Annotated in this window: 56 protein-coding genes, 1 tRNA gene and 1 pseudogene (1 of these 58 running past the window's edge); 16 read left to right on the top strand and 42 right to left on the bottom strand. The window is 71.5% G+C overall.

Features of this window, described 5'->3' with window-relative positions:
* The 3 genes from OWR29_RS08330 to OWR29_RS08320 form a co-directional block, all read left to right on the top strand.
* Positions 1-17, top strand: the final stretch of a protein-coding gene (locus tag OWR29_RS08330; protein WP_267561971.1) for a DUF1269 domain-containing protein. The gene continues 469 nt to the left of window position 1, outside the view; only the last 17 of its 486 coding nucleotides appear in the window; the start codon falls outside the window, past its left edge; it ends in the stop codon at positions 15-17.
* A 93-nt stretch (positions 18-110) separates the two neighbouring features.
* Positions 111-1,610, top strand: a complete 1,500-nt coding sequence (locus OWR29_RS08325) for a S8 family serine peptidase (RefSeq protein WP_267561970.1) — start codon at positions 111-113, stop codon at positions 1,608-1,610.
* Positions 1,611-1,692: 82 nt separating this feature from the next.
* A complete protein-coding gene (locus OWR29_RS08320) occupies positions 1,693-4,170 on the top strand; it encodes a putative bifunctional diguanylate cyclase/phosphodiesterase (RefSeq protein ID WP_267561969.1) in 2,478 nt (825 codons plus the stop codon).
* Positions 4,171-4,209: 39 nt separating this feature from the next.
* On the opposite strand, the gene OWR29_RS08315 is transcribed toward OWR29_RS08320, so the two are convergent.
* From OWR29_RS08315 to cmk, 7 genes are all read right to left on the bottom strand, one after another.
* Positions 4,210-4,614 (bottom strand): PPOX class F420-dependent oxidoreductase, encoded by a 405-nt coding sequence (locus tag OWR29_RS08315; RefSeq protein ID WP_267561968.1) that lies wholly within the window; start codon positions 4,612-4,614, stop codon positions 4,210-4,212.
* A gap of 103 nt (positions 4,615-4,717) precedes the next feature.
* Positions 4,718-5,530, bottom strand: a complete 813-nt coding sequence (locus OWR29_RS08310; RefSeq protein ID WP_267561967.1) for a hypothetical protein — start codon at positions 5,528-5,530, stop codon at positions 4,718-4,720.
* Positions 5,527-5,808 carry a sigma factor-like helix-turn-helix DNA-binding protein gene (locus tag OWR29_RS08305; RefSeq protein ID WP_267561966.1) on the bottom strand — a complete coding sequence of 94 codons (282 nt, stop codon included), beginning with the start codon at positions 5,806-5,808 and terminating at the stop codon, positions 5,527-5,529. The genes OWR29_RS08310 and OWR29_RS08305 overlap by 4 nt, the downstream gene beginning before the upstream one ends.
* Before the next feature lie 198 nt (positions 5,809-6,006).
* Positions 6,007-6,906 (bottom strand): hypothetical protein, encoded by a 900-nt coding sequence (locus OWR29_RS08300; RefSeq protein WP_267561965.1) that lies wholly within the window; start codon positions 6,904-6,906, stop codon positions 6,007-6,009.
* A 219-nt stretch (positions 6,907-7,125) separates the two neighbouring features.
* Positions 7,126-7,202: transfer RNA gene (locus OWR29_RS08295), tRNA-Pro, on the bottom strand.
* 50 nt (positions 7,203-7,252) lie between these two features.
* The gene (gene der, locus OWR29_RS08290; protein ID WP_438872564.1) at positions 7,253-8,650 is read right to left on the bottom strand and encodes a ribosome biogenesis GTPase Der; all 1,398 of its coding nucleotides are present in this window, start codon (positions 8,648-8,650) and stop codon (positions 7,253-7,255) included.
* Positions 8,647-9,327: a (d)CMP kinase gene (gene cmk / locus OWR29_RS08285; RefSeq protein ID WP_267561964.1), complete on the bottom strand. Its 681-nt coding sequence runs from the start codon at positions 9,325-9,327 to the stop codon at positions 8,647-8,649. The genes der and cmk overlap by 4 nt, the downstream gene beginning before the upstream one ends.
* 107 nt (positions 9,328-9,434) lie before the next feature.
* Between cmk and OWR29_RS08280 the strand changes: the two genes are divergently transcribed.
* Positions 9,435-10,094 carry an enoyl-CoA hydratase/isomerase family protein gene (locus OWR29_RS08280; protein WP_267561963.1) on the top strand — a complete coding sequence of 220 codons (660 nt, stop codon included), beginning with the start codon at positions 9,435-9,437 and terminating at the stop codon, positions 10,092-10,094.
* 141 nt (positions 10,095-10,235) lie between these two features.
* Here OWR29_RS08280 and OWR29_RS08275 read toward each other — a convergent pair whose 3' ends face one another.
* Complete coding sequence (locus OWR29_RS08275; RefSeq protein WP_267561962.1) at positions 10,236-10,823, bottom strand: TetR/AcrR family transcriptional regulator; 588 nt, start codon at positions 10,821-10,823, stop codon at positions 10,236-10,238.
* An 87-nt stretch (positions 10,824-10,910) separates the two neighbouring features.
* Here OWR29_RS08275 and OWR29_RS08270 point away from each other — a divergent pair, with 87 nt between their 5' ends.
* Positions 10,911-11,855: an NADP-dependent oxidoreductase gene (locus OWR29_RS08270; RefSeq protein WP_267561961.1), complete on the top strand. Its 945-nt coding sequence runs from the start codon at positions 10,911-10,913 to the stop codon at positions 11,853-11,855.
* A 392-nt stretch (positions 11,856-12,247) separates the two neighbouring features.
* On the opposite strand, the gene OWR29_RS08265 is transcribed toward OWR29_RS08270, so the two are convergent.
* Positions 12,248-12,517 carry a hypothetical protein gene (locus OWR29_RS08265; protein ID WP_267561960.1) on the bottom strand — a complete coding sequence of 90 codons (270 nt, stop codon included), beginning with the start codon at positions 12,515-12,517 and terminating at the stop codon, positions 12,248-12,250.
* Between the two features lie 80 nt (positions 12,518-12,597).
* Here OWR29_RS08265 and OWR29_RS08260 point away from each other — a divergent pair, with 80 nt between their 5' ends.
* Positions 12,598-12,828 (top strand): hypothetical protein, encoded by a 231-nt coding sequence (locus tag OWR29_RS08260; protein WP_267561959.1) that lies wholly within the window; start codon positions 12,598-12,600, stop codon positions 12,826-12,828.
* A 63-nt stretch (positions 12,829-12,891) separates the two neighbouring features.
* Here the strand turns inward: OWR29_RS08260 and OWR29_RS08255 are convergent, their stop codons facing one another.
* The 3 genes and pseudogenes from OWR29_RS08255 to OWR29_RS08245 form a co-directional block, all read right to left on the bottom strand.
* Complete coding sequence (locus OWR29_RS08255; RefSeq protein ID WP_267561958.1) at positions 12,892-13,629, bottom strand: pseudouridine synthase; 738 nt, start codon at positions 13,627-13,629, stop codon at positions 12,892-12,894.
* Positions 13,616-14,614: an SMC-Scp complex subunit ScpB gene (gene scpB, locus OWR29_RS08250; protein WP_438872570.1), complete on the bottom strand. Its 999-nt coding sequence runs from the start codon at positions 14,612-14,614 to the stop codon at positions 13,616-13,618. The genes OWR29_RS08255 and scpB overlap by 14 nt, the downstream gene beginning before the upstream one ends.
* Before the next feature lie 1,643 nt (positions 14,615-16,257).
* Positions 16,258-17,124 (bottom strand): annotated as a pseudogene (locus OWR29_RS08245) (segregation and condensation protein A); the annotation flags it as partial.
* A 292-nt stretch (positions 17,125-17,416) separates the two neighbouring features.
* On the opposite strand from OWR29_RS08245, the gene OWR29_RS08240 reads away from it, so the two are divergent.
* Positions 17,417-17,833 (top strand): nitroreductase/quinone reductase family protein, encoded by a 417-nt coding sequence (locus OWR29_RS08240; RefSeq protein ID WP_267561957.1) that lies wholly within the window; start codon positions 17,417-17,419, stop codon positions 17,831-17,833.
* Positions 17,834-17,921: 88 nt separating this feature from the next.
* On the opposite strand, the gene OWR29_RS08235 is transcribed toward OWR29_RS08240, so the two are convergent.
* From OWR29_RS08235 to OWR29_RS08210, 6 genes are all read right to left on the bottom strand, one after another.
* A complete protein-coding gene (locus tag OWR29_RS08235) occupies positions 17,922-18,206 on the bottom strand; it encodes a hypothetical protein (RefSeq protein ID WP_267561956.1) in 285 nt (94 codons plus the stop codon).
* A 107-nt stretch (positions 18,207-18,313) separates the two neighbouring features.
* A complete protein-coding gene (locus OWR29_RS08230) occupies positions 18,314-18,982 on the bottom strand; it encodes a zinc metalloprotease (RefSeq protein ID WP_267561955.1) in 669 nt (222 codons plus the stop codon).
* A 4-nt stretch (positions 18,983-18,986) separates the two neighbouring features.
* Positions 18,987-19,916, bottom strand: coding sequence for a ParA family protein (locus OWR29_RS08225; protein ID WP_267561954.1), 930 nt, complete (start codon positions 19,914-19,916; stop codon positions 18,987-18,989).
* Positions 19,917-20,072: 156 nt separating this feature from the next.
* Positions 20,073-20,984 carry a site-specific tyrosine recombinase XerD gene (locus OWR29_RS08220; RefSeq protein WP_267562583.1) on the bottom strand — a complete coding sequence of 304 codons (912 nt, stop codon included), beginning with the start codon at positions 20,982-20,984 and terminating at the stop codon, positions 20,073-20,075.
* Positions 20,981-22,096 (bottom strand): alanine dehydrogenase, encoded by a 1,116-nt coding sequence (gene ald / locus OWR29_RS08215; protein WP_267561953.1) that lies wholly within the window; start codon positions 22,094-22,096, stop codon positions 20,981-20,983. Before ald ends, OWR29_RS08220 begins: the two co-directional genes overlap by 4 nt.
* 107 nt (positions 22,097-22,203) lie before the next feature.
* Entirely contained in the window at positions 22,204-22,872 is a 669-nt protein-coding gene (locus tag OWR29_RS08210) for an alpha/beta fold hydrolase (RefSeq protein WP_267561952.1), read from the bottom strand.
* A gap of 53 nt (positions 22,873-22,925) precedes the next feature.
* Between OWR29_RS08210 and OWR29_RS08205 the strand changes: the two genes are divergently transcribed.
* Complete coding sequence (locus tag OWR29_RS08205) at positions 22,926-23,882, top strand: helix-turn-helix transcriptional regulator (RefSeq protein ID WP_267561951.1); 957 nt, start codon at positions 22,926-22,928, stop codon at positions 23,880-23,882.
* On the opposite strand, the gene OWR29_RS08200 is transcribed toward OWR29_RS08205, so the two are convergent.
* Entirely contained in the window at positions 23,879-24,061 is a 183-nt protein-coding gene (locus OWR29_RS08200) for a hypothetical protein (protein WP_267561949.1), read from the bottom strand. The genes OWR29_RS08205 and OWR29_RS08200 overlap by 4 nt on opposite strands.
* 60 nt (positions 24,062-24,121) lie before the next feature.
* On the opposite strand from OWR29_RS08200, the gene OWR29_RS08195 reads away from it, so the two are divergent.
* Positions 24,122-24,535 carry a PPOX class F420-dependent oxidoreductase gene (locus tag OWR29_RS08195; protein ID WP_267561948.1) on the top strand — a complete coding sequence of 138 codons (414 nt, stop codon included), beginning with the start codon at positions 24,122-24,124 and terminating at the stop codon, positions 24,533-24,535.
* 1 nt (position 24,536) lies between these two features.
* On the opposite strand, the gene OWR29_RS08190 is transcribed toward OWR29_RS08195, so the two are convergent.
* The gene (locus OWR29_RS08190; protein ID WP_267561947.1) at positions 24,537-25,193 is read right to left on the bottom strand and encodes a pentapeptide repeat-containing protein; all 657 of its coding nucleotides are present in this window, start codon (positions 25,191-25,193) and stop codon (positions 24,537-24,539) included.
* Here OWR29_RS08190 and OWR29_RS08185 point away from each other — a divergent pair.
* A complete protein-coding gene (locus tag OWR29_RS08185; protein ID WP_267561946.1) occupies positions 25,192-25,503 on the top strand; it encodes a hypothetical protein in 312 nt (103 codons plus the stop codon). The two genes, OWR29_RS08190 and OWR29_RS08185, sit on opposite strands and share 2 nt — an antisense overlap.
* Here OWR29_RS08185 and OWR29_RS08180 read toward each other — a convergent pair whose 3' ends face one another.
* The 3 genes from OWR29_RS08180 to OWR29_RS08170 are packed head-to-tail and all read right to left on the bottom strand — an operon-like array spanning position 25,504 to position 27,746.
* Positions 25,504-25,914 (bottom strand): Imm63 family immunity protein, encoded by a 411-nt coding sequence (locus tag OWR29_RS08180; RefSeq protein WP_267561945.1) that lies wholly within the window; start codon positions 25,912-25,914, stop codon positions 25,504-25,506.
* Positions 25,915-25,918: 4 nt separating this feature from the next.
* Positions 25,919-26,947, bottom strand: coding sequence for an alpha/beta hydrolase family protein (locus tag OWR29_RS08175; protein ID WP_267561944.1), 1,029 nt, complete (start codon positions 26,945-26,947; stop codon positions 25,919-25,921).
* A 49-nt stretch (positions 26,948-26,996) separates the two neighbouring features.
* Positions 26,997-27,746 (bottom strand): DeoR/GlpR family DNA-binding transcription regulator, encoded by a 750-nt coding sequence (locus tag OWR29_RS08170; RefSeq protein WP_267561943.1) that lies wholly within the window; start codon positions 27,744-27,746, stop codon positions 26,997-26,999.
* Between the two features lie 59 nt (positions 27,747-27,805).
* On the opposite strand from OWR29_RS08170, the gene OWR29_RS08165 reads away from it, so the two are divergent.
* Positions 27,806-28,483: an NUDIX domain-containing protein gene (locus OWR29_RS08165; protein ID WP_267561942.1), complete on the top strand. Its 678-nt coding sequence runs from the start codon at positions 27,806-27,808 to the stop codon at positions 28,481-28,483.
* A 72-nt stretch (positions 28,484-28,555) separates the two neighbouring features.
* Positions 28,556-30,052, top strand: coding sequence for a M28 family peptidase (locus OWR29_RS08160; protein WP_438872563.1), 1,497 nt, complete (start codon positions 28,556-28,558; stop codon positions 30,050-30,052).
* A gap of 38 nt (positions 30,053-30,090) precedes the next feature.
* On the opposite strand, the gene OWR29_RS08155 is transcribed toward OWR29_RS08160, so the two are convergent.
* Positions 30,091-30,843, bottom strand: coding sequence for a hypothetical protein (locus tag OWR29_RS08155; protein ID WP_267561941.1), 753 nt, complete (start codon positions 30,841-30,843; stop codon positions 30,091-30,093).
* Between the two features lie 54 nt (positions 30,844-30,897).
* On the opposite strand from OWR29_RS08155, the gene OWR29_RS08150 reads away from it, so the two are divergent.
* Positions 30,898-31,842 carry an SAM-dependent methyltransferase gene (locus OWR29_RS08150; protein ID WP_267561940.1) on the top strand — a complete coding sequence of 315 codons (945 nt, stop codon included), beginning with the start codon at positions 30,898-30,900 and terminating at the stop codon, positions 31,840-31,842.
* 140 nt (positions 31,843-31,982) lie between these two features.
* On the opposite strand, the gene OWR29_RS08145 is transcribed toward OWR29_RS08150, so the two are convergent.
* Positions 31,983-32,780, bottom strand: coding sequence for a cutinase family protein (locus tag OWR29_RS08145; RefSeq protein ID WP_267561939.1), 798 nt, complete (start codon positions 32,778-32,780; stop codon positions 31,983-31,985).
* 157 nt (positions 32,781-32,937) lie between these two features.
* A complete protein-coding gene (locus OWR29_RS08140; protein ID WP_267561938.1) occupies positions 32,938-33,954 on the bottom strand; it encodes a glycoside hydrolase family 113 protein in 1,017 nt (338 codons plus the stop codon).
* A gap of 60 nt (positions 33,955-34,014) precedes the next feature.
* Between OWR29_RS08140 and OWR29_RS08135 the strand changes: the two genes are divergently transcribed.
* Entirely contained in the window at positions 34,015-34,596 is a 582-nt protein-coding gene (locus OWR29_RS08135) for a TetR/AcrR family transcriptional regulator (RefSeq protein ID WP_267561937.1), read from the top strand.
* 165 nt (positions 34,597-34,761) lie between these two features.
* Here OWR29_RS08135 and OWR29_RS08130 read toward each other — a convergent pair whose 3' ends face one another.
* The 14 genes from OWR29_RS08130 to OWR29_RS08065 all read right to left on the bottom strand — a co-directional run bounded on the left by OWR29_RS08130 (position 34,762) and on the right by OWR29_RS08065 (position 51,512).
* A complete protein-coding gene (locus OWR29_RS08130; RefSeq protein WP_267561936.1) occupies positions 34,762-35,730 on the bottom strand; it encodes a hypothetical protein in 969 nt (322 codons plus the stop codon).
* Positions 35,731-36,237: 507 nt separating this feature from the next.
* Positions 36,238-36,819, bottom strand: a complete 582-nt coding sequence (locus OWR29_RS08125) for an NUDIX domain-containing protein (RefSeq protein ID WP_267561935.1) — start codon at positions 36,817-36,819, stop codon at positions 36,238-36,240.
* Positions 36,816-38,495, bottom strand: a complete 1,680-nt coding sequence (gene pyrG, locus OWR29_RS08120; protein WP_267561934.1) for a CTP synthase — start codon at positions 38,493-38,495, stop codon at positions 36,816-36,818. Before pyrG ends, OWR29_RS08125 begins: the two co-directional genes overlap by 4 nt.
* A gap of 132 nt (positions 38,496-38,627) precedes the next feature.
* Entirely contained in the window at positions 38,628-40,850 is a 2,223-nt protein-coding gene (locus tag OWR29_RS08115) for a hypothetical protein (RefSeq protein ID WP_267561933.1), read from the bottom strand.
* Positions 40,847-41,953 carry a glycosyltransferase family 4 protein gene (locus OWR29_RS08110; protein ID WP_267561932.1) on the bottom strand — a complete coding sequence of 369 codons (1,107 nt, stop codon included), beginning with the start codon at positions 41,951-41,953 and terminating at the stop codon, positions 40,847-40,849. Before OWR29_RS08110 ends, OWR29_RS08115 begins: the two co-directional genes overlap by 4 nt.
* Before the next feature lie 12 nt (positions 41,954-41,965).
* Positions 41,966-43,696, bottom strand: coding sequence for a murein biosynthesis integral membrane protein MurJ (gene murJ, locus OWR29_RS08105; protein WP_267561931.1), 1,731 nt, complete (start codon positions 43,694-43,696; stop codon positions 41,966-41,968).
* The gene (locus OWR29_RS08100) at positions 43,693-44,526 is read right to left on the bottom strand and encodes a hypothetical protein (protein ID WP_267561930.1); all 834 of its coding nucleotides are present in this window, start codon (positions 44,524-44,526) and stop codon (positions 43,693-43,695) included. Before OWR29_RS08100 ends, murJ begins: the two co-directional genes overlap by 4 nt.
* A gap of 24 nt (positions 44,527-44,550) precedes the next feature.
* Positions 44,551-45,492: a copper transporter gene (locus OWR29_RS08095; RefSeq protein ID WP_267561929.1), complete on the bottom strand. Its 942-nt coding sequence runs from the start codon at positions 45,490-45,492 to the stop codon at positions 44,551-44,553.
* Between the two features lie 18 nt (positions 45,493-45,510).
* Positions 45,511-46,689 carry a putative cytokinetic ring protein SteA gene (gene steA / locus OWR29_RS08090; protein ID WP_267561928.1) on the bottom strand — a complete coding sequence of 393 codons (1,179 nt, stop codon included), beginning with the start codon at positions 46,687-46,689 and terminating at the stop codon, positions 45,511-45,513.
* Between the two features lie 121 nt (positions 46,690-46,810).
* Positions 46,811-48,541 (bottom strand): DNA repair protein RecN, encoded by a 1,731-nt coding sequence (gene recN, locus OWR29_RS08085; protein WP_267561927.1) that lies wholly within the window; start codon positions 48,539-48,541, stop codon positions 46,811-46,813.
* A gap of 53 nt (positions 48,542-48,594) precedes the next feature.
* The gene (locus tag OWR29_RS08080) at positions 48,595-49,488 is read right to left on the bottom strand and encodes an NAD kinase (RefSeq protein WP_267561926.1); all 894 of its coding nucleotides are present in this window, start codon (positions 49,486-49,488) and stop codon (positions 48,595-48,597) included.
* Positions 49,485-50,333 carry a TlyA family RNA methyltransferase gene (locus OWR29_RS08075; RefSeq protein WP_267561925.1) on the bottom strand — a complete coding sequence of 283 codons (849 nt, stop codon included), beginning with the start codon at positions 50,331-50,333 and terminating at the stop codon, positions 49,485-49,487. The genes OWR29_RS08080 and OWR29_RS08075 overlap by 4 nt, the downstream gene beginning before the upstream one ends.
* Positions 50,330-50,671: a hypothetical protein gene (locus OWR29_RS08070; RefSeq protein WP_267561924.1), complete on the bottom strand. Its 342-nt coding sequence runs from the start codon at positions 50,669-50,671 to the stop codon at positions 50,330-50,332. The genes OWR29_RS08075 and OWR29_RS08070 overlap by 4 nt, the downstream gene beginning before the upstream one ends.
* Positions 50,672-50,675: 4 nt before the next feature.
* The gene (locus OWR29_RS08065) at positions 50,676-51,512 is read right to left on the bottom strand and encodes a phasin family protein (protein WP_267561923.1); all 837 of its coding nucleotides are present in this window, start codon (positions 51,510-51,512) and stop codon (positions 50,676-50,678) included.
* A gap of 108 nt (positions 51,513-51,620) precedes the next feature.
* Here OWR29_RS08065 and OWR29_RS08060 point away from each other — a divergent pair, with 108 nt between their 5' ends.
* Positions 51,621-51,956 (top strand): alkyl sulfatase C-terminal domain-containing protein, encoded by a 336-nt coding sequence (locus OWR29_RS08060; protein WP_267561922.1) that lies wholly within the window; start codon positions 51,621-51,623, stop codon positions 51,954-51,956.
* On the opposite strand, the gene OWR29_RS08055 is transcribed toward OWR29_RS08060, so the two are convergent.
* Both OWR29_RS08055 and OWR29_RS08050 read right to left on the bottom strand, forming a co-directional pair.
* A complete protein-coding gene (locus OWR29_RS08055) occupies positions 51,953-52,957 on the bottom strand; it encodes an HAD-IIA family hydrolase (RefSeq protein WP_267561921.1) in 1,005 nt (334 codons plus the stop codon). The two genes, OWR29_RS08060 and OWR29_RS08055, sit on opposite strands and share 4 nt — an antisense overlap.
* Positions 52,954-54,081 (bottom strand): tetratricopeptide repeat protein, encoded by a 1,128-nt coding sequence (locus OWR29_RS08050; RefSeq protein WP_267561920.1) that lies wholly within the window; start codon positions 54,079-54,081, stop codon positions 52,954-52,956. The genes OWR29_RS08055 and OWR29_RS08050 overlap by 4 nt, the downstream gene beginning before the upstream one ends.
* A 39-nt stretch (positions 54,082-54,120) precedes the next feature.
* Here OWR29_RS08050 and OWR29_RS08045 point away from each other — a divergent pair.
* Positions 54,121-55,793, top strand: a 1,673-nt coding sequence (locus OWR29_RS08045; RefSeq protein WP_267561919.1) for a hypothetical protein, incomplete at its 3' end; no start/stop codon positions are given.

Below are 55,793 nucleotides of genomic sequence, written 5' to 3'. Positions count from 1 at the left end.
AACTTTCCGGATCCTGACGGTCCCGCTTCAAGAAAAGTTCTTCAGGTCTGCAGCACCCGGCCGATGAAGTCGCTCAGCATCGAGAGACGGCGGGGTGGCCAATGGGCCGGATGAGGAAAAGCAGCACCTGGACGATGGTGCTGGCGATCGGGATCGGTTCGATCGGCGGCGGGGCAGTCCCCGCCGCCGCGTCCGGGCCGTCGAGCCGGTGGGCGAGCTGGCTGGGGTCGGCCGGCACCGTGCCGGCGACGACCCTCAAGCAGGTTCGTACGATGATCGGGGCCGACACCGGCGCGGCGGCCACGCTGACCGGCAAAGGCGTCGGCGTAGCCCTGATTGACACCGGGGTGGCCCCGGTCAGCGGGCTGCCCGCGGCGCAGATCGTCAACGGCCCCGACCTGTCGCTCGAGTCGCAGGCGCCCGACCTGCGCTACCTGGACACGTTCGGGCACGGCACTCACATGGCCGGCATCATCGTCGGCAACGACACCGCCACCGGCACCAAGGGGCTCGCGCCGGGCGTCAAGCTCACCTCGGTCAAGGTGGGCACGGCCAACGGCACCGTTGACGTCACCCAGGTCATCGCCGCCGTGGACTGGGTCGTCAAGCACCGCAACGACGACCCGGCCAACCCGATCAAGGTCATCAACCTGTCGTACGGCTCCGGCGGCACCCCGAACACCTGGAACGATCCTCTGGGATTCGCGGTGGAGAAGGCCTGGCAGGCGGGCATCGTCGTGGTCGCCGCGGCCGGCAACGACGGCAACAACGCGGGTTCGCTGGCCAACCCGGCGTCGGACGACTACATCCTCACGGTGGGTGCGGCCGACACCAGCGGCACCGTCAGCCCGGCCGACGACAAGCTCACCACGTTCACCAACCTGGGCAACGGCGGCAAGCAGATCAACGTGCTCGCGCCCGGCGTCTCCATCCTGTCGCTGCGCGACCCGGGCTCGTACATCGACACCGCCTATCCGGCGGCCCGTTCGGGCGACACCCTGTTCCGCGGCAGCGGCACCTCGCAGGCCGCCGCCGTCACCTCGGCCGCGGTGGCCCTGCTGCTGCAGGCGCGGCCGTCGGCGACTCCCGACCAGATCAAGAACTGGCTGGTGAAGGGGTCGGTGCGGGTGCCCAACGGCGTCGCCGCCAACCTGGGGCTGCAGGAGATCAGCGTGAACGGCGCGCTCGCCCGCACCACTGTCGCGACCCCGGCCCAGGTCTGGGTGCCCTCCAACGGCACCGGCACGCTCAACAACTCCCGCGGCGACAGCCGCGTGATGATGGACAACTCGCCGCTGTCCGGTCAGCGCAGCGTCTGGGGCAACCTGCCCACCACCACCTGGGCGGCGCGCAGCGCGACCGGCAGCGCCTGGGCGGGCGGCGTGTGGATGGGCAACCGGGTCGCCGGTGACGACTGGACGGGCACCTCGTGGGCCTCGCGCACCTGGGCCGCGGCGGCCTGGTCGGACAGCACGCCGTGGAGCGCCAAGGCGGCGTGGAGCGACCCGTCGTGGGCCGGCCGCCGCTGGACCGGCCGGTCGTGGACGGCCGGGTCGTGGTCGGGCCGCTCCTGGTCGAGCGACGACTGGTCGTCGGCCTCCTGGAGCTGACGCACGGCCGGGACGGGATGCTCATCCCGTCCCGGCCGCTGCCGATGGGAAGGAGACCGGCTAGCGACAAGGAGACCCGCCGATGAAGGCTGTGCGGCGGCTGTCCCCGGCCGGCCGCACCGGCGTGCTCACGGCCGGCCTCACGCTCTTCACGCTCGTCGTCGTGGCCGTCCTGCTGCGTCACCAACCCTGGGCGGGCGGGGAAAGCCTGGTCCAGCTGGCCGCCGTCGCGGTGCTGTTCGCCGTCACCGAGCGGTTCACCGTGACGTTCCCGGTGCGGCGCGGGTCGCACACGATCAGCCTCAGCGAGATCCCGCTGGTGCTCGGCCTGGTCACGATGGCCCCGGCCACGCTGGTGCTGGTGCGTCTGATCGGCGGCGTCGCCGGCCTGACCGTGCTGGGCGGTCAGCGCGGCACCAAACTGGCCTTCAACACCGCCCTGTACGGCACTCAGGCCGCCGCCGCGGCTCTGCTCTTCCACCTGCTGGCCGGCTCGGCCGATCCGCTCGGCCCGCGCGGCTGGCTGAGTTGCTTCGTCGCGACGCTGGCCGCCGACCTCATCTCCGTCGTCCTGATCAGCGCCGTGATCGCCCTGCACGACGACACCGAGGAATGGCGCCGGCTGCTGACCGCCGACCTGCGCAACATCCTCCAGCTCCCCCTGGTGGTCGTCACCACCACGCTCGGCCTGATCACCGCGATCGTGATCCGCGACCAGCTCGCCGCCGCGGCGCTGCTCGGCATCCTGGCCTTCGCCGTCTACCTGGTCTTCCGGCGGTACGCCCAGCAGAGCCAGGGGCATGCCCAGGTCGAGGCTCTCTACCGCTTCACCCGCGCGGTCAGCGGTTCCCACGACGCCACCGCGGTCACGCACGAGGTGCTGAGCCAGGTCCGCGATCTGGCCCGGGCCGAGACGGCGGAACTGATCGTGCCCGGCGACCACGGCCGTACGCGCATGTCGCTCACCGGCGAGCGGACGTTCGAGGTGCGCACCGAGGCCGCGGAGGACGCGTGGTGGGAGCCCGCCGCCCGCGGCGAGCCGATCATGCGGCCGGGCGGCCCGGACGACGCGATGGCCGCGCCCGTGCCCCTGGGCGACACCGTCGCCGTGCTGGCCGTCACGCGGAGCCTGCCCGACATCGAGACGTTCGACGGCGACCACCTGCGGCTGCTGGAAGCCATGGCCGGGCACGCCAGCGTCGCGCTGACCAACGCCCGGCTCGTGCAGCAGCTCAGCCACAGCGCCCGGCACGACGCCCTGACCGGCCTGCCCAACCGCCACAAATTGCTCGCCGACCTGGGCGAGGCGGTGCGGGAGCACCGTGACGTCTCCCAGCAGGTGGGCGTCATCCTGCTCGACCTCGACCGGTTCAAGGACATCAACGACGCCCTCGGGCACACGATCGGCGACGACGTGCTGCGCGAGATCGGTCACCGCCTGCAGGCCCGGTTCGGCGACCGGGCCCGGGTGGCCCGCCTCGGCGGGGACGAGTTCGGCCTGATCACTCCGGCCGCCTCGGAAGCCGGCGTCCTCGCCCTGGCCGCCGAACTGCACGAGGCGCTCGAGGCCCCCACCACAGTGGCCGGTCTCGCCCTGCACACCCAGGCCAGCATCGGGGTCTGCCTGGCGCCGCGGCACGGCACCGACCCAGACCGGCTGCTGCAGCGGGCCGATGTCGCGATGTACGTCGCCAAGCAGACCCGCACGGGCGTGCACGTCTACCGCCCCGAGGACGACCAGGACACGCCCCGGCGCCTGGCGCTGCTGACCGACCTGCGCATCGCCGTCGAGCAGAACCTCGTACGGGTGGCCTACCAACCCAAGGTCGACCCGGCAACCGGCCAGGTGGTCGGCGCCGAAGCGCTCGCCCGATGGACGCGGGCCGATGGTTCCGTACGCCCCGACGAGTTCATCCCGCTGGCCGAGCGCACCGGCCTCATCGCCCCGCTGACCGAACACGTGCTCGACTCGGCGCTGACCGCCTGCGCGTCCTGGCGGCGGGCCGGCCACCCCCTGTCGGTGGCGGTGAACCTGTCACCCCAGATGCTCACCGACCAGACGCTGATCGTCGACGTGGTCGAGCGCGCCCTGAGCCGCCACGACGTCCCCGCCACCGCCCTCACCCTGGAAATCACCGAGAGCGGGCTGATAGCCGACCCGACCCACGGCGTACAGGTCCTGCACTCTCTGCGCGCCCTGGGTGTGCGGCTGTCGGTCGACGACTTCGGCACCGGCCAGTCGTCGCTGAGCCGGCTGACCGAGCTGCCGGTGCAGGAGCTCAAAATCGACAAGAGCTTCGTCGAGGACATCACCCACCACCCCGCCCGACAGGCGGTGATCGCAGCCGCCCAGCAACTGGGCCACGCCCTGGGCCTGCACGTGGTCGTCGAGGGCGTGGAAACCCGCGCCGAGTTCGACCACATACGCGACCTGGGCTGCGACGCGATCCAGGGCTACTACGTGGCCCGCCCCCTGCCCCAGGAAGACTTCCTCGCCTGGCTGGAGTCGTGGACGGCTGCCCGGGCGGCCAGCCTCACACTCACCGGCCACCACCACTGAGCCGGTCCCGGCCGCAACGTGCCGCCTGGAGCCGTGCGCCTAACGCTTGCCGACAGCCTGGGGGCGGACCACGAAGATGACCCGCTGCGGGGCGTCGGTCGGGGCGCTCGTGCCGAAGGGTGCGTCGTAACGCTCAGCCAACTCGACGAAGAAGGCGCCGGCCGGGTCGGCGTCGATGCGCTCGACGACGCCGCGCACCTCGATGTAGCGGTACGGGTCGTCGGGGTCGACGATGGAGATGGCCACGGCCGGATTGGCCGCGATGTTGCGGTACTTGCGGCGGAAGTTCGTGTGCGTGAAGCGGATGAACTCGCCGTCCCAGGCGAACCACATCGGGTTGACCTGAGGTGCGCCGTCCGAGCGGATGGTCGCGAGGTTGGCGATCAGCGGCCGTTCGAGCAGATCGACGAGTCCGTCAGGAATGACATTGCCTCCGGAAGCCACGGCCTCAACCTACATCGCATGTAGAGCGAGTGGGGTTTCGACCGGCCGGCAATCCATACATCCTCCAGTCCGGCGCCGACACGCACCGGACACCGTCAACCGCTCAACTCGCTCCGATCGTCAACGGCATCACGACGACACTCGTGAATCGCCCGCCGTCGTCCCGGACGGTCAGCACCAGATAGCCGGGAAACGGTTTCGTCTCCCTCGTGAAGTTCGCGTTCGCCTGCCAGTCCACGTCCGAGTCGACGCCCTCCGACCACGTGGTCAGCTCCTTGGAGTTGCGGGCATCCAGCAGACGTACCCGAGCCGTGCCATCGGCGTCCGTCCGGAACGCTACAGACAGCGGCGGGTTGACCGCACCGTTCGGCTCGGGGTTGCGCACTGTGGTGCGCGGCGACTGCATTGCCTGTACGCCCCAAGCCCCGCCGCCGGCATCCCAGCGCAGACTGACCGTGCCGAGCACGCTCCCGTCCCGGGTGGTGACCTTGACCAGCCGCGCCCCGTCACTGCTGTCCCGCTCGGCCGCAAAGGTGAGGTCGGAAGTGGGGACGCCGAGTTCGTCGAGGAAACGCTCGGCCGTCGGCCCCGGATCACCGGTCGCCGGCCCCGTTTCCCCCTTTCCGCCCACCAGGTCCTGCGGCCAGATGATCGCGCCCTGCTGCGGCGCGACAGTGGGTAGGTTGCTGTCCGAGCGACGCACCGTCACCCCGGCGACCACCGCGAGAATCACTCCCAGCGCCGCTGTGGCCGGCACGAGGAAACGCCTCCCCACCCCGGCCTTCCGCCCTCGGGTCCGCTCCGCGATGCGCTGCCATCCGTCACCGCTGAGCTCGATCGCGTCCGCCCGGTGGTGGATGCTCGACCGCAAATGCTGCTCCTCGGCCGCGCTCAGCTCGCCGTCGACCTGCTTCATTGGTCCCCCTCCAGCAGCGAGCGGAGATTCCCAGCGGCCCGAGCCGCGTGGGTCTTCACGGCACCGCGACTGATGCCCATGGCCCGCGCGATCCCTTCCTCGGACTGATCGAGGTAGTACCGCAGAAACATGACCTCCCGCTGGCGCTGCGGCAGTCCCCAGCAGCCGTTGATCACGGACCGCATCACGTAAGCCCCCGAGCTAAGCGCGGCGAACCTGACCAGGCGGGCGTAGTCCCGTTCGTACAGGACCGCCAGTTCGCTCCGGTCGTCACTCAACTTCTCTCCCCGCCCTCGTGTCCGTACTACAGATACGCGGGCAGGCCATCCGGTTGACACGTCGGACCCACAACTTCAAACGGCCGGCACACCCCTGCGCCGCGGCTCGTCAGCCTGCATCGACACACAAGTAGTTACCTGGGGCTCGGGGGTCACGGAGCGCGGACGTTCCTCCAAGACGGAACGCAAAGGCACTCTTCAGCCACCCGGCTGACGGGTTGCGGCGCCCGGATCGGTGCTCTGCTCGAGGGCCGTCCACCACTCCTCCAGCTCATCGACCCGGCTCTGGAGTGCGGCGTTCGCCGCCCGGGCCGTCGCCAGTTCCTCGGTCAGCGCACCGATCGGCCCGGAGGAGGTCAGGGCGTCGAGCCAGCCCGCGACCAGCCGATCCTCGGCGGCGACCCGGCGGAGCGCGGAGGCGACCACCTCCGGTGACAACTCAGCCACGAACTCTCTCGGGAGCGTGAGCAGGCGAGCGACCTCGCCGATGCTCCGCGCGGCGCTCATCTGGCGCCGAAGGCGCTCGGCGGACGGCACCGCCGGTTCGGCCGGTGTCGCAGCCGCGATCGGCTTGGCGGGAGAAGGAGCGGGCTTCGACACAGGCGCGGGCGTAGGTGCCGGCTCCGGTTCGGGCTGGGCCTCTGACGGGAGTTCGGGAAGGTCGTCCCCCACCCAGGCGTAGGCCAGGGTGTCGCCCTTCTGCCGTCGGACGACATTTGGCCACTTGGGCAGAACCGCCAGCGCGCGGGGCCCGTGCCGGGCCCAGGTCTCGTTCCGCAGACCGAGCTCGGCCAGACGCTCCCGGATCTCTCGCACATTCAGCGGGACCGACGACTCGGCCAACAGGTGGAGAACCACCGCGAGGGGCTCTTGGGCGAAGACGGCGTGGAACAGCCGGGAGTCGGACAAAGCCAGGAAACGCAGCGAACCCCTCGTCGCGACGTGAACGCCGGCGCCCCGTGGGACAAGCTCTTCCTCATCGGTGTCATCCCACCTGACCTGATAGTTCGTCCCGTCATCCGCGAGGATCGATCCGACGCGGGTACGGCGTACGCCGAACGAATCGGACACCCGGACAAGACCCTGATCTGCGCTCACGCATGCGACTGTAATGGTCATCGTCGCGGCCGGGGCGCCCGCCGGAGCCGGCCCATGCTGGCCAGGCTCATCGGGCGCGTGCGCCCAGCGCCGGCTTGTTCCCGTGCTCGATGCGCTGCTCGGTGCAAAACCGTCTCCCAGGATTCTCCCCACGGCGACCCCAGAGACGGGAAAGGACCGGTCCGCGATTCGCGACACCGGCCCTGACCTGTTGAATTATGGTCGGGCTGACAGGATTTGAACCTGCGACCCCTTGACCCCCAGTCAAGTGCGCTACCAAGCTGCGCTACAGCCCGCCGCCGCCCGGCACTTGCACCGCGCGGCAACCTGTACAGACTAGCAAGCCCTACCCGTGGGCCTTTCCGCGACCCCCCGGGCCGGTCTTCTTGCGGGGCTTGACCGAGACCTCGATGGGGGAACCCTCGAAGCCGAACTCCTCGCGGAGCTTGCGTTCGACGAAACGCTGGTAGCCGGCGTCCAGCGGGCCGGTCGTGAAGAGCACGAACCGCGGCGGGGCGACGCCGGCCTGGGTGGCGAACAGAATTCTGGGGGCGCGGCCGCCTCGTACGGGGTGCGGGGTGGCTTGGGTCAGTGCCGTCAACCACTGGTTCAGGGCGCCGGTGGGCACGCGCTGTTCCCAGGAGGCTAGGGCTCGGCGGATTGCGGGGGCCAGCTTGTCGACCGCTCGGCCTGTCTTGGCTGAGATGTTGACTCGGATGGCCCACGGGATGCGCTTCAGCTCCCGCTCGATTTCCTTCTCGAGGAAGTTCCGGCGGTCGTCGTCGACCAGGTCCCACTTGTTGAAGGCGATCACCAGGGCGCGGCCGGCCTCGACCACCTGGGAGAGCACTCGCTGGTCCTGCTCCGAGATGACTTCGGACGAGTCGAGCAGCACCACTGCGACCTCGGCCGCCTCGACCGCGCCGGCGGTGCGGAGGCTGGCGTAGTACTCCGTACCGGAAGCTTGGTTGACCCTTTTGCGCAGGCCCGCGGTGTCGACGAACTGCCAGAGCTCGCCGTCCATCTCGACCAGGCTGTCGACCGGGTCGACCGTGGTGCCGGCGACCGAGTCGACGACGGCACGCTCCTCTTTGGACACGCGGTTGAGCAGCGAGCTCTTGCCCACGTTGGGACGGCCGACCAGGGCCACCCGGCGAGGGCCGCGCGGACCGCCCTCGACGATCGGCGGGGGCTCGGGCAGGGCGTTCAGGATGTCGTCGAGCAGATCGCCGGAGCCGCGGCCGTGCAGCGCGGAGATCGGGTGCGGCTCGCCGAGGCCCAGGGACCACAGCGAGACTGCTTCCATCTCGAGCGACTGATTGTCGGCCTTGTTGGCGACCAGGATGACCGGCTTGTGCGAGCGGCGCAGCATCTTGACCGCGGCCTCGTCCACGTCCGTCGCGCCCACCGTCACGTCGACGACGAACACGACCACGTCGGCGGTCTGCACGGCGATCTCGGCCTGGTTGGCGATCGCGGCGGCGCGGTCGCGGGCGTCGGGCTCCCAGCCGCCGGTGTCGACGACGGTGAAGCGGCGTCCGTTCCACTGCGCGTCATAAGGCACGCGGTCGCGGGTGACGCCGGGGACGTCCTCCACAACCGCCTGGCGCCGGCCGATGATGCGGTTCACCAGGGTGGATTTGCCCACGTTGGGGCGGCCGACGACGGCGACGACCGGCACGGGACCGGTCGGCTCCTCGTCGTCGGGGATGGAGTCGACCTCGTAGAGAGGAGCCTCGCTCACGAACTCACCTTGCTGTTCAAAAGATTCAAAAGGTACGTCACGACCTCGTCGATGCCGATGCCGGTAGTGTCGACCTCGATGGCGTCGTCGGCCTGGCGCAGCGGGTCGGCCTGGCGCGACGAGTCGAGCTTGTCGCGGCGGGCCAGGTCGGCCTCGGTCGCCTTGACGTCGGTCGCGTCCTCGGAGCTGCGCCGGGCGGCACGGGCCGCCGAGGAGGCAGTCAGGTAGACCTTCAGGTCGGCGTCCGGCGCGACGACCGAGGCGATGTCGCGGCCCTCGACGATGATCCGGGGGTGCCCGGCGATGATCGCCCGCTGCAGGGCGACGAGATGCTTGCGTACGGAGGGAACTGCCGCCACGGCCGAGACGGCCTGAGTGACCTCGGCGCCGCGGATCGGGGCGTCGACGTTCACCCCGTTGGCGGCGAAATGCGGAGCGGCCGGGTCGGTGCCGATCGACAGCTCGGTCTCGAGCGCGATCTTCGCGATGGCGTCGGGGTCGTTCAGGTCGGCCTCGGCCTGCAGGACGGCCCAGGTCACGGCCCGATACATAGCGCCGGTGTCGAGGTAGACGCCGTCGATCCGGGTGGCGAGCCGCCGGGACACGGTGGACTTGCCGGAACCGGAGGGGCCGTCGACCGCGACCACACACTTTTCCGGCCGTACAACTTCTGCCACCGTTCCTCCTGAGTTTGCCCGCCCGACCAACCCTCCCATTGTGCCCGGACCCCCGCCGAGCGACGAACTAGGGTATGTTACCCGCGAGTAACGCGAAGGGAGCCGTCATGCCCACCCTCGAGCGCCACGACGCCGTCTTCGTCCTCGATCTCGGCGACGGCGAGAACCGCTTCCACCCCGACTGGCTGACCGAGGTCGAGGCCGCTCTCGACGAGATCGCGAAGACCGACGGACCGCACGCTCTGGTGACGTCGGCGCGCGGCAAGATCTGGTCGAACGGCCTCGACCTGGAGTGGCTCGGCCAAAATTCCGAGCAGTACACCGCGTACGGCGTACGGGTCCAAGCCCTTTTCAGCCGGGTGCTCACATTTCCCTGCGTGACCGTCGCCGCGCTGCAGGGCCACACATTCGCCGCCGGCGCCATGCTCTCGCTGGCTCACGACCTGCGGATCATGCGGGCCGACCGCGGCTTCTGGTGCCTGCCCGAGGCGGACATCAACATTCCGTTCACGCCGGGAATGTCCGCACTCATCCAGGCTCGCCTGAACCCGCAGACGGCACATGAGGCGATGGTCACAGCCCGCCGCTTCGGGGGCGATGAGGCGTACGAGAGAAAGATCGTCGACCAGGCCGTGCCCGAGCCGGACGTTCTCAGCACCGCCGTCAGCCTCGCCGCGACTCAGGTCAGCAAGGCCGGCCCGATCCTCGAGACGATCAAAACCCGCCTCTACACGCCGGTGATCAAGGCCCTGCAATCACTCGAATAAGGTCAACTTCTCTTGCCGATGTACGCGACCTCACCTCACACAACCGCATTAACCCGCACCCCGCCTCCGGCGGCTGGCGCTGCGGCCTGAGTGGGTGGTTACGGCCGTAGCGCACGCACGTGATGGTGGTGGGTTGCGCGGTCAGCTCACCGCCGGCAACGGGCGCGCGCCTTCCGGGCGGAGGCCGTCGAAGATGATGCTGAGGTAGCGGCGCCACAGGTCGGGCGGGGCGTCGGGCACGAAGGTGACCACGTGGTTGGGCGCGCACATCAGCAGGATCACGTCCATGCCGGTGATGTCGGAGCGGATGGCGCCGGCCTCTTTCGCGCGGTCGACCAGGGCGGTAATAGCCGTGAAGAGCTCTGACCGGGTGCCGTCGAGCATTTCGTTCACACCCGCCGCGTCGCGCAGAAACGACAGATCGAGGTGGCGCTGCTGACCGGCCGCCGCCTCCATGAACTGCAGCAACGCCTCCCCCGGTTCGGGCGCGCCCAGCAATTCCTGTGCCAATTCGGCCAGTACGTCGATCCGGTCGAGCACGACGGCGGCGAGCAGGTCGTCCTTAGTCGGGAAGTGCCGGAACACTGTGCCCTTGCCGATACCGGCGCGCCGGGCGATATCGGCCACCGACGCGTCGAGCCCCTGGGCCGCGAATGCCTCGGACGCGGCCGCGAGCAGGGCGGCGCGGTTGCGGGCGGCGTCCGCGCGCAGCGGCCGTTCACGTGTCACGGTCCCGAGAATATCAAGTTGACCGCGCGGTCCGGTTACGGATAACGTGACCGCACGGTCCGCTTACCGCGCTCGGGAGGCTCATCCATGCAGGCGATCGTCGTCAACGACTACGGGCCACCAGAAAGCTATGCGCTGGCCGATGTGCCGATTCCTGAGCCTGGGCCAGGGCAGATCCAGGTCCGCATCGCCGCCGCGTCCCTCAACCCGGGCGACATCGTCATCCCGAGCGGCGCCTACCGGGCTCAGGCGCCTCTGACGTTCCCGCACGTGCCGGGCAACGACTTCGCCGGCACGGTGACCGCCGTGGGCGAGGGTGTCACCGCCTACCAGCCGGGCGACGAGGTTTTCGGCCACGCCGTGCCGCGGGCACTGACCGCGATGGCCGGCGCCCACCCGTCGCTCACTACAGGCACGCTGGCCGAATACGCCGTGTTCGAGGCGGCCACCCCGTTCATCGCGCACCGCCCCGCGAGCCTGTCGATCACTGACGCCGCCGCGCTGCCGACGGTGGGGCTCACCGCTCGCGCGCTCATGGCCACCGCCGCACCCCAGGCGGGCGAGACCGCCCTGGTCATCGGCGCCACCGGCGGTGTCGGCACCACGATCCTGCCCCTGCTCAGCCAGGCCGGCGTCACTATCGTGGCCACCGGCCACCACGCCGACGAAGACCTGCTCCACAAGCTGGGCGCCAGAACGGTCATCGGCTACGACGACGAATACCCCGCCGCCATTGATGTGGGGCTCAACCTGGTGCTGCCCACCGACCGGCTGCAGCGGGCGGCGGCCGCCATCCGTCCCGGCGGCCGGCTCTTCACCATCACGTTCCCGCCCCCGCGCCCCGAGATGATCGCCCGCTCCGACATCCGGTTCAAGCTGGTGCTGGACCTCGACGGCCAGTTCGGCGGCATGGCCGAGGTCGCCACCCTCACCCCGACGGTCACCGCCACCTACCCACTGAGCGACGCCGTCCAGGCACTGACCAGCTTCGCCCACAACCACACAGTCGGAAAGCTGGTGATCACGCTCTAAGCCGCCGCGCGTAACCACATCTCCGGATCAGCCCGCACTGTGGCCGAGCCCGGCACTGTGGCTCAGCGCGGTGCCGTGGCGCAGGGCAGCGCCGTGGCTCAGCGCGGCACCACGGCTCAGCGCGGCTCTGTGGCGCAGCCTGGCGCTGCGGTCCGGGCGGCGCTTTGGCACGGCACTACGTCGCGGCCCCGCGCGACACTGCGGCCCAGGCGTTGCGCCTGCAGCAGCGTTCCGTCAGCACCGGCCACATCTTGCTGCCTCTGCTGGACGAAGAGCCTCCGGAAACCGGCCCGTGCACAAGACTGTGGCCCAGCCTGGCACTGGCCCAGCACCTGGCCCCCGCCCTCGCCGCCCGTGGCCCGGTCTCCGGCCGGCCCTCGGCGGACTCACGGTCATGGCCGGGGCGAGATCCGGGTCCAGCTTCGTTCGCCTCGGCGCGAGGTGGCCGCGACGCAGCGCGAGCAGATGTATCGCACTTGGTCTTCCGACGTGATCACGTCGGTGGCGCGGAAGTCGAACGGCACGTGCGGGAAGCGCCGCAGCCGGCTGCGGCTCAGCGCCAGCCCGCACACGGTCTGGTTGGTGCCCGGGCGCCACGCGTGGACCTCGCCGCCGGGCTGCCGCACCCCGTCCGGCCCGATCCACTCGCTCGATGCCGCCACCGCATTCACGTGGCCGGGGTGCCCCGTACGGCGGTGATCACACCTGTTTGCTCGCGGGCGACTCGGGAATACCCGAGGACATGACGGACAGAAACCCGACCGACGAGCCGGACGGCACTTCGGCGTACGAGGCTTCGCTGCGACCGCCCGGCCACTCCCTGCAGGAGCCTTCCGCCGACGACCAGGGCGACCTGGCGCCGGAGGACAAGCGCGGCACCACCGGCGACGGCCCGCAGCCCTCGGAGGTGCACCGCGCCGGCTACGACACCCGCCGCACCGCCGGTGACGACCCGTCCTACCGGCCCGACTGACGGCCACTCCACAAAACAAGCAAGGGGCCGGGTTGATGACCTGGCCCCTTCACCGTCCGAATGTCAGTCGCCGGCTGCCTTGAACAGGGCAGCCACCTCGGCATTGGACAGATGGCGGAAGCCGCCGGGGCGCAGGTCGCCGAGGCGGATCGGGCCGACGGCCGTGCGGATCAGGCGGGTGACCGGGTGACCGACGGCCTCCATCATGCGGCGCACGATGTGCTTGCGGCCCTCGTGCAGCACGATCTCGACCTGCGCGGTCTTGCCGAGCGCGCCGAGCAGCTTGAACCCGTCGGCCTTGGCCGGGCCGTCCTCGAGTTCGACGCCGGCCAGCAGCTGGCGGCCGACGTTGCGAGGCAGCGGGCCGTTGATGACCTCGGCCACGTACGTCTTCTGGATCTCGTACCGGGGGTGGGTGAGCTTGTTGGTCAGCTCGCCGTCGTTGGTGATCAGCAGCAGACCCTCGGAGTCGGCGTCGAGCCGGCCCACGTGGTGCAGGCGCACGTCGAACTGGCCGACGAAGTCCGCCAGCTCGGTGCGGCCCTTCTCGTCGTCGAGCGACGACACGACACCGCGCGGCTTGTTGAGCGCCAGGTAGACGAGCTTGGTGTCGGTGATCACCCGCTGCCCGTCGACCAGGATCTCGGCCGTGGTGGGGTCGACCTTATCGCCGAGCTTGGCGACCTTGCCGTTGACCGTGACGCGCCGGCGGAAGATCAGGTCTTCGCAGGCGCGCCGGGATCCAACACCGGCCGCCGCCAGGACTTTCTGGAGGCGTTCGGCGGTGTCAGCCTGTGGCATCAAGCACTTCTTCCACGTCGTCGGGCAGGAACGGGGCTAGCGGCGGCAGCTGGTCGACCGAGTTGAGGCCGAGCTTCTCGAGGAAAAGCGCAGTCGTGCGATACAGGTGTGCCCCGGTTTCGCCTTCGATGCCGCATTCCTCGATCAGGCCGCGAGTGACAAGCGTACGCATGACCCCGTCGCAGTTCACACCGCGGATGGCGCTGATCCTGGACCGGGTCACCGGCTGCTTGTAGGCGACCACGGCCAGTGTCTCGAGCGCCGCCTGGGTCAGCCGCACAGACTGCCCGTCGAGAACAAACCTTTCCACGTACGCGGCATATTCCGGCCGTGTGTAGAGACGCCACCCACCAGCGACGCGCCGCAGGTCGAAGCCGTGCCCCGCCGCTGTGTACCGCGCCGACAGGTTGTCGAGCATCAGAGCGATGCGCTCGGTCGGCTGCTCCAGGATCTGCGCCAGCTGCAGCTCGGCCACCGGCTCGTCGACCACCAGCATGATCGCCTCGAGCGCGGCCGCCAGTTCAGCGTCGTCGGTCAGACCCGGAAGATCCATTTCCGGCGTACGCAGGTCGGCCTCGTCGATCGTGACGTCGGAGCGCCCGGTGCGACGGGTCTGCCCGGGCACCGCCGCGGCCGGCTCCTCCCGGCTGTCGTCCCGCTCGTCATCGTCGTCGTCATCGTCCAACTCGATCGCGACGTCGTCGTCCGGATCGTCCTCGGAGTCCGAGACCGGCACCTCATCGGCGAACGGCAGATCCATCTCGCCGTCGTCGCTCACGTCGTCGTCGGCCGCCACGTCGAAAACGTCGCCCGCGTCGTCACCCTCGGCAGGCAACGGCGCATCGACCGGAACCCCCGGGTCGTCCTCGTCGGCCGTCTCCGCCGCTTCCTCGATGGCATCCGGCACCGGCAGCTCCGGCCCCGGACTCACATCGACCGGCTCGACCTCGACCACCGACTCGCCCAAGTCGACCTCGGCGTCCACCCCGGCCGAGTCATCACCGGTGGCAACGGCCGGATCGGCCCCCTCGAAAGCCTGATCGAAGTCGTCATCGTCGTCCGACAGCCCCGACTCGTCGATCGACTCCGTGTCCTCCGGAGCCCCGACCGCCGGCCCGGAGTCCGCCCGTCCCCCACTCGCCCGATCCCCGGCAACCGCCTCGACCGCGCGCACCTCGCCACCGCGCTCAGGACCATCGACGACCGCGTCGGCGTCGTCCTCGCCGGCGGTGCCACGAGGATCAGCCGCAGCGTCGTGCCCGTTGGTAGCGTTACCACTTCCGGCAATCGAGCCGGCGGCACGGGCCTCGTCGTCTTCCCCGCCCGCGTCGGCGGCAGACTCCTCAGCGCCGTCGGCTTCGGCCCGCGCCTCTTGCTCGGCGGCGGCCTGGTAGTTCCGGTCCGGCGTCCGCGGGGCTCGCTCCCACGGCGGCACCCAGGCGGCGGCCTGGGCCGCGAGTGAGTCCTGCCGCTCGTCGTCGCTCACGATCGTCCCTCCGCGTCGTCGTCTACCTGGCCAAGATCATCACGCGGGCGGCCCGCGTCAAGTCGGTCATCCACCCCGCCAGTACCCGACTCAGGCGATTCCCCACCCCGCCCCTCCGAGCCGGGCGACTCATTGCCGACGCTCAGGCCCCGTGGAGGACTGTCGCCCTCACCCCCGGCAGCCCCCCAGCCTCCCCGGCCGGCGCCGCCCGATTCGTCCCCGACCGCGACCGGCTCCCAGTCGGCGGAGTCGTCCGGCTCGCGCCCACCAACGCCAAGGTCACCGGCGGGGAAGCCAGCCGTCGGGGTGCGACCCACGACGGGGCCGAGATCGGCATTCTGGTGGTCGTCGAGGTCGTCTTCCGACTCGCCTGCCACAGAACCAAGATCATCGGCGATATAAGGGCTGATGGGTAAGGGGGTGTTGCCGACGCCAAGGTCAGAGTCTGTGCCTTCGTAGTCGTCGAAGTCGGCGTCTCCCGACTCGTCCGCGATGCCGCCAAGATCACCGACAGTCGAGCGGATTTGGGCCAGCGGGATGTCGCCCGCGCCGAGGCCGGAGTCGATGCGCTCGTAGTCGTCGAGGTCGGAGTCGGTGTTTCTTGACTCACGTGCGGCGACATCCAGATCGCGGGTGGCGCCATCGTCCAGCTCGCGCTCGCCAGCGTCGCCGTCGGCGTCGGCTGGTGAAGTGTCGACCGTTGCAATGTCGGCGACGGACAGAGGCATGGCGCCGTCGAAGTCGGCGACGTCCAGGTCGACATCGTCGGCTTCGGCGTCGGTGGGTGGCGTGTCGGCGGAGGGGTTGGGTCTGGCGCCTTCGTAGTCGTCGATGTCCAGGTCATCGTCGGCGTCGTCGTCAACGTCGGCCCGTGACAGGTCGGCGACGGACAGAGGCCTGGCGCCATCGACGTCGGCGACGTCCAGGTCGACATCGTCAGCTTCGATGTCGGCTCCGGCGTCGGTGGGTGGCGTGTCGGCGGAGGGGTTGGGTCTGGTGCCTTCGTAGTCGTCGATGTCCAGGTCATCGTCGGCGTCGTCGTCGTCAACGTCGGCCCGTGACAGGTCGGCGACGGACAGAGGCATGGCGCCATCGACGTCGGCGACGTCCAGGTCGACATCGTCAGCTTCGATGTCGGCTTCGGGGTCTGTGGGTGGTGTGTCGGCGGCGGGGTCGGGCTTGGTTCCTTCGTAGTCGTCGATGTCGAGGTCGGCGTCGGCGGTGTCGCCGCCTATCCAGCGGACTGTCAGTTCGTCGAGGGAGACGGGCTGGTCGAAGTCGATCAGGCCCTCGCGGTAGAGCTCGAGCAAGGCCAGGAAGCGGGCCACCACCTCGAGCGTGTTCTCGCAGTCGGCCGCCAGCAGTGAGAACGTGGCCTGGCCGGCGCGGCGCAGGCGGTCTCGCAGCAGGGTGGCGTGTTCGCGGACGCTGACCCGCACCTGGTGGATGTGGGCGATCGACACCTCGGGCGGGCCGGGCTTGGGCGCGAACTGTTTGAGGGCCAGCTTGAACAGGCGCTCGGGGCCGATGCCCAGCACCAGTTCGGGCAGGGCCTCGGCGTAGCGCGGCTCCATCGACACGGCCCGGGGCCAGCGGCGCATGCCGTTGATCTCGAGTTCCATGATGTGCGAGGCGGCCTCTTTGTACGCCTTGTACTGCAGGAGCCGGGCGAACAGCAGGTCGCGCGCTTCGAGCAGGGCCAGGTCTTCCTCGTCCTCGACGTCGGCCGCGGGCAGCAGCCGGGCCGCCTTCAGGTCGAGCAGGGTGGCCGCCACCAGCAGGAACTCGCTGGCCTCGCCGAGATCCCAGTCGTCGCCCATGGCCCGGATGTACGCGATGAAGTCGTCGGTGACCTGGTGCAGCGCGACCTCGGTGACGTCGAGCTTGTGCTTGCCGATGAGCTGCAGCAGCAGGTCGAACGGGCCGGTGAAGTTGTCGAGCCGGACGAGGAACTTGCCGTCGTCGATCGGGTTGCCCTCGGCATCCACGACGACACCTTCGACGGCCACGGGGACGGCGTCAGCCGCCGCCTCCTCAAGAGCAGCCGGCGTCGGCGCCCCCTCGGGAACGGCCGCAACGTCGCCCGGAGCGGGCGGCGTGGGCGGATGGGTCGACTCTTCTGGCACGAACTGACCGTAGACCACGGCTCCGACAACCTGCTCCCGCCTCACAGGTCACTCCCATCGCTCCTCATGATCAACGCCGGAGGCGACGGTGGGTGACTGGCCGGACCGGATATATCGGACGGACGCGGGGACGGCGCCGAAACCGGAAACTACCGCCGTCAACTATCGTCGGACCATGGCTTCGTTCAATGACTCAGTCATCGAAAACTTCCGCGCCCACGACGGGGTGCTCGGCGGCCACTGGGAGGGCAAGACCACACTTCTGCTGCACACACCCGGCCGCAAGACCGGCAAGGTGACCATCAATCCGCTGGTCGCGGCGCCCGACGGCGATTCGTACCTGGTCTGCGGCAGCGCCGGCGGCGCCCCGGACGACCCGCAGTGGGTGGCCAACCTCGAGGCTGTCGACGGCCCGGTGACCATCGAACTCGGCGCGCAGACGCTGAAGGCCGATCACCGCGTCGCCCGTCCCGGCCGGGACGAGGACTGGGAGCGCCTGTACGGCGTGTGGCGGGCCTACTGGCCGGACGCCGCCGACTACGAGACCAAGACCGACCGCAAGTTCCCGATCGCCGTGATCACCGCCCGCTGACGCCACCGGGAGGGCGCCGGCGACCAAGCGGAGAGCCGGCGCTCAAGCGGCCAGCGCCAGCGCCGGCAAAGAAGCGAAAAGCCGGCGCTCAGGCGGCCAGCGCCAGCGCCGGCGTAGGAACAGGCATAGAGGCAGGCGTAGGTTCGTACACACTTTGGATCACGCTCCGCGCCCAGCGCATGCGCACAACTGCGGTCTCGGGGTAGTCGCCGTAGGCGGCGGCCAAGGCGGCCACGCACCCCCGCGTCCCGCCCGAGCGACGCACCGACACGGCGATCGCGTTCTCGACGGAGGTGGCGTCCGGGCGCGACCCGCTGGGCAGGTCGCTGGCGAACAGGGCGGCGGCGCGGGCGGCGAGCATCTGGCTACGCATCTCGATCAACTCCGGTGGATGAGCCGATGGAAGTGGACTGGTCTTCAGAGTGCTCCCCGCGCGCCACAGATCGCCTCCAGGTTTCCCCCGGAGGCACGAATCAGGGATTATCCCCAGACGCGGATGAAGACCAGGCCGAGCGCGTTCAGGATCTGCAGCAGGAACGGCGCCCCGAACGGGAACAGGCACAGGATGAGCAGCACCAACACGCCGATGTTCTTGTCCTCGAACCACAGCCGCATCCACTGCATACCCCTACCGGGCCGGGTGAGGGCGTTGTAGAGGACGCCGAAACCGTCCAGCGGCGGGATCGGGACGAGCGCCAGGATTCCGAAGCACAACAGGCCCACGGCCAGCGACAACACGACCTGGTGGACGAACGGCAGCCCGATGCCGAGCAGCACGTCGGCCGGTCCGATTAACGACAAGACATTTTCCGGGTACGCCAATGCGTAGCCCAGCAACAGCAGCTGGGAGACCAGGATGCACAGCACCGGACCGGCCAGGAAGACCAGGATGGCCCGGGCCTTCCCGCGGTAGCGGGGCACGTCGTCCACCGTGAGGATCTTGCCCCAGCCCATGCCGCCCAGCGCCGCCGCGACCGCGCCGAACGGGTCGACGTCCTCGCGCAGCCGGGGCGCGATGGTGTCGCGGCGTTCGGCCAGGCCGAGGCTGCGCGCGGTCAGCCGGATGGCGACGGCGCGCAGCACGAGCGCGAGCAGGAACGAGAGAACCAGGGCGACAAAAGCCACCGGCTCGCCGAGGGCGTATAGCACAGAGTCAGCCGCGCTCAGCCTTGGCGGCGATGACCTCGCGGGCGAGCTGCCGGTAGTTGCGGGCGCCGGACGAGGCCGGGTCGAGCGTTAGGATCGGCGCGCCGGCCACGGTGGACTCGGGGAACTTCACCGTCTTGGTGATGACGGTCTGGTACACCTTGTCGCCGAACGCCTCGACCACGCGCTGCAGCACCTGGCGGCAGTGGGTGGTGCGGGAGTCGTACATCGTGGCCAGGATGCCCTCGAGCTCGAGGTCGAAGTTCAGGCGCTCGCGCACCTTGTCGATCGTGTCGAGCAGCAGGGCCACGCCGCGCAGCGAGAAGAACTCGCACTCGAGCGGGATGAGCACGCCGTGCGCGATGGTCAGCGCGTTGATCGCCAGCAGGCCCAGCGAGGGCTGGCAGTCGATCAGGATGAAGTCGTACTCCTTGCGGACCGAGCGCAGCACCCGGGCCAGCGCCATCTCGCGCGCGACCTCGTTGACCAGCTGGATCTCGGCCGCCGAGAGGTCGATGTTGGCCGGCAGCAGGTGCAGCCCGGCCACGTCGGTCTTGATGATGACGTCCTCAGCGGTCACGTCGTCCTGCATGAGCAGGTTGTAGATGCTGAGGTCGAGGTTGTGCGGGTTGACGCCGAGACCGACGGAACACGCGCCCTGGGGGTCGAAGTCGACCAGCAGCACCTTGCGGCCGTACTCGGCCAGGGCCGCGCCCAGGTTGATCGTCGTGGTGGTCTTGCCGACGCCGCCCTTCTGGTTGGCGAGGGCGATGATCCGCGCGGGGCCGTGCCGGTCGGTCGGCATCGGCTCGGGGATCGGACGGCGCATCGTGTACGCCGTGGGGTCGGCCGGACCGAGGTCGGCGCCGAGATCCATGGAGCCCTGTTGCTCGCGGAGCGCCGAGGTCCAGGCCTCTGCCCGATCGTTTCCTGCCATGCCCTCCGCCCCCTCCCCGACTCGTAGTTGCCTCACCCATGGTTTCTTTCGGTTTTCCGCCGCGGGTAAGTACGGTCGATGCCCGACTGTACGCCACGGGCGCCGTCGATCCGGGCCAGCCTGTCGGCGTGTCGCTGTCTATGGGTGCGCAATGCTCTAACGAGCGCGCGGGTGCGCGGTCGCGTACACCTCGCGCAGCCGGTCCACCGTGACCAGGGTGTAGACCTGCGTCGTGGTCACCGAGGCGTGACCCAGCAGTTCCTGTACGACGCGGACGTCCGCGCCGCCGTCGAGCAGATGCGTGGCGTAGGAGTGCCGCAGCGTGTGCGGGCTCACCGCGTGCGGCCCGTCGACGGGCAGGCCGGCCGTGGAGGCGGCCCGGTGCAGGATCGTCCAGGCGCTCTGCCTCGACAACTGTCCACCCCGGGCGTTCAGGAAGACCGCTGGTGTTCCCTTGCCGTTGGCGGCCAGCGCAGGTCTCCCTCGTACGAGATAAGCCCCCAACGCCGCTTTCGCGTACCCACCGACCGGGACCAGCCGCGTGCGTCCGCCCTTGCCGTGCAGGACGGCGGCCGGCTCGTCGCCGAGCTCGAGGTCGTCGATGGCCGCCCCGACCGCCTCGGAGATGCGCGCGCCGGTGCCGTACAGGAATTCGAGCAACGCCTTGTCGCGCAGGCCGAGCGGGGTGTCGGCGGGCACGTCGAGCAGCCGGGTGACCTGGTCGACATCGAGGGCCTTGGGCAGGCGCCGGGGTGGCGCGGGCGGGCGGACCTCGGCCGCGACGTCGACCCCGACCACGCCCTCGCGGGCGGCGAAGCGGTGCAGGCCGCGGACGGCGCTGATCGCCCGGGCGGCCGACGACGAGGCCAGCCCCTCGGCCCGCAGCGTGGCCAGGTGGGCGGTGACCTGGCCGGAGCCCACCGAGGCGAGATCGTCGATCCCCTCCTCGGCGAGCCACCGGGCGTAGCGGTCGAGGTCACGCCGGTACGACGTGAGGGTGTTGCGCGACAGCCCACGCTCGACGGTGAGGTGATCGAGGTAGGCCTGGATGACGCGCTGCACTGTCAGTTGAGCACCTCTGCCAGGTCGACTGCTGCCATGCCGTGTGCCTCCGCGACCGGTCCGTAGGTGACGCGCCCGTCGTGGGTGTTCAGGCCCAGGGCGAGCGCGTGGTCGGCCCGCAGGGCGTCCCGCCAGCCTAGATTGGCCAGTTCCAGAGCGTACGGCAGGGTGACGTTGGTCAGTGCGTAGGTGCTCGTGTGCGGCACCGCGCCCGGCATGTTCGCGACGCAGTAGAACATCGACTGGTGCACCTGATAGACCGGGTCGGCGTGGGTCGTGGGGCGCGAGTCCTCGAAGCAGCCGCCCTGGTCGATCGAGATGTCGACCAGCACGCTGCCCGGCTTCATGCGCGAGACGAGCTCGTTGGAGACCAGGTTGGGCGCCTTCGCGCCGGGGATCAGCACGGCCCCGATGACCAGGTCGGCGTCGAGAACTGCCTTTTCGATCTCGTACGCGTTGGAGGCGACGGTCTGCAGATGACCCCGGTAGTCGGCGTCGGCCGCGCGCAGCCGGGCGATGTTGCGGTCGAGCACCAGGATCTCGGCCTGCATGCCGAGCGCGATGGCGGCCGCGTTCATGCCGGACACCCCGGCCCCGATGACCACGACCTTGGCCGCGTACACGCCGGGAACGCCGCCCATGAGCACGCCCCGCCCGCCGCCGGAGCGCATCAGGTGGTACGCCCCGACCTGCGGCGCGAGGCGGCCGGCGACCTCGCTCATGGGCGCGAGCAGCGGCAGTGAGCGGTCGGGCAGTTCCACTGTCTCGTACGCGATGCCGGTGACCTTGCGGTCGAGGAGCGCGTCGGTGCACTCCTTCGAGGCGGCCAGGTGCAGATAGGTGAACAGCACCTGGCCGGGCCGCATGCGCGGGTACTCCTCGGCGATCGGCTCCTTGACCTTGAGGACGAGCTCGGCCTCGCCCCACACCTCGTCGGCCGTGTTCAGAATGGTCGCGCCGGCCGCGATGTAGTCACCGTCGGTGATGGACGACCCGGTGCCGGCCCCGGCCTGGACCAGCACCTCGTGCCCGGCCCGGCGGAACTCGTAGACCCCTGCGGGCGTGATGGCCACCCGGAACTCGTTGTTCTTGACCTCGCTGGGAATGCCGACCTTCATGGAGCCGACACCGTCCTTTCTCAACGCTGAGTGACGTCCCCGGCGGCCGCCCGTTCCCGGCCGCCCCGCCGAAGACTACTCCGCGCTTTTGGACGGTTTGCCCGCTTCTACTGGTTCGTCGTCTTCTTCAGAAGGGCCGCCAGCTCGGCCGGGCGGGTCAGCATCGGCCAGTGGCCGGAGTCGATGTCGACCAGCTCGACGTGCTTGGCCTTGACCAGCTCGGGCAGCGCGCCCTCGGCGATCCACTCGCGCACCTCGGCCGGGCTGAACTCCGGGCAGATCAGTTCCAGGGGTACGTCGTACCGGCGCTCGTCACTCAGCCGGACCACCGCCTTGGCGACCGGCTCGGGGACCGCGACCGCCGACGCCTCGAAAGCCTGCCGGGCGGAGGCGTCCAGGTCGGCCGAGTCCGGCCCCTCGAAGGGCTCCCAACCGGGGAACGGCATCAGGCCGTCGACGATCGGGAAGGACGGCGAATAGTTCTCGCCGTCGGCGTTCGGGAAGCCGCCGATCAGCACCACCTTGGCCACCTTCCCGGGCCGGCGGTCAGCCACGATCCAGGCCAGCGAGCTGGCGGCCGAATGCCCGACCACGACCGACTTGCCCGGCGCGGCGTCGACGACGGCGAGCACCGCGTCCACCTGGTCGTCCAGCGTCGTCCCGCGGTCCACCGGCAGCGACACGGGCACCGCGGTCTCCAGATCGGACACCACGTCGTTCCAGGCCGAGGCGTCGAGCCACAGGCCACCCACGAGCACAATCTGTTCTGCAGTCATGAGGCCAACCTAGGACCCATTCCGGACGTTCCGCTTCCGGTAGGTTCGAAAATGTGCCGACCGGTTTGAGCCCCACCGCGCGGGCATTGCGCACCCTGGAAATCCTACAGGCCCGCCCGGGTACGACCGCGACCCAGCTCGCCGACCAGCTGGGCGTCACCGAGCGGGCGGCCCGCCGCTACGTCGAGATCCTGCGCGAGGCCGGCATCCCGGTCGAGGCGGTCCGCGGCCCGTACGGGGGTTACCGGCTGGGCCGCGGCACCCGGCTGCCACCCGTCGTGTTCACCGAGGAGCAGGCGCTCGGCCTGGTGATGGCGGTGCTCGACGGGCAGCCGGCCGCCATCGACGCCGACGACCTGGTCGGGGCGGCGCTCAGCAAGGTGATCCGCGCCCTGCCCGAGGGCATCGGCCGGCAGGCGGCGGCCCTGCGGGCGTACGCGTCGGCCGCCCCCGACCGCCGGGCCGCCCGCGCCGACCCGGCCCGGACCAGCGCCCTGGTCGCGGCCGTGGCCGACCGTCACCGGGTGCTGGTCACGTATCGCAACGAGGGCGGCGACGAGTGGGACGCCGAGGTCGACCCGTGGGCGGTCGTGGTGCGGTTCGGCCGCTGGTACCTGTTGTGCCACTCGCATCGGGCGGACGCCATCCGTACGTACCGGATAGATCGCATCCACGCCGTGCAGCGCCTGCCGCAGTCGTTCACGCCGCCGGACGACCTCGACCCGGTCGCCGCCCTCGACCGCAATTTGGGCGTCGGCTGGAAATACCCGACGCGGGTGGTCTTCCACGCCCCGTTCGACGAGGTGGAACGGTGGGTCCGCTCCCCCATGGGCACCCTCGAGCCGGACGGCGACCGCTGCGTGCTCACCGGCACCACGGCCAACCCCCGGATGTACGCCCAGGAGTGGCTGGCCACCATCCCGATCGACTTCACCGTCGAGGAAGGCCCCGAACTACGCGAGGCTGTGGCGACGGTGGCCGCCCGCTTCGGCAAAGCAGTGCCTGGCTAAGGCTGTTCGTGCGGGTTGGGCGGCGGCTCGGCGATCTGGTTGCCGGCGTCGTCGACCAGGCCCGGCGCCATGCTGCCGCCGTGCGCTTCCTGCTCGGCCGGCGCGGCCTTCCCGTCGGCCGAACCCGGCCCGTCCTCGGTCACGTATTCCTCGTACTGCTCGGTGCGCTCATCGCTCATGATCCGCGAATACCCCGATCCGCTTGACCTCAACGTAAGTTGAACTTGCAGGGTGGAGGGATGTCCTTCACCGAGTCCGAGGTCGCCTACCTCGCGAGCCAGATGCTGGGCCGCCTCGCCACGCTGCGGCCCGACGGCACCCTGCAGAACAGTCCGGTCGGCTTCCGGCACAACCCGGCCACGGGCACGATCGACATCGCCGGACACAACATGGCCGCGAGCCGCAAGTTCCGCAACGTCGCCGCGACGGCCGAGATCGCGTTCGTCGTCGACGACGTCCCGTCGACCAGCCCCTGGCGCGTGCGCTGCCTCGAGATCCGGGGAACGGCCGAAGCACTCGACGCGCCGGTCGATTCGGCGTACGGCTCGGCCGCCCCGATCATCCGCGTCCACCCGCGGCGCATCCTGAGCTTCGGCCTGGACGAGCCGGACACCGACGCCCACGAGCTGACGCTCAACAGCCGGAGCGCCTGACTCAGCGGACGACGATGCCCAGGGTCTGGGCCATAGCCGGGGCGGCTTCGGCCAGCTGGTCGACGCTGATGACGGCGCCGCGCAGGGAGTCCCAGCCCTGGGCCAGGTCGAGTTCGCGGGCGCCGCGCAGGTCGAGCTTCTTGACGACGGTCTTGGTGAAGCGGGCCCGGCGCAGCGCCGAGCCGGGGAACGTGACGTCGGTCAGGGTGGCGTCGCCGAAGTCGGCCTCGGTGAGGTCGCAGTCGCGGAACTCGACGTCGCGCAGGTTGGCGCCGCGCAGGTTCAGGCTGTCGATCTTGCAGTCGCGGACGACGACGCGACGCCAGTGCGAGCCGTAGGCCTGCACGCCGGCCAGCACGCTGTCGGCCAGGGTCACGCCCAGCAGCTGGGCGTCGGCCCAGGTGCCGCCGATCCAGCGGCAGCGCGAGATCCACACGTCGTCCAGGCGGGCCCGGTCGAAGGCGGCGCCGGTGAAGGTCACCGAGGTCATCGCGCTCTCGGAGAACCGGGAGCCGTTGGCCGTCACCCCGTCGAGCTCCACCGAGTCGAGGTGGACCTCGCTGTACTCGCCGTCGTAGGTCAGCTCCTCGGCGAACGGCTGCAGGTACCGGGCGTAGGGCAGGTCGGAAAGCTCACGCGCGACGATAATCGCCTCCATGGACTTCGGAACGGTCGTCGCCCTCATCATCGCCCTTGTCGGTTTCGGCCTGATCGTGGCCTCCCGGCGGGATCAGCGCGGCAGCCGGGAAGCGGCCCGGCTGGCTGCCGTCGAGCGGAAGCTGGACGCGGTGATGAAGCACCTCGGCATCGAGGAGCCGCGGGCCGCGGAAGACCCGGACGTCGTGGCCCACCTGGTCAAGGGCGAGTTCATCCAGGCCATCAAGGTGTATCGCGAGCGCACCGGCGCGGGGCTGGCCGAGGCCAAGGACGCCGTGGAGCAGATCGCACGGCAGCGGGGACTTCGGTAGTCAGTCGGCCCAATCGCGGCGGCGCTGTTCCTCCCAGGAGGGGTCGAGCGCCCGCAGCAGGTCGAACTGGCGGTGCCGGAGGGTCCGGCCGAACTCCTGACCCTCGACGGGGTGCAGGGTCGCCCAGACGCCGGCCATCGCGTACGTCGTGGCGTCGAACGACCAGTACAGGAGCTCGTCGCGGGACGTGGTGACGCGGTCCTGCACGATCTGGCCGCCGTCGGCCACCAGCCAGTGGTAGGCGCCGTCGGCGTCGACCGTCACATAGGGGCCGGTGTCGCGGGGCTCGAAGGCGACCAGGTCGGCCGCGGGGGCGTCGATCAGGGCGCCGAGGCGGGCCACCTCGGCCCGCAGCACCTCGAGGCCCCACTCCGAGTTGCCGGGGCCGGAGTCTCGCCGGAACTGCTTCATGGCGTCAACGGTAGGCGGGGTTGTGGAAGATCACCTGAGGATCACGCGGCAGGGGGCCGGGGCGCCCGCGCAGGTGCTTGTCGACGGTGGCGGCCACGTACGTGCGCGTGATCTCGAGGCAGCGGTCGCCGGCCAGCGGTTGCAGGGGCCGGCCGGCCTGGTCGGCCAGCGGCGCGTAGTCGGTGAACGAGAGGTGGTCGGTGCCCTGGACCGACAGCCAGCGTTTCCAGCCGGTCAGGTGGGCCCACGCCTTCGTCCACGAGGGATCGTCGCCGGGCGTGCCGTGCTTCTCGGCGCCGATCAGCACGAACGGGCGGTCGAGGCCACGAGCCGGTAGCCGGAGCTGGACCGTGCCGTCGAGGTTGACGCCGGCATCGATGCGGCGGTCGGCGACCATGGCGGCCGACGCGGCGGAGCCTCCGATCGAGTGGCCCACGATCGCCACCCGCCGGGGGTCGTAGCCACCGTGCAACGAGTCGAGAACGAAACTCACATCGCGTACGCGGGAAGCAGTGACCTTTTCGGCGATGCCCGGCAGATCGCAGGCGACACACTGGGCGACCCGCCCGTCGGGGAACGTGACGGCCGCCGCCTCGTAGGTGTGGTCGATGCCGGCCACCACGTAGCCGCGGCTGGCCAGGTCTTCGGCCAGGCCGGTGAGCGACGAGCGGGGCAGGCCGAACCCGGGCGACAGCACGACCAGCGGGCGCTTGCTCTGCTGCGGCAGCGGGCGGGCGGCCGGACGCGCGTGGGTGACCGTGGTGCTCAGGACCTCCGCCGGCACGTCGGTCACGTTCAGCCGGTCGAGGATCAGCGCGGATTCGGCTGGGGTCACGTACTGCTTCGGAGTGCCCTCGCCGCGGACGGCCGGGTACCAGATCGACACCATGAGCTCGCGACGCTGCTGAGGCACCCACGGGTCGGCCCGGGACACGTCGACGAGATGACGGTCGACCACGCCGACCTCGTACGGGCCGGTCGGCGCCGGCAGGTGCAGCATGGTCGCGGCGACGGCCACGGCGAGCAGGCTCATGACTCCACCTTGGCCGCGGGCGCGCCCCAGGCACATCCAGGAATTGCCCCTAAGGCACCCCGATGATCGGCACTTCCAGGCCCTCGAGTGCGGGGTCGTCCGCGGGCACGTCGGTGATCACCCCGCTGACTTCGTGGAAGGGCAGTACGACGTACGGCGAGGCGGCGCCGATTTTCTCGGAGCTGGCCAGTACGTACGTGTCGGCGGCGCGGGACGCCAGGGTGCGCTTCATGGCGGCCTCGTCGGCGTCGCCGGTGGTGAGCCCGGCCCGGTGATGCACCCCGGTCACGCCGAGCAGGAACAGGTCGGCCGTGACGCCCCGGGCGGCCTCGGCGGTGGCCGCGCCGCACGTCACCGCCGAGTGCTTGTACAGCCGGCCGCCCAGCACCAGCACCTCGACGGTGGGGTGCTCGACCAGGGCGGCGGCCACGGTGACGCTGTGCGTGACGACGGTGGCCGGCAGGTCGGCGGGCAACGCGGCCACGACCGCCAGCGCCGTCGTGCCGCCGTCGAGCAGCACTGTCGCGCCGGGGCGGATCAGGGCGGCCGCGGCGGCTGCGACCCTCCTCTTGCTGTCCGGGGCGACGACCGTACGGGCCTGATAGTTCGCCTCGGCCGGGGCGGCCGGCAAGGCGCCGCCGTACACCCGCTGACAGAGACCGGCCGCGGCCAGCTCGCGCAGATCGCGCCGGATCGTGTCCTCGGGCAGGCCCAGCTCGGCCGCGATGTCTTTGGCCACGACCTTGCCGTCCGAGCTCAGGCGGGCCAGCAGGAGGTCACGACGCTCGGCCGGAAGCATTGCGTGTTTCTCCTCATTCTTGTCGACTATTGCGCGTTTCCCGGCTAGCGTACCGGACCATGAACGGAATTAAGGGCATCGACCTGCCCGACAGCCGCGGCCGCACCGGACTCGACCGCATCGGACGCGACCTCACCGGCAACCCCGACGTGGTCGTCCGCGACGTGGAACTGCTGGCCACCGCGTGGCACGTGCTGCGCCGCACCACGTTCGACTACCGCCACCGCGACGGCCGCTGGACCACCGAGCAGCGCGAGACGTACGACCGGGGCGACGGCGCGACGATCCTGCTGTACGACCGGGAACGGCGCACCGTCCTGCTGACCCGGCAGTTCCGCTACCCCGTCTATGTGAACGGGCACCCGGACGGCATGCTCGTCGAGGCCGCGGCCGGGCTGCTCGACGACGACGATCCGGCCAGCGCGATCCGGCGGGAGGCCTCGGAAGAACTCGGCGTGACCGTGGGCGAATTGCAGCACGTGTTCGGCGTCTGGATGAGCCCCGGATCGGTCACCGAGCGTCTGCACTTCTACGCCGCGCCCTACACGGCGGCCGACCGCACCGGCCCCGGCGGCGGCGTGGCCGAGGAGGGCGAGGACATCGAGTCGGTCGAGCTCGACTTCGACGACGCGCTGCGCGGCACGACCGACGGCCGGATCGCCGACGCCAAGACGATCATGCTGCTGCAGTGGGCCGCGCTGCAGGGCCCGTTTCGGCAGAACGCTGATATGTATTGATTGGGATGAGTGCATGAGTCGGCTCCGCTGACATGCTCGCGGGCACACCCCCGAGCCTCACGGAGGACCTTCGTGCGAGCACCCCTCGTCCTCGGCGCCGCGGCGCTGATACTCGGCCTGGCCACCGCTCCGGCCCAGGCCGACGCCGTAGCCGCGCCGGACATCTCGGTCACCAACGTCAAGGCGCACCTGACCCAGCTGCAGAACATCGCCACGGCCAACGGCGGCAACCGTGCCCACGGCCGTCCCGGCTATCTGGCCTCGGTCACGTACGTCAAGAACCTGCTCGACGCGGCCGGCTACACCACGCGCCAGCAGTCGTTCACCTACAACGGCGCCACCGGCTACAACCTGATCGCCGACTGGCCCGGCGGCGACACCGCCGACACCCTGATGATCGGCGGGCACCTGGACAGCGTCACGGCCGGCCCCGGCATCAACGACAACGGTTCCGGCTCGGCGGCCAACCTCGAGGTCGCCCTGGCCGTGGCCCGCACGAACTTCCAGCCCGACCGGCACCTGCGCTTCGCCTGGTGGGGCGCCGAAGAACTCGGTTTGCGAGGCTCCACCGCGTACGTCAATTCGCTGACGACCGCGCAGAAGCGGGAGATCACCGGGTATTTGAACTTCGACATGGTCGGCTCGCCGAACCCCGGCTATTTCCTGTACGACGGGGACAACTCCGACGGCACGGGCGCGGGCCCGGGGCCGGCCGGCTCGGCGCAGATCGAGTCGACGCTGGCCGCCTACTTCACGTCGATCGGCGTGCCCACCCGCGGCACCGACTTCGACGGGCGCAGCGACTACGGTCCGTTCATCTCGAACGGCATCCCGGCCGGCGGCATCTTCACCGGCGCTGAGGGCCGCAAGACGGCCGCCCAGGTGCAGCTGTGGGGCGGCACGGCGGCGGCGTTCGACCCCTGCTACCACTCGTCGTGCGACACGATCGCGAACATCAACGACACCGCGCTCGACCGGAACTCCGACGCCATCGCGTACGCGGTGTGGAACCTCGCCGACGGCGGCGGCACCACTCCCCCGCCGACCGGCACGACCGTCTGGGAGGACACGTTCGAGACGGCCAAGGGCTGGACGGCGGGCACGGGCGACACGGCCACCTCGGGCCGCTTCGAGCGCGCCGACCCGGCCGCCACCACGTCCCAGCTGGGCAACGCGGCCGGCGGCACCTACGACTTGGTGACCGGCGCGACGGCGGGTGCCAGCGCGGGCGCGAACGACGTGGACGGCGGCACCACGACCATCCTGTCGCCGTCGATCACCCTGCCCACCGGCACGCTGACGCTGAGCTTCAGCTGGTACCTGTCGCACCTGAACAACGCGACCAGCGCCGACTACGTCCGCATCCGGGTCGTCTCGGGCAGCACCACGACTACGGTGTTCACCCAGTCCGCGTCGGCCACCGACCGCGCGCCGGTCTGGGCCACCGGCTCGGCCAACCTGTCGTCGTTCGCGGGCCAGACCGTCCGGCTCAGCGTGGAGGCCGCCGACGCGTCCACCGCCTCGCTGGTCGAGGCCGCCGTCGACAACGTCAAAATCACCAAGGCTTGATGGCGTACGCGGGTGACGGCGCCGGCCGTCACCCGCGTTCAGGCCAGCGTGGTCAGATAGCCGGCGCCGCCACCGGCCAACGCCAGACCGACCAGGCTGAAGCCGACGATGATCCGGTTGCTGACCGCGATGCCCTCCCGGCGGGCGGCGATCGCCTTGTCCCGGGTGTCCGAGGTGAAAACCGTGAGCCCGGGCCGGCTCCGCTTGAGCTCGCCCTTGTCGAGGCGGCCCAGCGCGAAAACGTCCACCCCGCGCGGCACCCGGGTCTCGGTCAGGGTCAGGTACTCGCCCCGGCGCAGATCGTTGACGAATTCCGGCGCCACCACCGGCGGCAGGGTCACCGGCTTCGTGTGCCGGTGCACCAGGGTCGTCGTGACCGGAACGCGCGGGCCCTGCAGGTCGGGGTGGCTGAGCAGGGCCGGGTCGACCGATACGCGGCCACTGTGGTCGGCCAGAGCGAACCCGGCCGGTGACGAGAAATCGAGCAGCAGGTCATGGTCCGGGCCCTCGTCGCCGCGTGTGTAACCGCGTCGGGGCTCGCGAATCAGGCGTACGTGGAACCAGGCGCAGCCCTCACCGGTGACCGGCCCGACCTGGCGGCCCGCCGGCCCGTACTCCGTCCGCCCTTCGAGCGCGACCCGGCCGCCGGGCTTGGCCGCGATCGGCGACGGGACGATGCGCCGCAACGTGCGCAGCGCGCGATGCTCACCCAAGTTGAGCAGCAGGAAGATGCCGGCGCCGCCGATGAGGAGGGCTCCGATGCAGAACGCCACAGTCGCGACGACCATCACAGCCGTCAAGGTAGGTCACCGGATCCACAGTGGCATCCTGCGATCATGCCGGACATGGTGACTGAATCGCTGGCGTCATGGGCCCGGGGTGCGCAGGCGCTGGCCTTGCTGAGCGCGGCGCAAGAGAAGGGGTATACGACGTACCTGGCGTCAGCGCGTACGGCGGAGGAGTTCGCGGACTTTTCGGGCCTTCCGGCGCGTACGGCCGGGAACGTGCTCGCCGCTCTCGTGGCGCACGGTGTGGCCGAGGAGGCGGACGGGCGGTTCCGGCTCACCGAGGACATGGCGGGGGCGCTGGGCGGGCTGGTCGACTTCGCCGCCCAGATCGACGAGGCTGTGCTCCGAGCCCGGCTGGTCGGTTCGATCACGCGTACGGGCGAGGGTGCGCTCACCCCGTCGGATGCTCTCGTCGTCGCCCGGGCCAACGCCTTGCGGCCGTCCGCCCCGGGAGCGGGCGCGCTGGTCGAGGCGCTGTTCGAGTCGGCGCCGGAGATGTGGGCAGCGATGGCCGACGGCCGGCTGCTCGACGTGGGCAGCGGAGTGAGCGGGTTCGTGCTGAGCGCGGCCACCGTGCTGCCGCACATGCGGGCCACGACCATCGAGGTGGTGCCTACGGTGGCGGCAGTCGCGGCTGAGCGAGCCTCGGAACTCGGAGTCAGCGACCGGATCGACGTGCGGGTGCTGGACGCCCGCGACTTCGACGAGCCCGCGGCGTTCGACGCGGCCTTCTGGGCGCAGCCGTTCTTCCCGGTGCCGGTGCGGGCGGCGACGATCGCGATGATCCTGCGGAGCCTGCGGCCGGGCGGCTATCTGCTGGTGCAGCAACTCGACGGACCCGATGCGCCTCTGCGGCGGCTCGTGGCGGAGGCTCAGCAGTTGCCGTTCGCCAAGCCGATCGACGACGTCGCGCTCGAATTGTCGGCCGCCGGGTTCGAGCTCATCCGCACTGTGCGGACCGACTTGGGGCCGGTCGCTCTGCTCCGCCGACCGCTGCACTAGTCCTGGATTCCGGAGCGGGCGCTCTTCGGCCGGGCGCTCTTCGGCCGGGCGCTCTTCGGCCGGGCGCTCTTCGGCCGGGCCTTTTGAAGGGCGGGGCGGGCCGATCACTTCCGAGGGTGACCGGCCCGCCTCGCCGGCTTTCAGCCGCCGATCTTGCCGGCGGCGAACTCGGCGCCCTCGGGCACGTCGCCGTTGCGGGCGTACGAGAGGTGGGCCGCGAAGTTGTTGCCGCCGCCGCAGACCGGGTCGCCGGTGGCGCAGAACTCCACGGCGCGGTCGGCGAACTCGGGAGCGGCCCGGGCGATCGTCTGCCGCCGGATGCCCAACGGGTTGCCGAAGACCACCACGGCCGCGACCTTGTCCCGCAGGTTGGCCGGGATGGCCTGGCCCTGAGTGCCCACGCCGCGGATGCCGATCGCGATGTCGGTGACGGTCGCGCCCTGCGAGTAGCCACCGATCACGAACTGCGTCTCGGGGCAGCTCTGCGCCACCTGCTGGATGTGCTGGGTCATGTTGGTGGCGCCCGGCCCGGCGCTCTGCTGGTTGCTGGCCGCCGCGTAGACGACCGCGAACGAACCAACCGTCTGGTTGGGAAGCTCGTCGGCGAGCGCCTGAGCCAGCGGACGCCCCAGAATGCCCAGCCCCTGCGGCTCGCCTGTGCCGCGAGCGAAGACCAGCTCCACATCGGAGCAGCCGGCCCCGTTCTGCCCGCCGGCGTTGCCGCCGCCCGCGTTGCCGCCGTTGCCCGCGCCGCCCTGGTTGAACCGGGCCCGCAACCGCTCGAAGAACGAGCCGCCGCCGGCACTGGCCGCCGAGCCACCCGTCGTACCCGCGAACGCCTGCGGCGTCACGACCGCGCCCGCCGCCACCACGGCCGCACAAATGCCGATGGTCAGGAACCGCCTGCGCTTTCCTGCCCCCACACGCCTTCTCGCCATTTCCTTGCCCTCCTTCATCCCCGCGATCGACCTTCGGCCGGCCGCTGCCACCCAGTACGGGGGCGGCCGGGAAAACGGATCGGGACGGGACTCAGGAGAAAATCCGTCGCATTGATCGAATTGCATCGCCGCTGGTCAGCGAATTGAGATGGCCGTCTCAGAATGGTGCGGCCGGCCGTCGAAGTGCGCGCGAACGACCGTACTCGGCAATCGCCTGAAAAGCGGCCTTGGGCGTCCAGCTTCCATCGGGCAGCACTCGCACAATCCCGCGCGCGGCCAAGTCGTAGTCGTGCTCGGGATCGTCAGTGGTCGGCAGATGACGATTCGCGAAGGTGTAGACGAATGCCGCCTCCACCCCGCCCGCCTCGTAGTCGCGCAGCAGGTCCACGACGTAGCGGGCCTGCCCCTCCTCGTCCCGTTCGAGCGGAGCGGTGAGGCTCACCGCGCGGCCGCGCTCGTCGAATGTCACCGGTTCGGCCGTGCCCGCGACGTCGGCCGCACCGCGGAACGTGCAGCAGCCGAACTCGGTCGCGGCGTAAGGCTTGCCCTGTCCCACGGCCGCCGCCAGGCTCTGCGGGAACGCCGCCGCGTTGCTCGCATCGCGGTAGCCGGCGTCGCTGGCAATGATGTCGAACGGCGCCCAGTCGACGCCCTCCAGCGGGATCGAGGCGTATCCGACGGGCCCGCCGAAGCGCTCGCGCACCGCGGGCACTGCCTCTGCGAAGAAGTCCCGCAAGGCGGCTTGCGCGGCCGGAACCGCCTTTCGCATCCGCATCGGATCGGCGAACAGCGCCATCCGCTCGGCCAGGTCGCGCCCCGGTAGGAAGCCGTCGGTGAACATCGAGATCTCGGAACCGGTCAGGTACACGACCGAGGCGCCGCCGCGCCGCAGCCGTTCGGCCCGCTCGGCACCGTCGAGGAGGAACGCCAGGAGCCCGTCACGGTCCAGACCATTGGTGAACGGGCAATACCAGACCTCGAGCCCCACTTCGGCAGCCAGCCGCGCGGTCAACTCCAGCCGGTCCTGAATGCCGCCGGTGATGCGCACCGCGTCGCAGTGCAACTCCTCGCGAATGACCCGCAGATCACGCCGTACGGTTCCCAGGTCGAACGGCTCGTGCGTCGTGGACCCACCACTCACGAACCCGGTGTCGTAGTTCATGCCGAAGCGCATCGAGACCCCCATTAAGGTACGCCGAGTACCCTATACGGTACGGTCGGTACCCTACAAGGCATGGGCACAAGACGCCGAGGCGAGGAACTGGAGCGAGCGATCCTCCTCGCCGCGGCGGAGGAACTACGCGAGTCCGGCTACGCGGGAATGACGATGGACCGGGTCGCCGCCCGCGCCGGGACGAACAAGAACGCCATCTACCGCCGGTGGCCGCACCGCGCGGCGCTGGGCATCGCGGCCTACCGCCACCTGTCCGACGCCGCGATGCCTGCCCCGGACACGGGCTCCCTACGGACCGACGCCCTCGAGATGCTGCGGCAGGCGAACGAGACGTGGTCGTCACCGCACGGAGCCATCCTGCGCGGCCTGCTCGCCGCCGCAGCCGACGATCCACAGCTCATAGCCCTCATGCGAGAGCGTTCCGGTGTGGACACCATGGACCGCGCCTGGCTCACCATGCTCGAACGAGCCGTGACCCGGGGCGAGGCGCCTGCCGCGGCCGTCCATCCCCGCGTAGCGGCGACGCCGATGATGCTGCTGCGCGCCGAGTACGCGATGCGCGGTATCCCGTCCGTTCCCGACGAGGTCTTGGTCGAAATAGTCGACGAGGTGTTCCTGCCCCTGGTCCGCGGCCACAGCTGACTGCCGCGCTTGGCGCAGGCCCGCAAAGCAAAGCGGCGGTGTGGGCCGGGATGGTCCCCACACCGCCGCCGTTCGCGGGCTGGCTACTGCTTCGTTTTCTCGCGCGCCTTACTTCCTCGCCGCGCGCCTTACTTCTTCGCAGCCGGAGCCGCGCCCCCGTACGCCTTACTTCTTCGCGGCCGGAGCTGCGCCTTCGTCGGCGGCGCCGCCCTCGGCGCCCGCCTCGTCGCCCGCACCGGCTTCTTCGCCAGCACCGGCCTCTTCGCCCTGACCGGCTTCCTCACCGGCACCGGCGTCCTCGCCCTGGCCGGCTTCCTCACCGGCGCCCGCGTCCTCGCCCTGACCGGCGTCGCCGCCGGCGCCGATCCCGGCCGCCGCCTTCACGTCGGCCAGCGCCAGGCAGGCCTGCAGCAGGCTCTGCTGAGCCGAAGCGACAGCCTTGGCCGCCGCGTCAGCCGCACCGGCGCCCGCGTCCTCACCCTGACCGGCCTCTTCACCAGCACCGGCCTCTTCGCCCGCACCGGCTTCCTCGCCGGCACCGGCCTCTTCGCCCGCGCCCGCTTCCTCGCCGGCACCGGCCTCCTGGCCCGCACCGGCTTCCTCGCCGGCCTTCTCGCCGCCGGCCGCCTTGCCCTTGCCCGCGCCCGCCGCCTTCTCACCCTTGGCCGCCGCACGGGCCTTCAGCACCTTGGCCCACTTCTTGGCTTGCGCCTTGTTGGCCGCCTTGGCCGCCGGCGATCCGGGCGCCGCTTCCTCGCCCGCCTGCTCGCCTTCGCCCGCCTGCTCGCCTTCGCCCGCGGCCGCCGCCGCATCGGCCGCGAACGTGTCACACGCCGTCTCGAGCGCTGCCGCCGAGGCGGCTGCCGCGTCACCGGGCGCCTGCTGCTCGACCGGCGCCAGCTCCTCGCCGTCACAGACCACCGCGCCCGCGTTGACCTGCACGTCCGCACACTTCGAGACGTCGAACTGCTGACCGTCCACTGTCACCAGGTTCACGGCCTTGGGGTCGGTGGACGCCGAGGCCAGCTGAAGCCCGGTCACACCCATGGCGACGACCACACCCGCGACCACCACCGCGCCGATCGTCTTGCGCCGGTTGCCGTCGTTCCGTCGTCGGTACGTGCGGGACCTCATGACCACTCCTCGTCGTTGGACGTCGATGTCACCGGTGTTGCGCCGCAGTACGGCCCTCACCCGCCGCCCGGTTCAACGCCCCACCCCCGCACACCCCCCATTTCGCCCTTAGCTCCGCCATAAATCCCCAGCTCAGCACCCTCAAAAGAAAATCTTGAAAATTACCGCCCGGCTCAGTGGGTCACCGACTCCCGTGGGCGTCGTCGAGCCCCATCGCGGGGCCCAGGCGGCGCCTCGCCCCTATGTGTGATCGACGGGACGCGACCTAGCGGTTGACGTGTGCCCACCGGCTCACCTGAACGGTTGGAGACGACGGCCGCCAAGCGCCTCCGGCATCGCCGAACGGCAGATTGCCGGGATCAGGAACGCGGGAGAACATGATTGCCGTCAGTCCACAGTGGCTGAAGCGTAAAACCGTTGTGGCGCAGGGAATGCGGCGTCCCCTGGGGGTGGGCGCCGGCATATCGGCAGGCGCGGGCCGGTGGCGGCCGGCCCGCGTCGGCCGAGTCAGTCGGCGGGGCGCAGCGTGGCCCAGCCTTCGTCGCGGGCGCGGGCGGCCGCGAGCAGGCCGCCGACGGCGGCCGCGTTGGTGATCTCGCCGCGGAAGATCATGGCTACGGCCTCGTCGAGGTCGATCCAGGCGATCTCCAGGTCGGCTTCTTCGTCCGTACGCTCGAAGCGCTCCTCGTCGGGCACGGGTGTCAGTTCGCGGGCCAGGTAGAGGCGGATCGTCTCGTTCGAGAAGCCGGGCGACGTGTGCATGTCGATCAGCAGGTGGAACAGGCCGGCCCGCAGGTCGGCCTCCTCCGCCAGCTCGCGGGCCGCGGTCACCGACGCGGCCTCGCCGCTCACGTCGCGCAGGCCGGCCGGCAGTTCCCACAGGCGCTGGTTCACCGCGTGCCGGTACTGCTTGATCAGCACGACCCGGCCGACGTCGTCGAGGGCGACCACGCCGACCGCGCCCTTGTTCTGCACGACGTCTCGTTTGGCTGTGCCGCCGGACGACATCGTCACCTCGTCGGTGAAGACCGTGAAGATCGGGCCCTCGTACCGCGAGACGCGCGAGCGGGTCTCGTTGACGAACGTCATGACGCTTCCACCGGCAGCTCGTCGGCCGCCGCGTACTCGACGGCCGCCTTGACCAGGCCGTCGAACAGCGGGTGGGGGCGGGTGGGGCGGCTCTTCAGCTCGGGGTGGGCCTGGGTCGCCACGAAGTACGGGTGGGTGGCCCGGTCGAGCTCGATGAACTCGACGAGCCGGCCGTCCGGCGACGTGCCCGAGAAGACCAGGCCGGCGTCGGCCAGCTTGGCCCGGTAGTCGTTGTTGACCTCGTAGCGGTGGCGGTGCCGCTCGCTGATGTCGGTCGAGCCGTACACCTCGGCCACGACCGAGCCCTCGGTCAGCGCGGCCGGGTAGGCGCCCAGGCGCATCGTGCCGCCCAGGTCGCCCTTGCCGGCCACGATGTCCTCCTGGTCGGCCATCGTCGAGATCACCGGGTACGGCGCCTGCTCGTCGAACTCGAGCGAGTTGGCCCCGGCCAGCCCGGCCAGGTGGCGGGCGGCGTCGATCGTCATGCATTGCAGACCGAGGCAGATGCCCAGAATCGGGATCTGGTTCTCCCGCGCGTACCGGGAAGTGTTGATTTTGCCCTCGATGCCGCGGACGCCGAAGCCACCGGGGATCACGATGCCGTCCACGCCCTTGAGGGCCGCGGCGGCGCCGGCCGTGGTCTCGCAGTCGTCGCTCGGCACCCAGCGCAGCTGGATCTTGACGTTGTTGCCGAAGCCGGCGGCCCGGATGGCCTCGCTGACCGACAGGTACGCGTCGGGCAGGTCGACGTACTTGCCGACGAGCGCGATGGTGATCGTCCGCTTCGGGTGGTGCACGCGGTGCAGCAGGTCGTCCCACTGTGTCCAGTTGACGTCGCGGAAGGACAGACCCAGACGCCGTACGACGTAAGCGTCAAGCCCTTCGCGGTGCAGCACCTTCGGGATGTCGTAGATGCTGGGCGCGTCCGGGGCGGCGACGACGGCCTCCCGGTCGACGTCGCAGTAGAGCGCCAGCTTGTGCTTCAGCTTCTCGGGGATCTCACGGTCGCTGCGGCACACGAGCGCGTCGGGCTGGATGCCGATGTTGCGCAGCGCCGCCACCGAGTGCTGGGTCGGCTTGGTCTTGAGCTCGCCCGACGGAGCCAGGTAGGGCACCAGCGAGACGTGCAGGTAGAAGACGTGGTCGCGGCCGACCTCGTGCCGCACCTGGCGGATAGCCTCGAGGAAGGGCAGGGATTCCATGTCGCCGACCGTGCCGCCGACCTCGGTGATGACGACGTCGGGCCGGCGACCGGACTCGTCGGGGTCGGCCATCGCGAAGATGCGCGACTTGATCTCGTTGGTGATGTGCGGGATCACCTGGACGGTGTCGCCGAGGTATTCGCCGCGCCGCTCGCGGGCGATGACCGCCGAGTAGACCTGGCCGGTGGTCACGTTGGCCTTGCCGGACAGCGACCGGTCGAGGAAGCGCTCGTAGTGGCCGACGTCGAGGTCGGTCTCGGCGCCGTCCTCGGTCACGAAGACCTCGCCGTGCTGAAATGGGTTCATCGTGCCGGGGTCGACGTTCAGGTAGGGGTCGAGCTTCTGCATGACGACCCGGAGCCCGCGCGCGGTCAGAAGATTACCGAGGCTGGAGGCGGTGAGGCCCTTGCCCAGCGAGGAGGCGACGCCCCCGGTGACGAAGATGTGCCGCGTGTCGCGCGCTGTTGAGGCCAAGGCCCTGCTCCCGTGGTCGCCTGATTGTGACTGCGGCCGGGGCCGAGGCCCCATCCACGGGAGTCCACCGTAACACCTGCGGCGGCGGCCGCACGTTCGGGCTGGTGGTGACGCGTGTCCGCAATCGCGCGCCTACCCAGAGGAGCCACGATCATGCGCCGGAACGCGCAACGCCGGTCCGCCCGGGCCGTCGGTCTCACCCTCCGGTCTCGTACGGTCGGCGGCGTGCAGCAGTACCCGGAGCGCAGTGAGCACGGCCGTCGGCACGGCGGTGGCCGCGGCCGCCCCGGCCACAGTCAGCGCCGACCCGTTGAGCACGCCCGCGATCAGGACGGCCACGGTGACCCCGGCCCCGGCCGCCCGTAGCGCCGGATGCAGCCCGAAGAGCCGGTTGAGCCCGCCCCACGGCGAGAACTGGCAGAACGCGAGCATCAGCACCCCGGCCACGGCCAGGAACGTCAGCGGGCTGTCCAGCAGGGCCTGCCCGTTGGCGGCGGCCGCGCGCTGCATGGCCGGCCCGGCGGTGCCGTTGCCCAGTTCGGTCAGCAGCCGCCCCACGATGCCCTGGTCGGCCGCCGGGCGGCGCAGGTCGACCACCGCGAAGCCGATGGTGACGGCCAGCCCGGCCAGCGCGGCCCAGGCGAAGCGCGAGAACGTCAGCCAGCCGCCCGTGGTGATGGCGGCGGCCACGCAGACCCCGGCCGTCACGGCGATCGCGCCCACCGGGTCGGCGCCCAGGTACGGGCTGCCCACGATGACCACGCCGACGCCGCCGATCAGCACCACCACGACCGGCCGCCACGGCTTGGCGATCCACTGGCCCAGCGAGCCGGCCAGCACGAGCAACCCGGCCACGAAGACCCCGAGCCCGACGCCGCCTACCCCGGCGTACCGGCCACCCGACACCGCGGAGTAGCCGGCCACGCCGTTGAGCTGCAGCTGCGCGCCGGTGAGGAGGTCGAAGCCGACGACCACGGCCCCGATGCCGGCGGTCGCCCCGAGCGGCCACAGCGTGCGCCCGTAGCGGGGCGCCAGCCGCACCAGCGCGGTGCCGATCACGATGAACAGGGCCGTGACGCTGCCGAACACCCAGGCCGGATGGCCGTAGCGCCACCACGGGGTGGCGTCGGCCAGCAGCGCGGCCGGGATGGCCAGCGCGGCGGCGATCAGGGCCAGTTCGAGGACGGCGACCAGCCGGGCCGAGGGCAGCGCGGGTCCCCGCGGCCCGGTGTGCCGGCGGGCCCGCACCATCACGGGCACGGCCAGCAGGAACATCAGGATCTGAAGCCCGGCCAGCACCTTGAAGAAGATGCCGGCCACCGCGTTCTGGGCCACCGAGCGGTGGTCGGCGTTGTGCACACCCAGCATGGCGTCGGCGACGTCGGCCGGTCGTCCCTCGACCACCGCGGCCGTGCGCCCGGCGAACAGCTTCTCGGGCGCGGGCTTGGCCAGGGCCGTCAGCACCGTCGGGGCCAGGTCGATGAGCTGCAGGTAGCCGTCGCGGCCGGTGCCGGCCGAGGTCAGCCAGCCGCCGTTCCAGCCCTCCCCCTCGGCGATGGCCACGTGCAGGCGCGAGGAACGCTCGGTGTCGGACACGCCGGCCACCATGAGCAGAGAGCGCTGCGGGCGGGCGGCGACGATCCGGGCCAGGATGGCGTCGGCCGCGCGCACCTGCTCCTGCCGCTGGGCGCCGCTGCCCGAGATGGTTCCCAGGTCGACGATGCTGAGGTTGCACTCCGACAGCAGGCCGGTGGCGTCGGCGGGCAGGGACGGCTGGTACTTGTCGACGCGGCCGAACGGGCGGGCGGCCGCCATCGCCGCCGCCGGGCCGAACGCGTACGTGCAGCGCACCGACTCGGCCAGGGCGCCGGGAACCGCCCCGTACGGAAGCCGGTCTTGATTGTCCTGAACGACCGAGCGCTGGTCGGTGAGGTTGGCGCCGATATCGTCGGGCTGGGTGAGCGCGGGCGCGGCCGGCTCGCACTGGCTTCCCGTGGTGTGCCGGGGCCACGCCGCGTAGTTGCCCGCGCCCAGTGTCAGCCACCCGTCGGAGGGACAGGTCACCCGCATCGCCGAGCGCACCGAGAGCCACCCGATCGAACCCTTCGACGCCTCCGACCAGAGCGTGGGCGTGCGCTGCGGGTCGAGGTCGTCCCAGCGCAGACCGGCCGATCCGGCCACGATCACGTAGTCGGCGGTGCCGGTGTTGTTGTCGGTGGCCGGGCGGATCGTCAGCCCGACGATGCCGGCCACCGCGATCAGCGCCACCATCAGGTAGGGCACCCACGTCGCCACGCGCCGCCGGACCGGCATCGACGCCGGCCGGACTCGTCGCAGGCGGTCAAGAACTCTCACGAACGGCCCGTCACTTCGGCGTACGCCTTCAGGACGTCGGCCACGGTGTCGGCCTCGCGGGGCCAGGTGGCGGCCCGCGCCGGCCCTCGGGCGGCATAGTCGGCCCGCAGATCAGAATCGGAAAGCATTTCCCGTACGGCGTTGTCGAGCGCGTCGACGTCGTCGGGCGGAATCAGGACGGCCGCGTCGCCGACCAGTCCCGGCAGTCCGCCCACGGCCGTGCTGATCAGGGGCACCCCGGCCTCGAGCACCTCCTGCGCGAACAGCTGGCGGGCCTCCCAGTCGCTGGTGATCACGGCCAGGTCGGCCCCGAGCAGCAGGTCGGCCACGTCGTTGCGCCGGCCGAGCAGGTGGAACGGCGCGTGCTTCTGCGACGCCCGCTGGGCCAGGAACATGTAGCTGGGCCCGGATCCGGCCACGACGACCACCGGCGGGGGGTCGAGGTCGCGCCAGCGGGCGGACGCGTCGACCAGCACGTCGTAGCGCTTCTGCGGGTGCAGGCGGCCGACCGACAGGATCAGCGGGGTGCCGGCGGGCAGCCGGAACTCGGCCCGCACGGCCGAGCGGGTGCGCTTCGGCGTGGGCAGGGTGGGCGCGGCGACGGCGCCGAGGCGGGCCCGGCGGGCGCCGAGCTCGGTGGCCCGCTCGACCAGGTCGTCCGAGGCGCCCAGGGTGAGGCTCGCGCTGCGGGCGACGATCCTTTCCACCAGCAGGGACGCCTGCCCGCGCAGCCCCTTGCGGGAGAGCACGGCGTTGTGCCAGGTGACCACCAGCGGCGTGCCGGAGCGTGCGAGCTGCGCGACGAAGGCGGCGCGGAAGCCGTGCGCATGCACCACGTCGGGACGGCGGGCGGACAGGGCGGCGCGCATCTGACGGACGGCGCCGGCGTCCTGCGGGCCCGGGCTGGCCGGGATCTCGACCGGGACGAACGTGGCGCCCAGGGCGGCGAAGCCGAACAGCTCGTCGGTGGCCGCCGGGCCGCACACCAGCACCTCGGAGCCGGCCGCGACCAGGCCGCGGGCCAGCGAGGCGACGTGCTGGCCGACGCCGCCCGTGCTGGAGGCCAGCACCAGAGCCACCGAACCCCGCCAGTCGTCGCCCACGGAACCTCCTTCTCAGGCCGCGCGGCGCCGCAGGCGGCGGGCCAGCGGCGCCAGATCGCGCCGGGCCATCGGATAGGCGGCGCCGACGAAGGCCACCAGCACGGCGAGCCCACCCAATATGCCTTGCACGATGCTGGGAACAGCCTGCGGGGTGTCGCCGAACAGGTGGCCCACGCCCACCACCACACCCCACCCGGCGAGCGCGGCCAGGCCGCCCGCGACCAGTGTGACCAGCGTGATCCGGCCCAGCCCGGCGAGCGCGGCCGGCCCGGCGTGCCGGCGGACGGCCAGCACCAGCAAAAGTCCGATGACCGACATCGCGACCGCATTGGCCAGCCCCAGCGTGAACACGTCGTCACCCGCCCGCGAGAGAATCAGAGCCACGCCGGCGCCGACGATCCATCCGGCCGCCGTCGAGCCCGCCGCGGCAACCGTGGCCCCGCGCGCATAGAGCGCCCGCGAGAGAAGGGCGAACAACGCGTAGCCGAGCAGGCCGGGCGCGAAGGCGACGATGCCGCCCGACGCGGGGGCGGCGCCGATCAGATAGGCGATCGGGCCGGCCAGCGCGATCAGGGCAGCCGCGCCCAGCCCGGCCAGCAGCATCACCGACCGCGTGCTGGTGGACAGGGCTTTTCGGTACGCCGCTTCGTCCCCGTGGCTGGCGGCGGCCGACAGCGAGGGATAGACCGCGGTGGCCACCGGCACGGCCAGCACCGCCCACGGCAGCAGGAAGACGGTCTGCGCGGTGTTGTAGAGCGCGAGGCCTCCGCCGGCCGTGAGGGCGATCGCCACGACGAGCATGACCTGTTGCGACCCCACGGTGACCGCACCCGCCCAGCCGAGCCGGACGGCCTGGCGGCCCTCGTCGCCGGGGAAGCGCAGCGTCCACCGCAGCCGCAGGCGCAGCTTCAGAATCGGGATCAGCAGGCAGAGCGCGAGCACGGCGACCCCGGCGGTGGTGCCGTAGGCCAGGATCGCCTCGCCGGTGCTGCTCAGCCCCGGGAAGTCGGTCCCGGCGCCGTCGACCGACGCGTACGCCAGATAGGCCCCCATCACCGTGACGCTGGACAGCAGCGGCGCGATGACCGGCCAGGCGAATCGGTGGTGGGCCTGCAGGACACCGGTCAGCACGATGCCCAGGCCGTACAGCGGCAGCTGCCACGAGAACACCCGGAGCATGTCGGCCGCGGTCTGCTGATGCTCGACCGGCACGTCCGGCAGCAGCCCGGCTATCGGCCCGGCCAGGAGGCGTACGAGGATCGCCAGCGGAACCAGAAGCACGAGCACCCAGCCGAGCAGCGCCGACGCGACCGCGTTGACCCGCTCCCGGTCACCGGCCGCGACCGCGCCGGCCAGGAGCGGCACGACCAGGCTGGCCAGGGCGCCGCCGGCCACCAGCTCGAAGACGATGTTGGGAATCGTGTTGGCGGCGTTGTAGATGTCGGCCAGATCCTCGTGGCCGACGGTGTGCAGGAAGACGAAGGTCCGCCCGAACCCGGCGATTCGCGCGACCACAGTGAGCACGGTGATCAGCGCCGCCGCGCCCGCGATCTTCGCGCCAGGGCCGACAATCCTCCCGGCCGGCTCGGCGTTCGTCGCGGCCGGCTCGGCGTTCCTCGCGTCAGGTTCGGCGTTCTTCGCGGCCGGCTCGGCGGTCCTCGCGTCAAGCTCGGCGTTGCTCGTGGCCGGCTCGGCGGTCGCGCCTCGCGGCTCGCCGGGCCCGCCGCCGCGGGTGTCGCTCACGCCTGCGGAGGGCGGCGGCCCAGCTCGTCGACGGCGCGGAGCCACGGCGTGTCCTGGATGACCTTGGTGAAGCTGACCTTCTCACTGGCCGCGGTCAGCGCGCCCAGCACGGCCAGCGCGGCCAGCCGCCCGGCCGGGCCGCTGCGCGCCACCAGGGCCACGCCGAGCAGGGCGCCCAGCGCGTTCGCGCCCGAGTCGCCCAGCATGATCTCTTCGCCCAGGTCGTCGGGGAGCAGCGCGGCCGAGGCGCCGAGCGTGCCCGCCGCGATGCCACCGCGGCGGCCCACGGCCAGCGGCGCGCCGATGACCGCCCCGGCCTTGATGGCCCGGCCCGGGCGCAGGTCGAGCAGGTTGACGAGATTGGCCATCCCGGCGATGACACCCGCGCCCAGCAGCACGTCGGCCGCACGCCCGGCCCGGCTGGGCCGGTCGCTGCCGATCAGCGCGCCGGCCACCAGGCCGGCCGCGCCCACCCCGGCGATCTTCACCAGCCCGCTGGTGACCCGGCCCTCGCGCAGCGCGCCCAGGTGACCGGCGAAGCCCTTGGCCGCCTTCTGCTCGGGCCGGTTGCCGACGATGTCGTCGTACAGGCCGACCGCGCCCGACACCGCGCCGGCCGTGACCGCGGCCGCAGCCAGCCGGCCGCTGCCCGCGCCCAGTGCGGCGGCCGTGGTGGCGCCGAGGGCGAGCGCCGGACCACCCGCGAGGGTGACCGTGCGGCCGTGGAAGTTCGTGCGCTCGAGCGCGCCGGCGTGCTGGTCACGACGGATCCAGGCGAGAGCGGCCCGGGCCACGGCCGCGCCGGCGCCGAACGAACGGAGGGTTGCCATGGCGGGAAGTTTAGAGAATCGGTGCTACGAGGCGGCCTTGGGCACCAGCGAGGCGGCGCCGGCGGCCAGGCCGTACTGGCCGGCCTTGTCGTCGACCACGCGCTCGGCGGTGGCCATGGCCGTGGCCACCTGACCGTCGGCCGTGCTGGCGTTGTCCACCGTGGAGATCGACTTGACCAGCGTCGGGTCGCCGCGTACGGCCGAAATCAGGTTGCCGTCGCCCACGCCGACGCCGGCCACCACCAGCGGGTGGTTCTTGCTGACCTGGGTGGCCATGGTGACCAGCGACTGGGCCTTCTTGGCGGCGTCCTTGTCGACGGCCGGGGCGCCGGTGATCATCACGGTGGCCTCGGCCCCGCCCACCGCCTTGTCGTCGACCGCGATGTAGCTCTGCTCGCTGTAGGCGGCCAGCACCGCTGTCACATCGCTCGCGGAGGGCGGCGTGGTGGTCGTGCCGCTGCGCTGCAGCAGCGCGAGGGCGAGCTGGGCGCTGGCCGTCTCGACCCCGTCGCTGTTCAGCGGCACGGCGGCGATCGGGACGGTCGGCTGCGACGCCTCGTTGGCCAGGTCGAGCAGGTCGAGCTGGATGGCCGGGTCGAAGAACTTGTCCTGCACCGTGACCTTGGCCGTGATCGTGGCGCCGGCGATCGTCAGCATGTTGATCACCTTGTCGGCGTACTGGTCGGTGCCGGGCAGGGCCAGCACGGCCAGCTTGCGGCCGGCGAGCCGGCCGTTGAGCACGGTCGGCGCGATCTCGGTGGCGAACTCCTGGCTGCGGCTGATCTCCTCGCGGTACTGGTTGATCTCGTCCCGCTTGTTGCCGAGGTCTTTGTTCAGCGCGGTGATCTGGCTCTTGAGGTTGTCGGCCACCGGACCGTTGAGCGCGGCGGTGCCCACGACCAGGCCGATGGCCAGGGCCAGGAAGACCGCGGTGAGCGACACCACGTGGTACCGGAAGTTGATCACGACAATGCCCCGTAAGGATCAGAAGAGGTGCCCGAGCTGGAAGACCAGATTGTCCCACCACTCGGAAACCACGGTCAGATACGCCTTCCCGACCGTCGACACGGCGACCGCCGAGGCCATCGCGGCCGTCGCCGACAGCACCAGGAGCAGCAGCGCCGAGCCGGAGATGTTCTGCTTGTAGAGCCGGCTCACGCCCTTGGCGTCGACCAGCTTGCCGCCGACCTTGAGCCGGGTCAGGAACGTCGACGCCATGCCGCCGCGGCCCTTGTCGAGGAACTCGACCAGGTTGGCGTGCGTGCCCACGGCCACGATCAGGGTGGCGCCCTTGTCGTCGGCCAGCAGCATGGCCAGGTCTTCGCTGGTGGCTGCGGCCGGGAAGGTCAGCGCGGCCACGTCCAGCTTGTGCACGCGTTCGAGCCCGGGGGCCCGGCCGTCGGGGTACGCGTGCACGACCACCTCGGCCCCGCAGCGCAGCACGTCGTCGGTCACCGAGTCCATGTCGCCGATGATCATGTCGGGCGTGTAGCCGGACTCGACCAGCGCGTCGGCTCCGCCGTCGACCCCGATCAGCACCGGCTTGTACTCGTGGATGTAGGGCCGCAGGACGTCCAGGTCGTCCTTGTAGTCGTAGCCGCGCACCACGATGAGCACGTGCCGGCCGGCGATGCGGGTCTGCACCTCGGGCACGCCCACGCCGTCCAGCAGCAGGTCGCGCTCCTGCTTCAGATAGTCCATGGTGTTCGCGGCGAACGCCTCGAGCTGCACCGACAGGCCCTCGCGGGCGTCGGCCATCGAGCGGGCCACGGTTTCCGCGTCCTGCCGTACGCCGGTGGCCACCGGCTCGCCGTCGAGCAGCACGGTGTCCCCGTCGACGACCACCGAATCGCCCTCGCGCAGCTTCTCGAAGATCTCCTCACCGAGGTCGTCGATGAGCACGACGCCGTTCTTGATGAGCACCTCGGGACCGAGGTTGGGGTAGCGCCCCGAGATCGACGGCTTCGCGTTGAGCACGACGGCCACGCCGACGGCGACGAGCGCGTCGGCGGCCACCCGGTCGATGTCGACGTGGTCGATCACGGCGATCTCGCCCGGGCGCAACCGACCGGTCAGACGCTTGGTCCGGCGGTCGAGGCGGGCGGTGCCGGCGAGGGCATCGGGATCGGTGCTCCGCGCGCGGCGCAAGGTGGGAAGTCGCATCACGGCCATCCTGACACGCCGCGTCACACCCCTGGCACGCGACATGCGCGATCTCACCCACAAAAGGGGCATTCGCCCCGCTAGTTCCCCACGGCCATGGTGCCATGGCCGTACCCGCTGGTCAGACCCGTTTCTCACGCCCCGCGACGGCCAGCAACTCCTCCGCGTGGGCGATGCCCAGATCGGAATCGGGCAGCCCGGCCAGCATGCGTGACAGCTCGCGAGCGCGTTCCGTCTCTTCCACTATGCGCACGCCGCTGGTGGTGATGGCGCCGCCCGTGTCCTTGGCGACGACCAGGTGCCGGTCGGCGAACGCGGCCACCTGCGGCAGGTGGGTCACCACCAGCACCTGATGGGAGCGAGCGAGCCGGGCCAGCCGCTTGCCGATCTCGACCGCGGCCGTGCCGCCGACGCCGGAGTCGACCTCGTCGAAGACCAGCGTCTCGGGGCCACCGGCCCCGGCGAACACCACCTCGATAGCCAGCATCACCCGGGAGAGCTCACCGCCGGACGCGCCCTTCTGCAACGGCAGCGACGGGGCGCCGGGGTGGGCCAGCAGCCGCAGCTCGACCTCGTCGGCCCCGTCGGGACCCATCGGCGGTTCGTCCTTGCCGGCCGCCCGCGGCACCACGGCGACCTCGACGCGCGCGTGCGGCATGGCCAGACCCGCGAGCTCGACGCTGACCGCCTCGCTGAAGCGGCCCGCGGCCTCGGTGCGCGCCTCGGTGAGCCGGGTCGACAGCTCGGTCACCTGAGCCTCGAGCCGCTGGCGTTCCTTGTCGAGCTCGTCGAGCAGTTCGTCGGACGAGTCGAGCGCGGCCAGCTTCGTCCGCGCCTCTTCGGCCCAGCCGATGACGCCCTCGACGTCGTCGGCGTACTTGCGGGTGAGCGCGCGCAACGCGGCGCGGCGCTCGTAGATCTGCTCGAGCCGGGCCGGGTCGGCGTCGAGGCTGCCCAGATAGGCCGACAGCTCGGACGACACGTCGCCGACCAGGGTGGCCGCCTCTTCGATGCGGGCGGCCAGTTCGCCCAGCATCGGGTCGACCTGGGCCTGCGCCTCGAGCGTGCGGCGGGCCGTGCCCAGCAGCTGGGTGGCGTCCGGCGTCTCTTCGGTGACCTCGACCCCGCCGGCCAGCGCCTGGGCGGCCAGGGCGGCGGCGACCCGCAGGCCCTCGGCATGCTCGAGCCGCTGCACCTCGTTGCGCAGATCGTCGTCCTCACCCGGCTGGGGGTCGACCCGGCTGATCTCGTCGAGGCCGAGCTTGAGCAGATCGGCCTCTTGCGAGCGGGCCCGGGCGTTGCGGCGGCGGTCGGTCAGATCGTCGACCACGGCGCGCCAGCGCCCGTACGCCTCGCGATAGGTCTCGAGAAGCTTCTCGTGCTCGGGGCCGGCGAAGCGGTCGAGCGCGCCCCGCTGCTCGGCCGGGCGCAGCAGGCGCAGCTGGTCGGACTGGCCGTGCACGGCGAGCACCCGCTCGCCCAGGTCGCTGAGCATGGCCACCGGCATGCTGCGGCCGCCGACGTGGGCGCGGGAGCGGCCCTCGATGGTGACCGTGCGGCTCAGCAGAACCGAACCGTCGTCGTCGACCTCGCCGCCGGCGTCGGTGATGCGGGTGGTCACCTCGTCGGCCAGCTTGCCGGCCAGCCGCAGGCGGCCCTCGACCACCGCGCGGCCCGGGTCGGCCCGGACGCGGCCCGCGTCGGCCCGGCCGCCGAACAGCAGGCCCAGACCGGTCACCACCATGGTCTTTCCGGCACCGGTCTCACCGGTGATGACGTTCATGCCCGCCGTCAGCCGCAGCGTCGTGTCGTCGATGACGCCGAGCCCGGTGATGCGCAGTTCCTCCAGCACAGGGCAGACAGTATCGGTGACCCCCGACATTTGCCCACCGGCGTGGCCCCCGACTACCGCCGGTTGCCGCGCCATCCCTCCACCGGGAGGGCGAACTTGGCCACGAGCACGTCGGTGAATGGCCGCGGCTGCAGCCGGACCAGGCGTACCGGAAGCTGACCGCGCTCGACGGTGACCTTCGCGCCCGGCGGCAGGTCCCAGGTGCGGCGACCGTCACAGCAGAGCACCGCGAACGAGGTGTAGGGGTCGACGGTCAGCGCGAACGACGACGTCGGCGCGGTCACCAGGGGCTTGCTGAACAGGGCGTGGGCGCTGATCGGGACCAGCAGCAGCGCCTCGACCTCGGGCCAGACGACCGGGCCGCCGCCCGAGAACGCGTACGCGGTCGAACCGGTCGGCGTCGCGCACACCACGCCGTCGCAGCCGTACCGGGCCAGGGGCCGGCCGTCCACATCGACCAGCAGCTCGAGCATCTGCGCGCGCTGGCCCTTCTCGACGCTGACCTCGTTGAGCGCCCACGACTCGGCGATCACGCGGCCGCCGTACTCGGCCCGGACGTCCAGCGTCAGCCGCTCGTCCACCTTGTAATTGCCGGACACCACGTCCTTGACCGCCTCGTCGAGGTGGTCGATCTCGGCCTCGGCCAGGAAGCCGACCTTGCCCAGGTTGATGCCGAGCAGCGGCGCCTTGACCGGGCGGGCCAGCTCGGCCGCGCGCAGGAACGTGCCGTCGCCGCCCATGGCCAGCACGATCTCGCAGCCCTCGGCCGCGGCCGGCGTGGGCGCGTCCACCGTCGTCACCTCGGGCGGCAGATCGAGGTCGGCCACCTCCTCGGCGATCACGCGGACCTCGAAACCGGCCGCCAGCAGGTCCCGGGCCACCGTCCGGGCGTGCTGCGTGCTCTGCCGCCGGCCGGTGTGCGTGACCAGCAGGGCCGAGCGCGTCATGTGTCCTCCAAGGGGGATTCCGGCCCGGCAGAAGCTACCTTGCCCACGGGTCCGGCGGCGACAACTTCTTCGATCTCCGCTCGATCGGCGGGCGCGGCGTCCCGGCGGAACCACACGAAGAACTCGACGTTGCCGCTCGGCCCCGGCAGCGGACTGGCGGTCACCCCGGCCACTCCCAGACCCAGCTCGGACGCAGCCGCCGCGACGTCGAGCACTGCTTCCGCCCGCAACTGCCAATCCCGTACGACGCCACCCGCACCAACCCTGTCCTTCCCCACCTCGAACTGGGGCTTGACCATGAGCGCGAGATCGCCGTCGGTAGCGGTGCAGCCGGCCAGCGCGGGCAGCACCAGCCGCAACGAGATGAAGGAGAGATCCGCCACAGTGAGGTCGACGAGACCGCCGATCGACTCCGGCGTGATGGCCCGTACGTTGGTCCGCTCGAACACGACGACCCGGTCATCAGTGCGGATGGGCCAGGCCAGCTGCCCGTAGCCGACGTCGACCGCCACCACCTGGCGGGCCCCGGCGCGCAGCAGCACGTCGGTGAACCCGCCGGTCGAGGCGCCGGCGTCGAGGCACCGGCGCCCCTCGACGGCGAGCCCGCGCGGGCCGAAAGCGGCGAGCGCCCCGGCCAGCTTGTGCCCGCCCCGCGAGACGTACTCGGTGGCCGGATCCTCCCCGGTGACCAGGATCGGGTCGGCCGGGTCGACCATCGCGGCCACCTTGCGGGCCACCGTGCCGCGCACCTGCACCCGGCCGGCCTCGACCAGCGCCGCCGCCTGCTCGCGGGAACGAGCCAGCTTGCGGCGCACCAGCTCGGCGTCGAGCCGGGCCCGCTTCACCGGTCGATGCTCGCCAGGGTCTCCTGGAGAACCTGGTGAGCCGCCTCGTACTCGGCGATCTGCTCGGACGGGGCGAGCCGGGATGCGTTCTCGAGCGCGCTCAGCACGGCGTCGACCGCGGGGTGGCCGGTCTCGCGCACGATCTCGCCGGTGTCCGGGTCGACCGCACTTTGAGGCGCGGGCTGCGGGCTCGGGGCGCCCTGTGGGCTCGGCGCGATGTGCGGACCCGGGGCGTGCATCGGGGGCCGCGGCACCGGCGGCGGCCCGGGCCGGAAGTTGCCCGGCGTCGGACCGGGCCGGAAACCGCCGGGTGTCGGGCCGGGCGTCGGGAACGTCATCGGCTCACGCCTCCGTGGCCGGCGGCAGCTCGGTGGCGGCTGCGGCGTCGCGGACGGCGGCGTTGGGTGAGTCAGCCGTGCCGGCCGGCGGCGGTGGGGTCGCCTTCGCCACCGCCTTCTTGGCCGCCTTCTTCGCCGGCGCCTTCTTGGCCGCGGTCTTCTTGGCCGGGCGCGCGCCCTGGGCCTCGGCCTGAGCCGTGGCCGGGGCGATCTTCGCGGTCGCCTTCTGGTCGGCCGGGATCACCTCGTCCGGCGGCGGCACGGCCTTCTTGGCCACCGTCTTCTTGGCGACGGCCTTCTTGGCCGGTGCCGCCTGCGGCGGGTTCGCCGACGGAGCGGCGACGGCCTTCTTGGCCGGGGCCTCGCGCGGCGTGTTGGCCGGCGGCTGCGACGGGGTGGTGCCCGCCGACGGCATCGCGTTGGGAACGGCCTTGGCCACGGCCTTCTTGGCCGCCCGGGGCCGCGGAGCCGGCTCGTCGATCCGGGTGCCGCCCACGCCCTCGCTGGGCGCGTCGGCCGCGATCCCGGTCTGCGCGCGCGACTCGGCCTCGCGCAGCTGCCGCTCCAGATCCCGTACGCGGGTGGTCAGCTCGGTGACCTCTTCGGCCGTGGCCAGGCCGACCACGCCGAGCGCCTTGTCCACCTCGTAGCGGACGATGTTGGTCAGTGCCTCACGGTTCGCCATGCCGGCCGACAGCAGATCGTCGACCAGGCCCTGCAACTGCGCGGCCGTGGCGCCGCCACGGTTCACCACATCGCCCACGACCTTCTGGGCCCGCTTACGCGGTGCTTCGGTCAGTCCGAGCGCCATCTCCAGATACGCCCGCCATGCGTCCGGCATGTTCCGCTCCTCTCGCGGCTCGTCGGGTGCCACGCTACCGGGCGGTTCGCAGGACTTCGTGAGGTACGGTGCGGTACGCGTACCGGGTGTCGTGACGAAAGGGTTCAGATGGCCACCGTGGACGAGTGCCGGCAGGCTCTGCACGACCTGGCCGCAAGGCTCGAGCGCAATGCCGAGACCCGCGGCCACCTCGACTTCGACCGCACGCTGGCGTGCCGCGTGCCCGACCTCGAGACGGCCTTCCACGGCAAGCTCGCGGGCGGACTGCTCACCGATATCGCGGACGGCGACGACCCGAAGGCGAAGATCGCGCTGATCGCGAACAGCGACGACCTGCTGGCCCTGATCGCCGGCCGGCTCGACATCACCCGGGCCATCGCCTCGCGCCAGATCCAGGTCAAGGCCAACCCGTTCGACCTGCTGAAGCTGCGCAAGCTCCTCTAGAGGTTCCAGCGCTCCAGCAGGGCGCGGGCCGCGTCCGATGTGGCCTGGAGGCCGCTCAGCGGCACTCCGGACCACGTGGCGGCGCACAGCAGGCGCAGCGCCACGACCGGGTCGCCGGAGCCGTCCAGCTTCGCCGTGTCGCCGTCGCGGGTCAGTCGCCAGCCACCGGCCTCGTCCGCCTCCAGCGGCACCCGAACCTCGTCGGCCGGGCCGAACAGGCCGGAAAGGTCCGAGGCCACGTACGTGGGACGGCTGGACTCGTCGGCGGCCAGCAGGTCGGCCGGGCCGCTGACGCCGGTCAGCACCAGCAGGCTGTCCAGTCCGGCCGCCACGGCGCCCTGGATGTCGGTGTCGAGCCGGTCGCCGACCGCCAGCGGGTGCCGGGCGTGCGACTGGGACGCGGCCGTGGTGAACAGGGCCGGCCCCGGCTTGCCGACCACCACGTCGGGGTCACGGTCGAGCGCCGTGCGCACCACAGCCACCAGCGAGCCGTTGCCGGGCAGCGGTCCACGCGGGCTGGGCAGGGTGCGGTCGGTGTTGGTGGCCACCCACAGGGCGCCCGCCCGCACGGCCAGCGCAGCCTCGGTGAGGACGCGCCAGCCGACGTCCGGGCCGTAGCCCTGCACGACGGCGGCCGGCTCGTCGTCGGCCGACTCGACCGGGGTGAGGCCGGCCTCCCGCACCTCGTCCCGCAGCGCGTCCGCCCCGACCACCAGCACCGGTGAGCCCGCGGGCAGCTTCTCGGCCAGCACGGTGGCCGAGGCCCCGGCCGAGGTGAGCACCTCGGCCGGTTCCGCGGGGACACCCATGCCGGTCAGCTTGGCGGCGACGTCGGCCGCCCGCCGGGACGCGTTGTTGGTCGCGTACGCCACCGGAGTTTTCCGGTCGCGCAGCTTCCCGACGGCCTCGACGGCGCCGGCGATCGGCTCGTCGATCAGGTAGACGACTCCGTCCAGGTCGAAGATGACCAAGTCGTAGCCGCCTACCAGGTCGTCGCTCACTCCGCGGTCTTGTCCGGGCCGGCCTGCTCGCGCTTCTCGTCGGCCTTCTCAGCGTCGGCCTTCTCGGGGTCGGCCTTCTCGGCGTCCGCCTTTTCTTCGGCGTCGGCCTCGAGCTCCTCGGCGACGTCCTCGACGGCTACCGGGTCGGTGTTGACGTCGGTGTCGGCCACGGCGACCACCTCGTCGTCCTCGTCCGCGTCCTCGTCGTCTTCGTCGTCGTCCTCGAACTCGTCGTCCAGGGCCGCGGGCTTGTCGTCCTCGTCCGCGTCCTCGAACTCGTCGTCGTCGTCGTCGTTCTCATCGAGGGCGGCCCGCTCGTCGTCGTCGCCGTCGAACTCGTCGTCCTCGTCCTCGTCGAGGGCAGCCCGCTCGTCGCCGTCGAACTCGGCCTCCTCCTCGTTCGCGGTCGTGCCGCTGCGCCGGTCACCGTCGGCGGGCTCGGTGTCCTCGTCCTCGAGGGTCACGCCGTCGAGCTCGAGCAGGCGCTCGGCCGCATCGGTCAGTCCCTCGTCGTCGGCCGCGGCGGCCCGGGTGAACCATTCCCGGGCTTCCTCGCGCCGATCGGCGGCAAGCAGGGCGTCCGCGTACGCGTAACGCAGGCGCGCCGCCCACTCGGCGTCCTCGTCGGCGTTGAGCTCGCGGACCTGCAGCATCGCCACCGCCGCCTCGGCCTGACCGAGGTCGGTGCGGGCGCCGGCCGCCACGATCAGCAGCTCGATCGCCCCCGACTTGTCCATCTTCTCGAGGTCGGCGCCCCGGTAGAGGTCGATCGCCCGCTCGGGCCGGCCCAGCGCGCGCTCGCAGTCGGCCAGCTCGGCCAGGTGCGTCTGCCGCCCGGTCATCCGGTGGTAGGTGCGCAGCTCGGCGATGGCGGTCGTCCAGTCCCCCGCGGCGTACGCGGCCAGGCCGACGGCCTCGCGCACGACGGCGATCCGAGAAGCCAGGCGGCGCGCGGCAATCGCGTGCTGCAGCGCCAGCTCGGCGTCCTCGTCGATGATCTGGCCGGCCGCGACGAGGTGCCGGGCGACCTTGTCGGCGATCTCGCGGGCCAGCGACAGCAGCTCGGAGCGGACCTCCTTGTCGAGGTCGGCCGCCTCGATGTCCTCCGGGATCTCCGGGGCCACGAACGCCGTACGGTCGTCGCCCCGCTCGTCGTTGGCCGGGTGCCGGCTCTCGCGGTCGTCCCGTACGCCCGGGGTGGCGTCGCCACGGTCGCGGAAGCCGCGGTCGTCACGGTCCCGGAAGCCACGGTCGTCCCGGTTGCGGTCGCGGGGGCCACGGTCGTCGCGGTCGCGGAAGCCGCCCTCACGCGGGCCACGGTCGCCGCGGTATCCGCCGCGGTCGCGGTCCTGGTAGCCGCCGCGGTCGCCGCCCTGGGGACGGTCGCGGTACGGACGGTCACCCTGGGGGCGGTCGCCTTGCGGGCGGTCGCGGAAGCCGCTGCCGCCGCGGTTGCCCGGCCGGTCGCCCTGGGGACGGTCACGGAAGCCGCCCCGGTCCTGGTAGCCGCCGCGCTCACGGTCCTGGTAGCCGCCACGGTCGCGGTCGCCCCGGTAGCCGCCGGAGCCGCCCTGGTAGCTGCCTCGGGCGCCACCGGAGTCACGGTCGCCCCGGTAGCCGCCGCCCTGCGGACGGTCGCCACCCCGGAAACCACCGCGGTCGTCACGGCCGCGGTCCTGGTACCCACCACGGTCGCGGAAGCCGCCACCCTGCGAGCGGTCCTGATATCCGCCGCGGTCGCCGCCCTGCGGCCGGCCGCCCCGGTCCTGGTAGCCGCCACGGTCGCGGTCCTGGTAGCCGCCGCGCTCACGATCGCGGAAGCCGCCCTGGCCACGGTCCTGGTAGCCGCCACCCTGCGGACGGTCACCGCGGTCACGGAACCCGCCGCCCTGAGGACGATCGCCGCGGTCGCGGAACCCACCACCCTGCGGACGGTCGCCACGGTCGCGGAAGCCGCCACCCTGCGGACGGTCACCGCGGTCGCGGAAACCGCCACCCTGCGGACGGTCACCGCGGTCGCGGAAGCCGCCACCCTGCGGACGGTCACCCCGATCGCGGAAGCCACCCTGGCCACGGTCCTGGTAGCCGCCGCCCTGAGGGCGGTCGCCACGGTCGCGGAACCCGCCACCCTGCGGCCGATCGCCACGGTCACGGAAGCCGCCACCCTGCGGACGGTCACCACGGTCACGGAAGCCACCGCCCTGCGGACGGTCCTGGTAGCCGCCACGGTCACGGTCGCGGAAGCCGCCCTGGGGACGGTCGCCGCGGAAGCCGCCACGGTCGCGGTCGCCGCCGGTCACACCACGGCGGTCGTCACGCTGATAGCCGCCACCCTGGTAGCCACCTCGGTCGCGGTCACCACCCCGGAATCCGCCGCGGTCGCCACCACCGGAGTAGCCGCCCCGGTCACGGTCGCCGCCGCGGTAGCCACCACGGTCGCGATCCCCGCCCCGGAATCCGCCACGGTCGCCACCACCGGAGTAACCACCCCGGTCACGGTCGCCGCCGCGGTAACCACCACGGTCGCCGCCTCGGTCACGGTCGCCGCCTCGGAAGCCGCCACGGTCGCCACCGGAGTAACCGCCGCGGTCACGGTCACCGCCCCGGTCGCCCCGGAAGCCGCCACGATCGCCATCGCGGCCACGGCCGCCCTGACGGTCCTCGTCGCGGGGGCGGCGGTCGCCCTCGTCCTGGGGTCCAGTAGTCACGGATCAAATCCTTCCGGTACGGCCGGCCCTCGACATGGCGGGCTTGCCTCGACGTTCAAAGTTACTCGGGTACGAACACACAAAAGCAGCCGAGGGCCGACCCCGAAATCGGGGCGGCCCTCGGCTGG

This window comes from Paractinoplanes pyxinae (genome assembly GCF_026626335.1).
GTDB classification, from domain to species: domain Bacteria; phylum Actinomycetota; class Actinomycetes; order Mycobacteriales; family Micromonosporaceae; genus Actinoplanes; species Actinoplanes pyxinae.
This window is presented reverse-complemented; position numbering and strand designations above follow the sequence as displayed.

Excerpts from the sequence above, each read along its gene's own strand:
- OWR29_RS08325 (WP_267561970.1), top strand. The coding sequence starts at position 111 with ATGAGGAAAAGCAGCACCTGGACGATGGTGCTGGCGATCGGGATCGGT.
- OWR29_RS08320 (WP_267561969.1), top strand. The coding sequence starts at position 1,693 with ATGAAGGCTGTGCGGCGGCTGTCCCCGGCCGGCCGCACCGGCGTGCTC.
- OWR29_RS08310 (WP_267561967.1), bottom strand. The coding sequence starts at position 5,530 with ATGAAGCAGGTCGACGGCGAGCTGAGCGCGGCCGAGGAGCAGCATTTG.
- OWR29_RS08280 (WP_267561963.1), top strand. The coding sequence starts at position 9,435 with ATGCCCACCCTCGAGCGCCACGACGCCGTCTTCGTCCTCGATCTCGGC.
- OWR29_RS08270 (WP_267561961.1), top strand. The coding sequence starts at position 10,911 with ATGCAGGCGATCGTCGTCAACGACTACGGGCCACCAGAAAGCTATGCG.
- OWR29_RS08260 (WP_267561959.1), top strand. The coding sequence starts at position 12,598 with ATGACGGACAGAAACCCGACCGACGAGCCGGACGGCACTTCGGCGTAC.
- OWR29_RS08255 (WP_267561958.1), bottom strand. The coding sequence starts at position 13,629 with ATGCCACAGGCTGACACCGCCGAACGCCTCCAGAAAGTCCTGGCGGCG.
- OWR29_RS08240 (WP_267561957.1), top strand. The coding sequence starts at position 17,417 with ATGGCTTCGTTCAATGACTCAGTCATCGAAAACTTCCGCGCCCACGAC.
- OWR29_RS08235 (WP_267561956.1), bottom strand. The coding sequence starts at position 18,206 with ATGCGTAGCCAGATGCTCGCCGCCCGCGCCGCCGCCCTGTTCGCCAGC.
- OWR29_RS08225 (WP_267561954.1), bottom strand. The coding sequence starts at position 19,916 with ATGGCAGGAAACGATCGGGCAGAGGCCTGGACCTCGGCGCTCCGCGAG.
- ald (WP_267561953.1), bottom strand. The coding sequence starts at position 22,096 with ATGAAGGTCGGCATTCCCAGCGAGGTCAAGAACAACGAGTTCCGGGTG.
- OWR29_RS08210 (WP_267561952.1), bottom strand. The coding sequence starts at position 22,872 with ATGACTGCAGAACAGATTGTGCTCGTGGGTGGCCTGTGGCTCGACGCC.
- OWR29_RS08200 (WP_267561949.1), bottom strand. The coding sequence starts at position 24,061 with ATGAGCGATGAGCGCACCGAGCAGTACGAGGAATACGTGACCGAGGAC.
- OWR29_RS08195 (WP_267561948.1), top strand. The coding sequence starts at position 24,122 with ATGTCCTTCACCGAGTCCGAGGTCGCCTACCTCGCGAGCCAGATGCTG.
- OWR29_RS08185 (WP_267561946.1), top strand. The coding sequence starts at position 25,192 with ATGGACTTCGGAACGGTCGTCGCCCTCATCATCGCCCTTGTCGGTTTC.
- OWR29_RS08190 (WP_267561947.1), bottom strand. The coding sequence starts at position 25,193 with ATGGAGGCGATTATCGTCGCGCGTGAGCTTTCCGACCTGCCCTACGCC.
- OWR29_RS08180 (WP_267561945.1), bottom strand. The coding sequence starts at position 25,914 with ATGAAGCAGTTCCGGCGAGACTCCGGCCCCGGCAACTCGGAGTGGGGC.
- OWR29_RS08175 (WP_267561944.1), bottom strand. The coding sequence starts at position 26,947 with ATGAGCCTGCTCGCCGTGGCCGTCGCCGCGACCATGCTGCACCTGCCG.
- OWR29_RS08170 (WP_267561943.1), bottom strand. The coding sequence starts at position 27,746 with ATGCTTCCGGCCGAGCGTCGTGACCTCCTGCTGGCCCGCCTGAGCTCG.
- OWR29_RS08165 (WP_267561942.1), top strand. The coding sequence starts at position 27,806 with ATGAACGGAATTAAGGGCATCGACCTGCCCGACAGCCGCGGCCGCACC.
- OWR29_RS08150 (WP_267561940.1), top strand. The coding sequence starts at position 30,898 with ATGGTGACTGAATCGCTGGCGTCATGGGCCCGGGGTGCGCAGGCGCTG.
- OWR29_RS08145 (WP_267561939.1), bottom strand. The coding sequence starts at position 32,780 with ATGGCGAGAAGGCGTGTGGGGGCAGGAAAGCGCAGGCGGTTCCTGACC.
- OWR29_RS08140 (WP_267561938.1), bottom strand. The coding sequence starts at position 33,954 with ATGCGCTTCGGCATGAACTACGACACCGGGTTCGTGAGTGGTGGGTCC.
- OWR29_RS08135 (WP_267561937.1), top strand. The coding sequence starts at position 34,015 with ATGGGCACAAGACGCCGAGGCGAGGAACTGGAGCGAGCGATCCTCCTC.
- OWR29_RS08130 (WP_267561936.1), bottom strand. The coding sequence starts at position 35,730 with ATGAGGTCCCGCACGTACCGACGACGGAACGACGGCAACCGGCGCAAG.
- OWR29_RS08125 (WP_267561935.1), bottom strand. The coding sequence starts at position 36,819 with ATGACGTTCGTCAACGAGACCCGCTCGCGCGTCTCGCGGTACGAGGGC.
- OWR29_RS08100 (WP_267561930.1), bottom strand. The coding sequence starts at position 44,526 with ATGGCAACCCTCCGTTCGTTCGGCGCCGGCGCGGCCGTGGCCCGGGCC.
- steA (WP_267561928.1), bottom strand. The coding sequence starts at position 46,689 with ATGCGACTTCCCACCTTGCGCCGCGCGCGGAGCACCGATCCCGATGCC.
- OWR29_RS08080 (WP_267561926.1), bottom strand. The coding sequence starts at position 49,488 with ATGACGCGCTCGGCCCTGCTGGTCACGCACACCGGCCGGCGGCAGAGC.
- OWR29_RS08070 (WP_267561924.1), bottom strand. The coding sequence starts at position 50,671 with ATGACGTTCCCGACGCCCGGCCCGACACCCGGCGGTTTCCGGCCCGGT.
- OWR29_RS08065 (WP_267561923.1), bottom strand. The coding sequence starts at position 51,512 with ATGCCGGACGCATGGCGGGCGTATCTGGAGATGGCGCTCGGACTGACC.
- OWR29_RS08060 (WP_267561922.1), top strand. The coding sequence starts at position 51,621 with ATGGCCACCGTGGACGAGTGCCGGCAGGCTCTGCACGACCTGGCCGCA.